Source organism: Streptomyces sp. NPDC002004 (assembly GCF_053593975.1).
In genome coordinates this window covers 1-55,070 of record NZ_JBSFDP010000035.1, presented here as the reverse complement: position 1 = coordinate 55,070, position 55,070 = coordinate 1, and the positions used below count along the sequence as shown (strand labels likewise).

Genomic DNA, 55,070 nt, shown 5'->3' with positions numbered 1-55,070 from the left:
GACTGCGTCACGGGTGAGTTCCATGAATGCGTCCTCCAGCGAGGTCTGCTGCGGGGACAGTTCGAGCAGGGTGAGCCTGTGCGCGGCGGCGACGGTGCCGATCTGGTCACTGGTCAGGCCGGTGATCTCCAAGGTGTACGGCCCGCAGATGCTGACGGTGACGTCGGGGCCGGCCAGCAGACGCTTCAAGCGGCCGATGTGCGGGCAGCGCACGCGCACCACGTTGCGTGCTGCACCGCGGATGAAGTCCTCGACCGAGGTGTCGGCGATGAGGCGGCCGCGGCCGATGACGACGAGATGCTCGGCGGTGAGTGCCACCTCGCTCATGAGGTGGGACGACACGAAGACCGTGCGCCCCTCGTTCGCCAGGCCCTTGAGGAGATTGCGGATCCACCGGATGCCTTCCGGGTCGAGCCCGTTGACCGGCTCGTCGAGGATGACGGTGGCGGGGTCGCCGAGCAGCGCGCCGGCGATCCCGAGGCGCTGGCCCATGCCCAGTGAGAAGCCTCCGGCCCGTCTGTCGGCGACCTCGCGCAGACCCACGAGGTCGATGACCTCGTTCACGCGCCGGCGGGAGATGCCCGTGGTGGCCGCCAGGGCCGACAGGTGGTGGTACGCGGTGCGGCCGGTGTGGAAGGCGCGGGCCTCCAGCATCGTCCCGACCTCGTGCAGGGGTGCGGCGTGCGATGCATAGGAGCGGCCGTTCACGGTGACATGCCCCGCCGTTGGTGTATCCAGCCCGAGGATCAGCCGCATGGTGGTGGACTTGCCGGCTCCATTGGGACCGAGGAACCCCGTGACGATGCCGGGGCGCACCGTGAAGGACAACTCCTCGACAGCGGTTCTGTCTCCGTACCTCTTGGTCAGGCGGTGGGCTTCGATCATGGCGAAACCTCCGTTCATGACCTTCAGCTTCGCCCGGGACCGGTCCCCGGCGCGTCGTCCCCGTGCAGCGATTTCCGGCTACCACGGCTGCGGTACGCGTCGGGCCGGCCTACGGCCCATACAGGACGTGGAAGGGTGTGTGCGCAGGTCAGGGCATGGATGCTGGTGCGGGGCCCGGTTCCGTGGCCGGGCTGACCAGACCGCACTGGTAGGCGATGACCACGAGCTGGGCGCGGTCCCGGGCCGCCAGCTTGGTCATGGCGCGGTTGACATGGGTTTTGGCAGTCAGCGGACTCACGAACAGATGTTCGGCGATGTCGTCGTTCGACAGGCCGAGCGCGACGAGACCCATGACATCGCGCTCCCGTGGCGTCAGGCGCTCCAGCTGCTCGTGCGTCGCGGCCGGGAACGGTTCCGGCCGCGCCAGGAATCGCGTGATCAGCACCCGGGTGGCCGACGGGGACAACAGTGCCTCGCCGGCTGCGACGGTGCGTACGGCAGTCAGAAGCTCCTCGGGCCGCGCGCCCTTGCCGAGGAAGCCACTCGCGCCCGCGCGCAGCGCCTCTGCCACGTACTCGTCGTCCTCGAAGGTGGTCAGGATGAGGACCTTCACCCCCGCGAGGTCTTCGGACCCGCTGATGAGCCGTGTCGCGGTGAGGCCGTCCATGTCGGGCATACGAATGTCCATCAGGAGTACGTCCGGACGCTGCGTCGTCGCCAGCTCGACCGCCTCGCGACCATTGGAGGCCTCGCCCACGGTCTCCATGTCGTCCGCGGAGTCGAACAGCATCCTGAAGGTCCCCCGCAGCAGGGCCTGGTCATCGGCGAGCAGTACGCGGATCGTCATGCCGATCTCTCCTCGACGGATTCGTCCGTTGCACGGCCGCCCACCGGCGCGCCGGGTCGAAGCGGCAGGTCGGCGGTCACGGTGAAACCACCCTCGGGGCGTGTTTCAGCGGACAGCGAGCCCCCGACTGTGGCGGCACGCTCACGCATCCCGATGAGCCCGTGGCCGGTCCCGGGGTGCGCCTGGTGCCCTCCGGCACGACCGTCGTCCTCCACGGTGATCGTCAGCCATTCAGGGCGGTAGCGCAGGAACAACCGGGCGCTCTCGACCCCGGCGTGCTTGCGCACATTGGTGAGGGCCTCCTGGACGATGCGGTACGCGGCCAGGTCGACCGCCGGCGACAGCGGTTCTGCGGCGCCCCGCAGGGAGTGGCTGACGGTCAGGCCCGCGCGTTCGAACGACGCGAGAAGGGCCGGTACGTGGGCCAGGCCCGGCATCGGATCCCGTGGCGCCGGCGGTTCGTCCGATTGCCGTAACAGACCCACCGTCACCCGTAGTTCGTCCAGTGCGGAACGGCTTGTGTCCCGGATCTCCTCCAAGGCGGCGAGCATCTGCTCCGGCCGCCGCTCCGCCACGTGGACGGCGACACCCGCCTGAGCGTTGATCAGGGCGATGTGGTGCGCCACCACGTCGTGCAGTTCCCGCGCGATCCGGACCCGCTCGGCCGCCACCCGCTGCTGCGCCTCCTGCTCACGGGTCCGTTCCGCGTGCTCCGCCCGTTCCTCCACGGCCGCCACGTAGGCACGGCGTGAGCGCACTCCGTCCCCGACGGCGGCCGACAGGGCCGTCCACGCCAGCATCGCCGCGTTGTCCGGATCCAGCCACGATTGCGAGGCGAACACCGAGGCCGCTCCCACCAGCACCACAACCGACGCGAATGCTGTGGTCCAGGTCGTGCGCCGGTCCGTCCGCACGGCCACGGAATACACGGACACCAGTACCGGGCTCGTGACCAACGGGCTTTCCCGAAAACCGAGCACCTGGAAGACCACACCGCAGACAACCGCCACGGCCAATACCCCGAACGGGCGGCTGCCGCGTCGCACCAGGGCGGAGCAGCCGACCGCGGCCAGCACCAAGGCAGGCCAGCGCAGCTGGACCTGGCGTTGGTGCGGGTCGACCGAGGCAGCCACGACCGACAGCACGAACAGCACGGCCGGGAGCAGTGCGTCCACCGCTCGGAACCGGGCTCGGCCCCTCCGTCTCCAACCGTTGATCACCGCCATGCCACCACCGTAGGTGCGACAGACGGACCGGGCATCGTGTCACCCCGCGGGGAGCAGCCGGGCTCGACGCGTCCGGACCGAGCCGCGGCCACGTCGAGCGAAGTCTCCGATCGTGAACATGACACCTCCGAACCGACCGTCCGACACGGTGTGAGGGTCGAGAAGCTCATTACGGCTCGTGAAGCCATTCAGACCGTCCCCACGAGCGGTCGGTCCGGGACGATCAAACCTCAGAAAGAACTCATATTTTTGACATTCCGGCCACCTCATCCGGAAGATGATCGCCGCTGCTCACAGGGCGGACGTTCCCTGACCAGGCGTCCCGATGAGCGCGGACCTTCAGCTCCACATCCATTCAGGGGGACAACCTCGTGTCTCACGAAGCAACATGTTCGGAAACCCGCAGGCCTGCTCGCGGCCGGATCGCCGTCACCGGCGTGGTGCTGAGGGCCGGCATGTACGGCGCGGCAGCTGCTCCCCCGCCGGCACGACGGTCCCGGACGACCGCCGCGGTGTCAGGGGTAGACGTGGTCAAGACAACCAAGCCCGTCGCGGTCTGAGCCGAGGGAACGACGCAATGCAGGACGACGACGAGTCGTGGGCCACGCTCAGCGCCGGGCAGAAGTCGCTTGTGGCGGCAGCAGGGGCCGGCGTCGCGGTCATCGTGGCCGGATCAGTGGGCACGTTCCTGCTGATCGTCGTGCTCGCCACGGCAGCCGCCTTTCCGGGCGTGATCGAGCTGGACGGCATGGAGGCGGTCTTCTGGGCCGTACTCTTCGCACTGCCGTGCGCGCTCGTCGCCTCCGCAGTGCTGATCCCGTTCCGGGTGATCCTGCGGAACGCCATCGGCAGAGAGGGCCCCCGGGCCAGGGTGACCGAATACGGACTGGGCTGGCTCAGAACGTTCCTCACTGCCACCCTGGTCCTCTCATGGACCCCCGGGATTCACACCCACTCCATGTGGCCAGCCACCTGCGTGGCGACTCTCGACGCGCTGCTGGAGGCGGGCCTCAGTAGAAAGCAGGCGGCGCACCGCTGACAGCGCATCAGGTGGGCGAAGCGGAGTCATGCCGCCTCGGCATCGTCCTGCCACGTCCACCCTCAGCCGGGGACTGGCAGTTACTGCGGCTTGAAGGAACGATCCGGTAGCGGCCCTGCAGGTTTCCGCACGCGCCGGCAGGGGTGGATGCAACGCGCGACTGGTAGTCGGTGTGGGTGCAGTACTGGACACGGTGCCCGGTTCCGTTCCGGACCGAGCGGGCGTTCTCGTGGCGAGGTTGTGCATGGGGCCAGCTCCTTGGGCTGCGCGGCCGAGGCTGCTGCCGCTCCCGCGGACTGCTACTCGTCCGAGTGAGGCCACGTCTGCCGAACGGCCCACCTGAGTGACTTTCAGCCGTCACGAACCGCCCCTGTCACTTACCTTCGCCCGAGGAACACCCCCATCTTGATCATTCCGGGTCGCTGCCGGGGCCGGTGAGGGGCTAGCCGGACAGAGCGTTCGAAGACCAGCGGCACCGCCCTGGGTGAAGTGGGTGCCGGGTCCCCAGGAGGTCGGCCATGGTGACGCGACAACTGCAGGTTTGCCGAGCGCGAGGCTGGACCGGCCGCACGGTCGGCGCGTGTGTGCTCGTTGCGGGGTGTGCCGTCGCAGGATCCGTGTCCCCGGCTGCGGCGCGACCGCAAGGGGAAGATCACCTGTGCGCGACGAAGCCCTTCCCCCCGGGGGAAATCACCCCACCCCCGATTCTCTCCGGCAGCGATGTGTGGAGCTTCGTCTCGGAGCCGGGGCTTCACCCCATGCGGGTCACCGTGACTGCGAACAAGCCAGGAACGGCGCGCGGAGACATCTTCGTCGGCCCGTTCAGCGCCGACAGGATGATCGGCCAGACCGGGTCGTTGATCAACGACAACGCCGGCGATCCGGTCTGGTTCCGCCCACTCCCCTCCACGAACCTCCAGAACGCCGACTTCAAGGTCCAGACCTACTACGGCGCCCGCAGGGACCGGGGACAACCGGTGCTGACCTTCTGGCAAGGAAGCCTCGCCCTGCCACCGACGTATACGAACCTGCCGGCGGGCGCCCCGGAACCGGGCGGGTGCTACTACATCTACGACACCGACTACCGACTCCTCAAGACGGTCTTCGCGCATCACGGCTACTACCCGGACGAGCACGAATTCACCCTGACCCGCAGGGGCACCGCGCTGTTCATCGCCTCCAGGCCCGTACCCATGGATCTCACCCCCTACGGCGGCCCCAAGAACGGCGCCATCGAGAACAGTGAAATCCAGGAGGTCGACCTCGCCACCGGCAGACTTGTCTTCTCGTGGAACGCACTGGACCACCTGAACCCCGCGGACTCCGAGGAGCCGGTCTCCAGTGCGTCGTCGTCGGACGGAGTGTGGGATGCCTTTCACATCAATTCGGTCGACGAGGACTCCGACGGTCACCTGTTGATCTCGGCCCGGAACATGTGGGCGATCTACGGCGTCACCAAGAAGTCCGGCCGTATCCGCTACCAGATCGGAGGCAGGAAGAGCGACTTCACCTTCGGCCCGAACGCGGACTTCTACTGGCAGCACGACGCCCGGTTCCGGCCCGGAAACCGGATCAGCATGTTCGACGACGGCTGTTGCGACCTGCCCGACGGCGCCCCCGAACAGGTGTCGCACGGCCTGATCCTGAACCTCGACTTCCGCACCCGGAAGGCGACCGTGGACAGGACCTACTACCACCAGCCTCCGCTCGAATCCCCGACCCAGGGCAACACACAGGCCCTTGGCAACGGCAACGAATTCATCGGATGGGGCCAGAGCCCCTACTACTCGGAGTACGCGGGGCCGGGCAACACCCAGGCAGACGGCTCGCAGAACCTGCTCTACGACGCGAAGCAGCCGGGCTCCGACATCTCGTACCGAGCGTTCCGGAACGAATGGACCGGCACTCCCTACTACCCCCCGAGTGCCGCGGCACGGGCCCACGGCGGGGGCAGCGTCGTCTACGCCTCCTGGAACGGCTCGACGCAGACCGGAGCATGGCGGGTACTCGCCGGGTCCGACCCCCACCACCTGTCGGTCGTCGACAGAAGCACCCCACGCTCCGGATTCGAGACAGCCGTCACCACGAACGCCCCCGGGCCGTACTTCCAGGTCAAGGCGCTCAATGCACAGGGCAAGGTCATCGGTACCTCCCACGTCGTGAAGCTCTCCGGACAACGGCTGACGAGGGAGACCATGACGGAGCCGCGGCATGGCTGAAGAGACCGAACCGCACCCCGATCCAACCCGCCGACCGCACCTGGGCATGCATGCCGACGAACGCTCCGAAGACGCCGGGCTTCTCGCCGCACCTGCTGTGCCGTTCGTCCGAGTCATTCCGTAACGGCTGCCGATTCAGTTCGCCATGGTGGCTCCGGTCCACAAATATTCCTGAAATGGAGAGGGCATGCCGATCCGGATCGAAGGCAGGGTGTTGCGGCGGGGGGACTACCGCTACGAAAGCCGACGCCGGGAGGCTTGCTGGCACGCCGGGGTGCCGGACCGCTACCCCGAGGTGATCGTGCTGGCGAACAACGAGGACGACGTCGTCGGTGCGGTGCAGCTCGCCAGGGCGGAAGGTCTGCAGATCGCTGTGCGTTCCGGGGGCCACAGTTGGTCCGGGTCCCATCTGCGCGACGGCACGGTGCTCATCGACCTGTCGAACCTGCGGCACGTGGCGGTCGACGCGGAGGCGATGGCCGGCACCGCCCAGCCCGGTATCAAGGGATCAGAACTCAATGCGCTTCTGGCGGAGCAGAACCTCTTCTTCCCCACGGGGCACTGCACGGGTGTCTCCATCGGTGGGTATCTGCTGCAGGGCGGGTTCGCCTGGGCCGGGCGGGACTACGGGCCGGCGTGTATGTCGGTCACGGGCGTCGACGTGGTCACGGCGAACGGCGAGCGGATCCACGCCGACGAAACGCAGAACGCCGACCTGTTCTGGGCGGCCCGTGGCGCAGGGCCCGGCTTCTTCGCCGTTGTGACCCGGTTCCACGTCAAGCTGTATCCGCGCATGCGCGTCACGATGAACAGCGGCTACTTCTGGCCGGCGTCGGCCGCACCGGACGTCTACCGGTTCGTCCACGAGATCGGCCGCAAGACGCCGACGGAGATCAATCTCATGTGCTGCCGCGACCCGATGACGAACGACGAGCCGCTCATCTCACTCAACGCGACGGCCTTCACCGATACCGAGGACGAGGCCAGGGAGCAACTGTCGCTCTACGAGTCGTGTCCCGCACGCCCTCAGGCACTCGCGACTCGGCTCAACGAGCTGACGGACACCTCGACCCTGAGCCGCCTCGGTACCGATGTCCACTACGACGAGACCAAGCGCTATCTGGCCGACAACATGTGGACCCACGCCTCCTTCGATGACCTGTGGCCCAATTTCGCGGACATGCTGAAGACCTGGCCCCCGGCGCCGTCGCACCTGGTGGTGTTCAACTGGGGAGGATACGAGGGACAGCCCGAACGCCCGTCGATGGCGTACTCGGTCGAGGACGAGCTGTACTACGGGCTGTATGCGGCCTGGACCGACCCGGCCGACGACCCGATGTACACCAAGTGGGTCACCGACCACCTGCGTGCGTGGGAGCCGTTTGCCAGCGGCATCCAGTTGGCCGACGAGAACCTCCTCAACCGTCCGTATCGTTTCGTGTCCACCGAGAACCTCCGGCGCCTCGACGCCCTGCGGGCCCGCTGGGATCCCGACGGGATGTTCGTGTCCTGGCTCGGCCGGCCTGAACCGCCGTCCACCACAACCGACGCCGGGGATGGCCCGGTGGTCGGCCCGAACGTCTGACACCCGGAAGTCCGGCGCGGCCGAGCACGCCGACCGCTCAATGCCGCAGAGATCACGTGATCGCACCGGGCCCCCAACTCTGCGACCCTCGCAACCTGCCGCGGCCCGGCGTTCCTCCCCCAAGGGCGCGTGAGCTCGCGCGCCCGTCGTCGGCCGGAGGGTCGGACCGGCCGGATCCTGGCCGGGGCTTCCGGACCCGTCGTCCCAGGGCGAGTCACGCACCCGAACAGCCCGAGGAGCGGACTTCGCCGACCACTCGCTCGCTCACCCCTTTCGGGCGCAGACAGCGGATACGCGCACCCTTTACGCGGGTGCGGGCGCGTACCAAGCCTTTCCCGTGACAGCCACGGGTTCTCCGCGCGAGATGTCGCTGCACAATGGTTCCGGGAAGAAAGGCGTCCTACCGATGATGCGAGGTCACGGCGGAGAGTCGGCCGGTTCGGCTCTATGGGTCCGGCACTGCCCGCAGCAGCCACGTGCTGCGGTCATCACCCTGCACGGAGGACGGGCGGACAGCTACCGGGCATCACAGCCCTGGCATCTGGCGGCGCTGAGAATGCACCCCGTGCTCCGCGCGGCAGCGTCGGCGGTCTCCCTGCAGGAAGCCGTCCTGGGGCAGGTGCGCTACCGGCACATAGGGTGGAACCAGGGTGATCCGCTCCGGGACGCCTACCGCGCTCTCGACGAACTCGAGCAGCTCACGGGACCCGTGCCCGTCATCCTCATCGGCCACTCCATGGGAGGAAGGGCAGCTCTGCGGGCGGCGTCCCATCCGTATGTACGCGGCGTTGTCGCCCTGGCACCCTGGCTACCGCCGGAGGAACCCACCCGGCATCTTCAGGGCAAGCGGGCTGTGGTGCTGCACGGCAACCGCGACAGGGTCACCAGCCCCAGCGCCTCCACGCACTACATCCACCGGGCCCGAACCTCGCAGGCCCGCGCCGGCATCATCCTGATCCGACACGGGGACCACGCAATGCTCCACCGCTCCGGCCTCTGGCACCGCACCGTCGCCGGACTGGTCACGGACCTCCTTCTCCCGGACGAGCAGTCCTCGGGCCTCGCTGCCGCGAGCTACGCAGCCACCGATCCCCTTCTCCTGTAGACGGCCGGGGCGACCGGTCACCCGCCATGCTGCGCTGTCAGCGGTCTCGCCTGCCGTTGCGGCGTTCCGTGACATTCAGGATCAGGCCCCGCGGCTGCAGGATGGTCCGCGAGTCGAACGCGGGTGCGGAGCCGGCGGCTTCCCTCAGCCGGTAGCGGCTGACGACGGTTGCGACGGCGATGACCATGGCGGTCGTCCCGAACTGCGCGCCCAGGCACATGCGCGGGCCTCCACCGAAGGGCACATAGGAGTATCCCGGCGGCAGCGCCTCTGCGCTCCGTTCGATCCAGCGTTCCGGGCGGAACGTCTGTGGCCGGTCGTACAGGCGTGGGTCCCGGTGCAGCACGAACGGGCTGACGGCCACACGCCGGCCAGGAAGCAGGGGGCACCCGCCGAGCATGGTCGGCGCCTCGACCGTTCTCTCCAGGTACCACAGGGGCGAGTACAGGCGCAGAGTCTCCTTGACGACCGCTCCGGTGATCGGCAGGTCCGGGAGGTCGGCCGGTGTGGGCCGCCGCCCGCGCAGCACCTGGTCGACTTCGTCTTCCACCTGTCGGCGTATGCCGGGATGCCGGTCCATCAGCAGGAAGAGCCACGCCAGTGCGGCAGCGGTGGTCTCATGGGCTGCGAAGAGATTGGCGACGACGACGCTGACGGCGTCCTCCCGGGTGAGCGCGCCCTCGTCGCAGGCGGCGATCAGCACGTCCGCGACGGCCTCCGAGCCCCCGTGCGGCTGCATGGCGCGCTGTCCGAGCAGGCGCGACACCTCGCTTTCCAGCTCCTTCCCCGCCCGGTGCAGGCGCCGACGGCGGAAGCCGGATGCCCGGCCTTGCCAGGCCCCGGGACCGGGCAGGCGCGCGTCCTGAAGCCGGGCGACGAGCGCCGGAACCGCGCCGGAAGCGGGCCCCAGACAGAATTCGGCGATCATGCAGGCGCTGAGCTCCTCCAGCGTCCCGATCGGCTCGATCCGTCCCCGGACACACCAGCCTTCGGCGTGTCGGGCGACGATCACCGCGATGCGGGACCCGAGCGCATGCAGACCGCCACGGTTCAGGCTGCGCCCGGCCACACGGCGGGCGCTCATCCAGCGCGCCAGGTCCTCGGACGCGCGGCTCCCGTCGACCTGGTCGCCCAGCAGGTCCCGGGAGATGGCGTAGGTGCTGTTGGTGTGCTTGAGCACCTGCGCCGCCAGGTCGGGCGAGTTGACCATGTACAGGCTGTCGTCGAACCGGACCAGGTCCCCGTACTCCCGTTGGCGGAGCAGAAAGCCCAGCCCGTCCCGCTCGAACGCCGGCCTGTTGCCGATCCCCCGGCCTGTGGGGCCGGGAGGCACGGAAGCCGCCGCCATGGGTCACATCCGTGCGTTGTAGTAGTAGTACGCCATCGGTCCGCTGCCGCCGAACAGGCTCCTCGCCGGGCTCTTCTGCACGACTCTCGCTCCCGACGGGTCACTGCCCAGCGGCCCGGGCCCGGACGACGCGAAGGCCGAGCCGGCACCGACCAGGGCGGCAGCAGTCGAGACGATGACGACGACGATCTTGCGGACTCGGGTCAGGACGGTCATGGCTGTCCTCCTTTCACCATCGCGGGCGGCCGTTCCGCCCCGCACTGGGTCCCATTGGCCCAGGCCCGCTCCCCCGGGTCACGTCACGCATTCTCGTGACATGACCCGGGGGAACGGCCGGCGTAACGGCTCGCGCGTCGTCGCCCGCAGAGGCTGACGCATCCGCCTCACGCCGTACGCATACCGTGATGTCTGCAGGAGGAGAGCGCGGAAGACCGGACGCGGCCAGAACGGGCGAGCTCCGGGACGGAGGTCCGCATCCGGGCCGGCTTCGACCCGCACAGCCTGATGGCTCACCTCGTCGGCGCCCACGCTGCGCGACTCGGTACGCGCCCGCCACGGGAGGGCGGCCGAGGGCACGGGCTCAGGACACGGGCCGTTCGGCCCCTCCTCGAGAGCGCCGTTCCTCGGCCATCCTGGAGAGGAGGGCTGCAGGCCCGTCGTGCGGCCGAAGGAAGGTGATCGGCATGATGTGGTACGGCTGGGGCTGGGGTAACTGGCCGGTCGCGATGGTGATCACGCTGCTGTTCTGGGTACTGCTGATCGCTGGGGTCATCGCTCTCGTACACCGCCTCACCAGTCCCCGTCGCAGCAGCCCACCCGGCCCTGCTGGGCCCGGCTGGGGAGGCCGACGAGCCGAGGACGTGCTCGCAGAACGCTTCGCCCGTGTGGAGGTCGGCGAGGACGAATACGAACGCCGGCTCGCGCTGCTACGGGAGCATCAGTGAGCACGAAGCGCCACCCGCACATCCCCGATGAATTGATCATGCTGGAGCATTCGTCCGAAGTCGAGCGCGCAAAGCTTGCGGGTCTCAGAGGCGAGGAGCTCGAGCTTCAGCGGCGGGTGTGGCGAGCGGCGGACGAAGCCTTCCGGGTGGCGCTCGCGGAGTATGCGGCTCTGCGGGACGTGGGGATGTCCTGTGAGGAGGCGGAGCGCATGGTGAGGCATGCCGCACGGTGCGCGGACGAGGATCCCGCTGTCGAGTAGGCGGGCCCGCCGGCGGCGGCAGACGGGGAACGGGGCGCTGTGCACGTACCGAGGAGCGGTGGCTGGTACGGGCGCCGCGCATCGGGACGTGGATCGACCGACCGCCGGGCCGGTGCTCGGTCTTCTTACGGGGTGCCGTTTTCCAGTTCCTCTGCGAGGGATTGCTGCACGTAGGCCATGGCTTCCTGGTAGGAAGGTTCGGCGAAGCGCCTGCTCATCTCCTCGGGAGACACCTCCTCGAGACGCTGGAAGATCCACCACAGGTGGCCCTGGGGGTCGCGGATCCGTGCGGCCATTTCACCGAATGCCAGCTCGGTCGGCCGTGTCACCAGCCGTGCCCCGCAGGCGATGGCCTTCGCCACCGTCTCCTGGGCATCGTCGACGTAGATCCTCAGATGGGACGGCAGGCTCGGCCAACCAGGCTGACGGTCGAACATCATCACCACCGCGCCCGCCACTTCCACCTCGGCGTGAGCGACCGTCCCGTCCTCGTTGAGGATGCGGGGGCCGCGTTCCCTGGCCCCGAACGCCCGGCTCAGGAATTCGATCTCCGCGTCGGAGTCCTGCGATATCACCCACGGGTCGATGCGCGAGTAGCCGCCGGGCACCATCTCCAGCTCATCCTTGATCGCCATATACGGAGCCTGCCACATCGAGCACCACCTCCAGCGGGGAACGTTCATATCGCGAGGCAGCAGCCGGCCACACGGACTGCCCAGTGCCCCGCTGAAGCGCTCGGTCACAGCGCCCGGCACGCATGTGCCGACGAGGCGGACTGACGGGACGTCAGCCACGGGGCAGGAGGGAGCGGGAGAGGCCGGCGGTGGCCAGGAGGAGGGCGGCGACGGCGAGGAGTCCGAGACGCATGCCCGGGAGGGAGAAGCCGCTGCCGGTGGTGGAGAGCAGGCTGCCGAAGAGGGCCACGGCGAGCGCACCGCCGGTCTGACGGAAGGAGTTGAGCAGCCCCGACGCAGTCCCCGCGCGCTCCCCCGGGACGGCGTCCATCAGCAGCGCGGTCAGCGCGGGCACCGCGAGCGCACCGCCGATGCTCAGCGGCAGCAGCAGGACCAGCACCAGCCACACCGGGGTGTGCGCGGCCAGCGGCAGCATGGCCAGCATCGCCCCGGCGAAGACCAACTGCCCGGCGACGATCACGGGCCGCCGCCCGATCCGTTCCGCCAGCCGCGGCGAGACAAGGTTGGTCGCCGTCACCACCGCCGACATCGGGACGAACATCAGCCCCGCCGCGATCCCCGACATCCCACGCAACTGCTGGTAGTACAGGCCGAGGAGGAAGATCCCGCCGTAGAAGGCGGCGTTGACGGCGAAACCGACCGCCAGCGGGACAGCCACCCGACGGTCCGTCAGCATGCCCAGCGGGACCATCGGCTGGCGATGCCGGGCCTCCACGACGCGGAAGGCGTACCCGGAAGCGATCGCGAGGGCGGCAGCGCCCAGCACGGGGCCGCTGGTCCAGCCCAGGTGGCCGCCCTCGATCACGGCGAAGGCCAGCCCGGCCAGGGCCAGTACGGCGGTGAGCTGTCCACCGCCGTCCAGCGCAGCGGGCCGGCGCGGGGAGCGCGGCACCCGGACCAGCAGGCTCAGGATCACCGCGCCCACAGGGAGGTTGAGCAGAAAGACCGCTCGCCAGCCGGCCGACTCCGTGAGCAGCCCGCCGAGCACGGGACCGGCGGCCATCGCCACCGAGCCGCCGACCGTCCACAGCGCGATGGCTCGGGCTCGTGCCCGGGCGTCGTCGTACGCCTGGCGGATCAACGCCAGCGAGGCCGGCATAACGACCGCGGCGGCGCCACCCTGCGCCACGCGTGCGGCCACCAGCACGCCGATGCCGGGCGCAAGCGCGCAGCCGAGGGATGCGAGGGTGAACAGGGCGACACCCCAGGCGTAGGCGCGGCGGGCACCGGCGCGATCGGCGAGGGCGCCGGCGGAGAGCATCAGGGCCGCGAACATCAGCGTGTACGCGTCCACCACCCACTGCAGACCGGCCATCCCGCCGCTGAGAGAGTCCCGGATCGCAGGCAGCGCGATGTTCACGGCCGAGACATCGATGGTGATCACTGTGAACCCGAGCAGCGCAGCGACCAGCTCGACGCCGCTCCGCCGTGGCGTGGCAGGGGCATCGGCGGGCGGCGCGGCCGATCGGGTTCGGTCCGACTGTCGTCGCCGGTGTGTGGACACCGACGGTCCGAGGCTCTCCCCCCGGGCGGGCACGACGGACAGCGGCGCGGAGGAGGGAGGGGTGGCCGGCATGGTGAACTCCTTGGATGTGAGCGTGGTTGACCGTTCATCAGAGGAAGTCGGGCGGGCGGTCACAGCCCGCCGGGGCCGCGGTCCGGTGTCTCGCACCCCCTGGGCCCCGGCGGCCGGGCCGCCCGCTCCGGGAACAACTCTGCGCTCCCGCACGGCTGTCCGGCAGACCGCGCTGTTCCCGGGGTGCCGCGTTCCAGGCCCTGACACAGCCCCCCACGCTCCCCGCCCACCTGCAACAATGACCGGATGGCAACAACGGACGTACGGGGCACCGAGCTCGGCAGGTATCTGAAGGCCCGCAGGGCGCAGGTGCGCCCGGAGGACGTCGGCCTCCCGGCCGGCGCGGGCCTGCGCCGCACTCCCGGACTGCGCCGGGAGGAGCTGGCCGCGCTGGCCGGAGTGAGCGTCGACTACTACATCCGCCTGGAGCGCGGCCGGGAGACCAACCCCTCCCCCGCCGTCGTGGATGCCCTCGGCCGTGCCCTGCGACTGCGCGGCGACGGTTACGAACGTCTCCACGAACTCGCGGAGCTTGCCTCCGGCCGGGTCTCCGAGCTGCCTGCCTCCTCGGAGCACACCGTCCGCGACTCGGTCCTGCGGATGCTGGACTCGGTGCGCCCGCTGCCGGCCTATGTGGTGAGCCGCTACAACCGCGTACTGGCCGCGAACCCGCCCGGCCGACGGCTGCTGCCCGGGCTCTGGGACTGGCAGGAGGACCAGCGCAACCTGACCCGCTACCTCTTCCTCCACCCGGTCGGCCGGACGCTCTACGAGCCGTGGGAGGAGACGGTCGCCCTCTCGGTGGCGCATCTGAGAGCGGTCGCCGGGGCCGACCCGGACGATCCCGAACTGACCGCGCTCGTCGGCGAACTGGTCCTCAAGTCACAGGATTTCGCGCGCCTCTGGGAGCGGTACGACGTCTGCGAGCGCGGTGGCGGGCAGAAGTCCTTCCGGCATCCGAAGGTCGGACCGATGACCCTGACCTACGAGGTCATGCAACTGGCCCGGACGGGCGGCCAGCGGATGGTGGTCTACCAGGCAACCCCCGGCACCCCGGACGAACAGGCCATGCTCCGCCTGGAGTCCGCGGACGCCCCAGCGGCGTCCGCGCCCGCGGGCCACCCGGATCCGGCCGGCGAGCCGCTCCCGGCTCCTGTCCCCGCCTCCGCTCCCGCCGGCTGAGCCCCCGCCCGGCATCCGGCAACGACCGGACCGGCTTGAGCAGAGCATTCGGCCGCCGCCTCACCATGGACCGGGGGCGGGGAGACCCGGCCGACCTCGACGGCGCCCCATCATCCGAGCGTCTCTGGCCAAGGCATGGGGCAACGTCGAGGCGCGCGTTCCGGATGGACAGAGCGAGCAGGGGTGTGGGGCGAGAGGCGCAGACTTGAGTCTCCAGCAGGGGGAGACAGGAAGCTGAGTTCATGGACGGCGGCACCCTCTACTCGATCGGCGAACTGGCCCAGCGCACCGGGCTGACGGTCAAGACGATCCGTTTCTACTCCGATCGTGGCATCGTGGAGCCTGCTGACCGCACCCACGCCGGCTATCGGCGCTACGCCCCGGATGCCCTCGCTCGCCTCGCCCTCGTGCGGACACTGCGAGAACTGGGGCTCGGCCTCGACGTGATCCGGCGGGTCGTGGAACAGGAACTCACCCTCGGCGAGGTCGCCGCGGAGCACGCCGCCGCACTGGACGCGCAGATCAGCATCCTGCGCCTGCGGCGCGCGGTGCTCACGGCCGCCGCCGAACGCAAGCCAACTCCCAAGGAGATGGAACTCATGCACCAGTTGGCCACACTGTCCCGCGCAGAACGCCGACGCCTGATCGACGACTTCCTCGGCACCGTCTTCGACGGCCTGCACAGCGGCTGCCATGCCGCGGCTCGGCGCTCCATGGCACCCGAGCTCCCCGACAACCCGACGGACGAGCAGGTCGGGGCATGGGTGGAGCTGGCCGAACTGTCCCTGGATCCGGATTTCCGCGCCATTGTGCGGCGCCTGGCCGAAGACCACGTGGGTGACCTGCCCGACGGCTCCCCCACGCCACCGCGCCCGGACATCGTCGCTGTCGTCCGTGATCTCGTCGGGCCGACCGTGGCGTGCGGCATCAGTCCGGATTCGCCGCAGGCCGGTCCTGTTGTCGCCGCGCTCACCGCTCAGTGCGCGCTCGCCCACGGCCGGCCCGATGACGCCGATCTGCACCAGTGGATCCTGCACCGTCTGGAAGCCGCGAGCGATCCGCGCTGGGACCAGTACGTCCAGCTGCTCGCGCTGATCAACGACTGGCCGGCACCGGAACGCCTCGCCCCGGTGATCGACTGGTCCGTCACAGCGCTGCGGATACGGGCAGCTCGATGACACTGCAGCCTCACTGCTCCGCCGCGCGGCCGGACGTGACACTCATCGCCACTGCGGGCGACCGATGGACACGATCGCTCCACGCCTGGAGGCAGACGCCACACCGTCATCCGCCCCTCGTACTGCGTCCCTGGAGCCCGGCGGACGCGGCCGACCTGGTCGAGCTGTATCGGGATGACGTCCTGCGCCGCTGGACAAGCTCACCGTGAACGACGAGGCGAGCGCGGCAGAGTGGATTCAGGACCAGCAACGGGGATGGGAGGCGGGACACCGCTTCGGATTTGCCGTTCTGGAGTCACAGACTTCGGGCAATGAAGGACAGTTGACGGGTCACGTGGTCCTCAAGAACGTCACCCCGGAAGCTTCTTCCGCCGAGGTCGGCTACTGGACCGCAGCGCACGCGCGCGGCCGGGGCGTGGCGCCCCGAGCACTGCAGGCGCTGACGGACTGGGCTTTCACCTCTTTCGGCGGTGACGGTCTGACGCACCTCGAGCTCCTGCATCAAGTGGACAACACGGCGTCATGCCGTGTCGCACAGAAAAGCGGGTACGAACTGACCACGCTCCTGCCCGCGACTCCGCCCGCATACCCGCTTGCCGGTCACCTGCACATACGGGCGCACGACGTATGACCCGTCGACGGCCGGCACATGGCGCTGACAATCACCCTCGGCTCGCTCACCCGTCCCGGAACCGCAGCGTGACGCATCCGGGCCCTTTCCGGGGAACGTGGGGCGGGCGGCTTCCGGGGCGGCTGCCGCCAAGTCGGCTCCGTCTCGGCGCAGACCAGGAGCGAGGCCGCCCGCTCGACACCCCGGGCTGACGGCGGCCGATTCCTGCCCTCGCCGAAAAGGCCATGGCTACGACATCTGCTCCGCGGGTGCGGGTGCGGGTACGGGTTCGACCGCGACAGCAGGGGCGACCACCGAGGCGGCCGGGGGCCTGCGGCCTGCCAGACGGCAGCCGAGGCAGTCGGGGTGGCCTCGCCGTGCTGCCGTGTCGCGGACCCGCCAGGGCTGCTGTGCGGCCGGCCGTGGTCCGCCTGCCTTGCCCCACCCCGCCAGATGAAGAAGCCAGCTGGTGAGTGCGGCGACGCCTACAACGGCACCGCCCAGCACGAGTCCCATGGTCGATCCTGCGGCGAACGCCACCGCCATGACCGTGCTGCCGAGGGTGGCCATGGCGGTGCCTGTCCAGCCGGCGACCGTGTGGCCCAGGTCGTGGTCTCCGTGCATGCTCATGGCCGTCTCCTCGGGAAATGGGATGCTGGTGCAGTTGACCCCCGGGCTTACCGCCACGGGAATATCTTACCTCGCGAGCTAAATTACTTAGATGCTAAGGGGATGTATGGTGCAGGGCAAGGCGCGTCCGGCGGCAACAGCCGACCAGGCGCTGTACGCGATGGACCGGATGATCGCGACCGCGCAGTTCGGGCAGCAGGACATCGCGCGGCAGCTCGGCCTCAACGTCACGGATGTCACCTGCCTCGGCTTCCTCATCGAGGCCGCCCAGGTCGGCGAGTCCCTCGTGGCGGGCGACCTCGCCGACCGGGCTCGTCTGACCACCGGAGCGGTGACCGGCGTCCTCAACCGCCTGGAGAAGGCCGACTACATTCATCGCCGGCCGGACCCGCGGGATCGCCGACGCGTCCACGTGGTCATGCAGGAGTCCGCACAGGAACGCATCCTCGAGGTCTACGGCCCCTTCTACGAGCGCCTGCGCACGCTCTTCGCCGACTACAGCCCGGATGAAATCGCCGTACTGGCGGACTGGTTCACCCGCGCCAAAGCCCTGCTCCAGGACTCACTGGACGACATCCGCCAGGGCGTCTCCACATGGCCCGCACCCGAAAGCTGACCCTCCGCCCCCTCCTGCCTGCATGAGCCGGTCCATCGGCTTCAACTGCCTCCCTTGCGGCAGCAGCGATCGTGAGGGCAGTACGGCGACGACGTGTCACAGGCCACATCGGACCGAGCCACATCGCGATCCACGAAAGGACCGCGAATCAGCGCGTGTTCGCCTGGAACCAGGTGAAGGCCCTACGTGTCCAGAGGATCGCGCTGCCCGAGTGGCGCATGGTGAAGGACTCCACCGCCGTCTGCCTGAAGTTCGTCGACGGCTGCCTCACCGAGACCGGCCCGGCCCTCCCATTCAGCGGCTGTCGCTTCTAGGGCCGTGTGTGTTGAGGAAGACGACTGGTCCCTTACCGAAGCGGCGATCGGATCCCATCTGCAGAAGTGCAGCAAAGGCTTTGGCCGTGTAGGTGGGATCGAGGCGGAGGTCCTCCTGCGTACCGGCGAGGACCCGTGCGGCTTCGGCTTCCTCGGTGGTGTGTCCGTATCCGCGGCCCATCCATCCCCGCAGGACCAGAACATCGGCCGGATCGAGCTCGCCGGGCGGCAGCGGCGCTCCTCGCCGACGCAGCAGGCGTTCGCTCTTCTTCCCCAGAGCGACAATGGCCTGGGCGTCCAGACGTAGCGTGTCGTTGACGACGATTCCCACGAGCTTTGTCTGCAGCCCCGCTATTTTCAGACCGAGCGCCAAGCCGGCTGCGGTTCCTCCGGAACCGACGGCGGTGACAAGGTGGGTGGGTTCGGGCAGGTCGTTCTGCCTGACCTGTTCGGCCAGTTCGCAGGCTGCTTCAACATAGCCGAGGGTGCCGATGGGATCGGATCCTCCCGGAGGAAGGACGTAGGGACGACGTCCGCTGTGTGTATGCCTCCAGACGAGCCAGGGAGCCATGACGACGGTCCGGCGCTTGGTGTGGGTGAAGTGCAAGGTGGCGCCGGACTGATGTAACCGCTGGAGCTGCCTCTTCACGTCGTCGTTGATGGGCTGGTCGATCAGCGCTATCGCGGTGGAGATGCCGAACTCACGGGCGTAAAGAGCCGCGGCCAGCCCCCAGTTGGTTCCCAGCCCTCCGGCTGTCAGGATGGTGCCGGCCCTCCGGCGTTGCGCCTCGGGCAGGATCCACTCCAGTTTCCGCACCTTGTTGCCGCCCCAGCCACCGGCGCCGAACACGCTGTCGTCCTTGCACCACACCTGTGCGGGTAGGCCCAGCGTCTCAAGGCGCCGCAGCGGCGTCGGGCCGTCGCCCAGCCGAAGGTGGCGTAGCGAGTCGACCAGCTCAGGCCATTTCCGATGCAGCAGTGGCATACCCACTCCAAGAACGCAGATAAGGGTTTGGGTGGTGCGCTGTGCCGACTCAACACTCCGAGGATCTCGGTGTCACGTGTCCGTGGCAGTGGCTGACTGTCCGTGAAAGCTCACCATGCATGCACACGGGACTGTCAAGATGGCGCCGCCTCAGCGAAGTTGGGCCTCCCATTCTTCCGACTTGGGATGTATCGCACGCACATCATCGACAAGAAGCCTTCCAGGGGCCGTCCCGGCGTGAAAAGCGGTTGGCCGCCGGTCGCGGCGCGGGAAGAATCCGCGAGGTACGGGGGCAGGGAGGGGCATGGACGTGTTCACATGCGTCGGGTGCGGTGCGTTGCTGACGACGTCGGTCTCCCAGGTCGCACTTCCCGTCCACGCCCATCACCATGCGTGGCACGAACTGCTGCCCCCGCTGATGGAGCAGGGGACGTATGCAGTCGACCCGGCGCCCTCAGGACCGCCGTGGCGGCCGTGGGACGAAGTCGGGGCGACCGAGGCCGAGGCCCGCGGCGTGTACGCGCCGGTGCACTCTTTGCCCTTCGGGGCACCGGGGCGGATCGTCGTCGCACCCGGCGACTCCCGCGGCATGGTCTTGATCCCCGACCGGTGCGACGGCTACTGCCTTGGCCTCGACGGCAGGGACGGCCCCAACCTGGCGTGCGAGCGGTGCGGGCTCGCGGTGGCGACCCGGATGGACGACTGCTCACTCTGGCAGGCGGTGTGGCTGGAGCCCGGCGCCGTGCGGCGCGTTGGGGCCGGTGTATCGGCTCGCTCGCCCGGCTGGGAATGCGTGACACGGGAGGCCTGCGGCACGCCGCCCGTCGAGCCGGTCGGGGCGTGGAACCCCCGCTGGCAGGCCGCGGCCGCCGCAGCACTGGCGCACCTGGTCGTGGCTTCCGAAGGCGGCCCGGTGAACCTACCCGACGGACTCGTCACGGAGTTGTTCGGCCGTGCGGTCGCCGCGCTGCTCCCTGCGGGACCTCCGGCCAAGTCGGTGGGCCTGGCCGGCCCTGGGCTCGCCGCGCCCCGGCCCTGCCCCGACATCGCTCTGGTCCCCCGGCACCCGCGGACCGGCGAGCCGTGGCGGCCGTCCGGAGCCGGTGCGACGGTGCCACTGGCCACGGAGATCTGGGCGTATCTGGCCTTCTCGCGGGAGACCTCGCCGCTTCCCGTGTCCGGCACCCTGCCGGACGGGGTCCTGCGCGACGACTACCCCCTGCCACCGCACCCGATCTTCACATTCCGGCCGGACGGGAGGGTGTTCCTGGACACGCTCGCAAGGCTGCCGGCCGTCCGCCTGCCGTGGCTGCGAGCGCTCTACGACCGGGTGCGCGATGGGCAGTTCACCCTCCTGCGCTGAGAGTCCGTGTCGGCCATCCCGTCCGCGCTCTGATCCATCAACAGTCACCGCGCGCCGAGCCCCAGGGGTGGCTGCCCCTTCGTCCAGATCGGCCGGACCGTCATTCGGCTGAAGCGCCAGCCGTTGGGGGTGCGGCGGAGGTCGGCCTCGAAGCGGCCACCCACCGTGAACAGTGGGTCGGCGTCACCGCCACGCTTCTCGAGCGTGGCGTCATGATGGACGTGGGTCATCAGGGCATTCCACGAGGCAGTGGCCTGCTCCGCCGCGGCGTCCGTATCGGTGATGATCCCGGAAGCGATGTGCTGAGTGCGGACGTAGCGCCCGAGCGCCTCCTCGGTGGCACTGACGGCCTGCGTCCCCTGGGACACCCCCAAGGGAGTCTCCATGCGCGCATCGCCCGTGAGGAAGTCGCCGGCCCAGCCCGCCGCGAACTTCCGTTTGTCCAGGGCCTGGAAGAACCGGTCGACGAGCATGGTGATGTCCGTGTGATCCGTCTGCGTGGTCATGGTCAGAGCCTCTTACCTCAAGTGAACTTGAGGTCAAGCCCGCGCGGTCGACGCGCGAAGTGAGAACCCGCGCCGCTCCTTCAGGAACGGCGCCTGCCACACGGCCGGGTGCCGTCCGCCGGAGTCGTGCACGGTGCATCCTTGCCTCGGATGGCTGAATCCGGCGAGACCAGGCAGGCCTGGACCGTGTTGTCGACCAGCGCGGACTCCTCGGGAAGCGCAGCAGCTACTTCGTCTGGTCGAGAGGTGTGTCCTCCGCGGCGTTGGCCTCCAGGGCTGTGGCAGAGCCGCGCAGGATCCGCGTCACACCGACTGCGAGGGTGGCGCCGGCCACGGGGCCGATCAGGTATACCCACCAGGTGGACACGTCCCTCAAGGCCACATCCGGACCCAGGCTGCGGGCCGGGTTCATGGACGCTCCGTCGAAGGGGCAGCCCATGGTGCCCCAGGCCATGATGTAGGCGCCTACCGGCAGGGGAACGAACGGCCCGTTCAGCTTGGGCCCGTCAGCCAGCCACAGGACCATCAGCACCAGGCCGAAGGTGATGATCGCTTAGGGTGCCGCATCAGTGCATCAGGGGAACCGCGCCTGCGCGAAGTTCTTCAGTCTGTCCTCGCCGTCGGTCCAGCCTGCGCCGAGCGTCTGGCGGACCAGGCGCCAGCCGTCCGGGCTTCGGCGGAACACCCAGTCGTAGGTGCCACCCATGGAGAAGGGAGAGTAGATCGTCTCGGGTGTTGTGACGGCGACGAACCACATGTAGCCGATGCCGGTTGCCTGGTCGCCATCCACATCGAAGTGCATGTTGAGGATGTGATGCTGCATGTGCGCATAGGGCGATTCCGCCTCTTCCACCTTTGCCCGGATTGCCTCTCTGCCGTGGATCTTCCCCCACGGTCCGAACTCCAGCACCGCGTCCTCGGCCCAGCATGCGGTCCAGGTCTGCCAGTCCTTGCGGTCCAGCGCCCTCCACCCGCGGATCACGAGGGTGCGCAGGGCTTCCTTGTCCTCCAGGACCCGCAGTCTGCGGGCCACGCTGTCGTAGTCGGTGGTGGTGTGTCGCATGTCAGGTCCTTTCCGGAGGGGTCACTGGGCGCTTGCGGCGGGGCGGACGACGATTTCGTTGACGTCGACTTCCGAAGGCTGGGAGACGGCGTAGGCAATGGCCTCCGCGACTGCCGAGGCCGGCAGCGCCACGGCGCGGTAGGTCTGCAGGGCTTCCCTGGCGTCGGGGTCCGAGATGCTGTCGGCGAGTTCGGACTCGGTCACGCCCGGGGAGACGAGGGTGACCCGGATGTTCCCGGTGGACTCCTGGCGAAGTCCTTCGGAGACCGCACGGACGGCGAACTTGGTGGCGCAGTAGACGGCGGCGGTGGGAGAGACCTCGTACGCACCGACGGAGGCGATGTTCACGAAGTGCCCGCCGCCCTGAGCGCGCATCGCGGGCAGGGCGGCGGCGATACCGTGCAGGACTCCCCGCACGTTGACGTCGATCATCCGGTCCCACTCGTCGACCTTGAGTGCTTCCAGCGGCGAGAGCGGCATCACTCCGGCGTTGTTGACCATCACGTCCACTCGGCCGTAGCGCTCGCGGGCGGCGGACACGAAGGCTTGGACATCGGCTGCATCGGTGACGTCCAGCCGCCGGAACGCCGCAGTGCCGCCCGCGGTCGTGATCTCCTCGGCAAGCGCCTCGAGACGGTCGGTGCGCCGCGCTCCAAGGAGCAGGCGGTGGCCGTCGGCGGCAAGCCGGCGGGCGGTCGCCTCTCCGATCCCGCTGCTCGCTCCGGTGACTGCCACGACCTTTGCTGCGTCTGTCATGACTGTGTTCCCTCTCGATGGAGCACGAGGTGCTCGTGGTGGAGCACACCGTCGCGGATGTCGCCCGTCGCGGTGAACCCGGAGTCGTCGACGTAGTCGATATGACTGCCGGTCACCGTGTAGCGGCCCGTGTAGGCGCTGCGCCGGTTACCGCGGGCCTCGTCGTAGCGGCCGTCCGCCCGCAACTCCTGGCGGATGTGGCCGTCCGCGGTCACCCACATGCCGACCACGCCGACTTGGCCCCGCTCCCTGTTCCCCGTCACGACGGACTCCCCTCGTCCATGGGTGTGGATCTGCCTGCCCGACCGAGTCTGGGCAGATCGAAGGCCCACGGCCAGGACGTGTGCTGCCTGGGTGCGGCACACCCAGGCAGCACGCCTCCCCTGCGGCCTAGCCTGAGGACATGACCGACAACCACCTGGGAGAGTTCCTGCGCGCACGCAGGGCGGCCCTGCTGCCGCAGGACGTCGGCATGGCGAGCTACGGCGTGCGGAAGGTCGCCGGACTGCGCCGCGAGGAAGTCGCCGTCCTGGCCGGAGTGAACGCGGACTACTACACCCGCCTGGAACAGGGGCGCGAACGCCGCCCCTCGGCCCAAGTACTGGACGCGCTCGGCCGCGCCCTGCGACTGGGCCCCGACGCCCACGCGCACCTGCACCGGTTGGCCGGGACCGCGCCGAGTACCCCGATCACCCATGCCACGGACCGGGTCGGTCCCGCCCTTCGCCAGCTGATGGACGGCTGCCCCGGCGCACCGGCGTTCGTCATCAACCGGACCTTGGACGTCCTGGCGGCCAACGCCCTGGCCGAGGCCCTGTACTCACCCTTCGAGCAGGCCGACAATCTCGCCCGCATGACCTTCCTCGACCCGGCAGGGCGACAGTTCTACGCCCGGTGGGGCCACACGGCTCAGGCCACCGTGGGCCATCTGCGCCAGGCGGTCGGCCTCGACTCGGACAACCCCCGCATGCGGGAACTCGTCCGCGCCCTCACCGAGCACAGCGCGGACTTCACCCGCCTGTGGAACTCCCACGCCGTGCGTGGCAAGACCCAGGACGCCAAGCACCTCCTCCATCCGGACGTCGGCCCACTGACCCTCACCTACCAGGCCTTCGACGTGCGCGACGCCCCGGGCCAGCAACTCGTCTTCTACCAGGCCGAATCCGGCAGTCCCAGCGCCCAGGCCCTCAACCTGCTCGGCTCGCTCCACGCCACCTCGAAGCGGAGCGCCCGGTAGCGAAGCAACGACCTGGATCTGCCGGGGGGTCATCGCCTCAGCCGGGGTTCGTGCGGCGGCAGCGGCACGGGAAGGAGCCATCTGCTGATCGGGGCGGTACGGCGATCGCCCAGGCCGGGCAGTCGGCTCACCACACCCCGAGCGCCACCCCGGGGGCGTACGGCCCTGCGTGGACGTCGGATTGGCGAGCTGTCTCCATGGGGAAGGTCAAACGTCGGCTCGTGCACGTCCCGGGTGCGGTGTGGTGCTGGAGGGTCAGCCGAGTTCACGTTTTCATAAACCTGAGACACGCGGGTCGGCTGAGGTTTGATCAAACTTGGCCGAATACCGGACGCTCCATCATCACAATCGGACAGGAATCGTTGAGGAGTTGTGAGGCATCTGTCAGCGTCCTGTCAACTTCTTCATCCGAGTGCCACGCTCGTCATCCCCCCACAGGAACGAGCGATGGAGATCGCATGACCCTCCATGGAAGCAACCGGCGTACCGCCGCCCTGGTGGCCCTGGCCGCCGCAGCCGTGATCGCGGCACAGACAGGTGCGGCTCACGCCAACCCCGAAGGAGCCAAGGCCGCCCCCCAGGGCCACGGGACCTTCAACCAGGTCGCAGCCGTCAAGGCCGCACAGACCGAGGCGGCGTCGGCCGCCCGGACCCTCGGCCTGGGCACCCAGGAAAAGCTGATCGTGCGCGACGTCATCAAGGACGCCGACGGCACGGTGCACACCCGGTACGACCGCACCTACGCCGGACTGCCCGTCCTCGGCGGCGACCTCATCACGCACACCGCCAAGGACGGCAAGCTCAAGGGCGTCACGAAGGCCAACAACGCCCGCATATCGGTGGCGAGCACCACCGCCACCCTCAAGGCGGCAGCCGGCGCCCGCAAGGTGATCTGGGCCGGAGGCAAGGGCAAGCCCGTGCTCGCCTTCGAGACCGTCAAGACCGGCGTCCAGAAGGACGGCACCCCCAGCCGTCTGCACGTTGTCACCGACGCCAACACCGGCAAGAAGCTGTACCAGTACCAGGCCGTCGAGACCGGCACCGGCACCAGCCAGTACAGCGGCGAAGTCCCGCTCTCCACCACCAAGACCGGCTCGGGCTTCGAGCTCACCGACGGCGACCGCGGCGGCCACAAGACCTACAACCTGAAGCAGGGCGAGAGCGGCACCGGCGACCTCGTCACCGACGACGACGACAAGTGGGGCAACGGCAAGAGCGACGATCCGCAGACCGCTGCCGTCGACGCCGCCTACGGTGCCGCGATGACCTGGGACTTCTACAAGAAGGAGCTCGGCCGCGACGGCATCGCCGGCGACGGCAAGGGCGCGTACTCCCGGGTGCACTACGGCAACGCGTACGTCAACGCGTTCTGGGACGACGACTGCTTCTGCATGACGTACGGCGACGGTGAGGGGAACAAGAAGCCCCTGACCTCGCTCGATGTGGCCGGCCACGAGATGAGCCACGGCCTGACCTCGCGCACCGCCAAGCTGGAGTACAGCGGTGAGTCGGGCGGTCTCAACGAAGCGACCAGCGACATCCTCGGCACCTCGGTCGAGTTCTTCGCCAACAACAAGGAAGACGTCGGCGACTACCTCATCGGCGAGAAGATCGACATCAGCGGCGACGGCAAGCCGCTGCGGTACATGGACAAGCCCAGCAAGGACGGCAACTCGCTGGACGCCTGGAAGCAGGGCGCCGGGGACCTCGACGTCCACTACTCGTCCGGCATCGCCAACCACTTCTTCTACCTGCTGTCCGAGGGCAGCGGCAAGAAGACGATCAACGGTGTCGACTACGACTCTCCGACGTCGGACGGTTCGACGGTCACCGGGATCGGCCGGGAGAAGGCGTACAAGATCTGGTACAAGGCACTCACCGCCTACATGACCTCGACGACCGACTACAAGGCCGCCCGTCAGGCGACCCTGAAGGCGGCCGGCGACCTGTACGGCGCGGACGGCGCCGAGGCGAAGGCCGTGGCTGCCGCCTGGAGCGCGGTCAACGTGGCCTAGCCAGGTCGTAGGCTCCGCCGTTGACTCAGGGGTTCCGCATCACTTCCCGGTGATGCGGAACCCCTGAGTTCTTTGCTGCGAGTCAGCGCACCATGCGTTCACGACCCGATGCGCCATCGGTTGCCGGTGGCGGCGTGTCACCCACTCGATTGCTGCCCGTGGCGACGTGGCTGCTCGAGCCCGGAGAGGGACTCGTCAAGTGCATGGTTCGACCGCGGAGTTGGGTTCCCAGAGCGATGGAGAGGGTCAGAAAGCCACCGAGGAAGCCACGTGCCCGCTCACTCGTCTCGGCCCGCAACGCACGACTCTCGACGACTCGGCACGCCCACGCCCGTGGGACGAGCGGCCAGGAGGCCGTGCCCCGCCCGGATCAGTGTTCCCGATCGTGCTGCAGCAGGCGGACGTCGGCGCTCCGGTCGCGCAGCCTCCACGCGAACACGGCATACGCGAGGACGGTGAGGGTCACCCCGCAGAGGGTGAGGCCGATCCTCAAGGCCGCGAGTTCCCAGCCGTCGACCGAACGCCGCCGCGGGTGAACCGGCGGCCGGCCCTGCCTCACCGCGACCGGCAGCAGCGGTTCGAGCACCGCTCACTGGGCGTCAGTCGGATACAGCGGGCGCCGACCGGCATCGTCTGCATTCGAGGTATCCGGTACTGATGGTCACCTCGGTCGACGACATCACCTACCGGACACGAGCTTGGCCAGGTGGTGAAGCGAGTTGGTGAGATGCTCAGGGCCGAACGGCGGGAACCGGATGTACTCCCGGATGGACTGGGGCACCGCCGACCAGTCGTAGGTGAGCGTGACCTCAGTCGCGGACGGGCCGAGCGGCACAAGGTCGTAACGCCAGATCCAGCCGCCGAACTCCAGTTGACCGTCGCCCTTCTCCTGCCCCGTCAGCCAGCCGATGGCACGCGGTGGGTCGAGCACCTGGACCTTGTTGACCACCTGGTAGTCACCGTTCGGGTGGTTGCCGTGATACATGTCCATCCGGAAAATCTGCCCGACCTCGGTCAGCGGCGCCCGGTCGACGGATTCCTGAACCCAGCCGGTGCCATCGATCGCAGAGTGGGTCGTCGGGTCCGCCAGCACCGCGAACACCATCGCGGCGGGCACGGCGACAGCCAGGGTGACGCTCACGATCTCCTGGTCCACGGTGTGCACGCTCCTCGTCATCTCATCCCGGGCCCCAGCAGGCGCGGGCGGGGGACGTTCCTCACATGCAGACGACACGGCGAGGCGGAACTCATCGGTCGCGTGGGCGCAACCCCGTGGGCCTGCACGCTCGCCGTGGCGCCCTGGGGCAGCAGTGGGTGTTCGCCAGATGGCTGTCCGATCGGGCGCCGCGTTCCCGGGTGCCCGACCGGACACTGCCTCGGTTACAGGTAAGGGCGGGTGATCAGTTCGATCGCGTGACCGGCGGGGTCCTTGAAGTACACCCCTCGACCGCCGTGCTCGTTGTTGATCTCGCCTGAGCGCCGCATCTGCGGATCGGCCCAGTGCTCGATGCCGCGATCGCACAGTCGCCGGTACGCCCGATCGAAAAGCTCGTCGTCGATCAGGAACGCGTAATGCTGCATCTGGATCTCCACCGGCGGCTCGGCGAACTGAAGCAGCACGCCGTCGGAGAGCTGGATGTTGGTGAACGGGCCCCAGGACGGTGCTTCCGGAAGTTCCAACAGCTCGCGGAAGAAACGAGCTGAGTCGTTGCGGTCCTTGGCGGCGATGATGGTGTGGTTGAACGTGACTGGCATTCGGTTGACCTCGCTGTTGTTCGACACGAAAAAGCGGACTCGTGGTGCACGAGCACTGGGAGGTCCGCGTGCCGAACTGGGGTGCCTTCTCCGCACCCACTGGGCGATCAGCCCACCACCGGATAGCCAATCCGTGCGTGGCGTAGCGCCGGTCCGGTGTTCATGCGGGAGACCCTACGTGATCTTGCCCGATGCGACAACAGGGTAGTAATGGTGGCGAGTTGGCTGGTCCGGGCACGGGCCCCGCTCGGCCGGCCCGCCGGCTGAGCGGGCGGGTGGGCATCGACTCGGGGCGCGTCGCCTCTCACGCAGGCCTTGCCCGTCCACGGCAGGCACAACGGCAAAGAGGGCGTACCCACCTCCCGCCACTCTCAACGTATAGCGCACCGGGGGGCTTGCGGCAAGGCCCCGGTCGTGCCGCAGAATCGCTGGCCTGATCCAGAACCTGCGGAAATAGGAGATTCACGACGTGCGTGTGTTGTTGCCGGTCCATGGGGCGCGCGGTGACGTCGAGCCCGTGGTGGGATTCGCGTTGCGGTTGCCGGCGCTCGGCGCCGAAGTGCAGGCGCGCGCTGCGTCGGACTTCGCGGACGCGACCTCGGACCGGAGCTGATGACATGAACCCCCTGACCACCAGCGCGTTCGCCCTGCCCGACCACCTCTCCCCCAAGGCCGACCCGATGCTGATCGCCGGCGACGAGAAGCACTTCGCCGGCATCGCGGAGAGCCTCGAGCAGGCGATCACCGAACTGTCCGACCGCCTCGACACCGAGCGCAGGGCGCCCGGCGGCATCGGCCGGCAGGCGATGGACCGGGACACGGAGATCCACCGGCTGACCGGTCGCCTGCGCGCCCTGCGTCGCTTCGGTCTGGACCTGTGCCTCGGACACATCGTCAGCGCCGACGACCCCGAGCCCGTGTACGTCGGACGACTCGGCCTCACCGACAGCGCGGGCCGTCGACTGCTGCTCGACTGGCGCTCCCCCGCAGCCGAGCCGTTCTTCGCGGCGACCCACGCCAACCCGATGGGGCTGGCAAGTCGCCGCAGGTATCGCTGGACGCGCGGCCGGATCAGCGACTACTGGGACGAAGTGTTCACCGCTGACGGGCTTGAACGGCACGCCGCGCTCGACGACCAGTCTGCCTTCATCGCCAGCCTGGGCAGCAGCAGGTCACCTCGGATGCGAGATGTGCTCGGCACCATCCAGGCCGACCAGGACGCCATCATCCGGGCGGGATCCCGCGGCGCTCTTGTCGTCGACGGCGGTCCGGGGACGGGGAAGACCGTCGTCGCTCTGCACCGCTCCGCCTACCTCCTCTACTCCGACCCGCGCCTCGGGCACCGTCGGGGCGGCGTGCTGTTCGTCGGCCCGCACCAGCCCTACCTGGCCTACGTCGCCGACGTCCTTCCCAGCCTCGGAGAGGAGGGCGTGCAGACCTGCACCGTGCGGGACCTCGTCGCCGAGGGAGCCGGAGCTGCGATCGAGGCCGATCCGAGCGTGGCCCTCCTGAAGTCGTCCTCGAACATGGTGCGGGCGATCGAGACGGCGGTGAGGTTCTACGAAGAGCCGCCGGCCGAGGGGATGACGGTCGCGACCGACTGGGCCGACATCTGGCTGAGCGCCGACGACTGGGCCGAGGCCTTCGAAGCACCCGACCCGGGTACTCCGCACAACGAGGCACGCGAGCAGATCTGGGAGGAGCTGCTCACGATCCTGATGGAGAAGCACGGCGGTGACGTCTCGCCCGATCTCTTCCGGAGGTCGCTGCTGCACGACGAAGAGCTGATCACAACCCTCAACCGCGCATGGCCGCTGCTCGACGCCGCCGACCTCGTCGGGGACCTGTGGTCCGTACCTGCCTACCTCAGGATGTGCGCCCCCTGGCTCAGCCCCGATGAAGTACGGAAGCTCCGACGCAAGGACCCCCAGGCCTGGACGGTGTCCGACCTGCCGCTCCTGGACGCGGCACGGCAGCGGCTCGGCGACCCGGAGGCGGCACGGCGCAAGCGTCGGCACAGGGCCGCTGCCGCCGCCGAACGCGAGCGCATGGCCGGTGTCATCGACAACCTGCTCGCCGCCGATGACGACGGTGAAGGTGCAGTGACCATGCTGCTCGGAAAGGACCTGCAGGACAGCCTGGTCGACGAGACCGCCCTGCCCAGCGCCGACCCGGACCGGCTCGCCGGGCCGTTCGCGCACATCGTCGTGGACGAGGCCCAGGAACTGACCGACACAGAGTGGCACATGCTGCTGCTCCGCTGCCCGTCCCGGAGCTTCACCATCGTCGGGGACCGTGCTCAGGCCAGGCACGGGTTCACGGAGTCGTGGCAGGAACGGCTCGAGCGGATCGGGCTCGATCGGATCAACGTGGCCTCCTTGAGCATCAACTACCGGACGCCGGAGGAAGTCATGGCGGAAGCCGAGCCGGTCATCCGAGCCGTGCTCCCGGACGCCAATGTGCCGACGTCCGTCCGCAGCAGCGATGTCCCCGTCGTACACGGATCCGTTTCCGATCTGGACTCGATCCTCGACGCCTGGCTCGCTGCGCATGCCGACGGGACCGCTTGCGTCATCGGTGATCCTGCGTTCCGGGCGACGTCCCGCGTCCGCTCGCTGACCCCCGAGCTGTCGAAGGGGCTCGAGTTCGACCTGGTCGTCCTCATCGACCCGGAGGCGTTCGGCGAGGGTGTCGAAGGAGCGGTCGACCGCTATGTCGCGATGACCCGGGCAACCCGGCAACTCGTCATCCTCACGAGCTCCTGAGGTCGACCAGTCTCCCGCTTCGTCTGCCCGCCGGAAGAGCAGGACGCAGCCCGGCCAAGAGGGGAGGGGCCCCGGGTGCGTAGAAGTGGAAGCAATGAGGGACGCCGTGCTCGAGGAGCCGCTGTCACCCGGAGCCTCCAGCTTGCCCTGCTCGGTCTGGTTGTCCTGCTGGTCGGAGCCCGTGTGTGGGAACGGGAGCACAGCGGTGGTTCGCACTCGATCGCGTTCGGTCTGATGGCTGCATCAGCGCTTTCCATCGGAGCGCTGGAACGCCATCGGGCGAGCATCGCCAAAGCACCTCGATGACCAGCGCTGTGATCGCGTAGGTTCGCCGGGTTGTCAGGCTGCCGCGGCCAGGGGGCGTCCGCCCCAGGGGATGCCCTTCTCGCTGCGGATGTGGGCGCGCTCCTCGCGCAGGGCGGCGAGCACGTCGGGGTGACGGGCTCCGCTCATGATCCGCGACTGACCAGTCGTCCGAGCCGGCAGCCGACGGTGGTACCTCGACAACGAAGAACAGGAAGTTGGGTCTGGTCGCAAGGTTCCGTAGGGAGTGTCCGGCGGATCAGGTGACTACCAGGGCGCGCCGATGGAACGCGTAACCGACGTGCCCGAGTCGACAAAGCACCGCGGGCCTCAGTCGGTGGAAAGTGCCCCTGCCTGGCACTGAGGGGTGCACCATCTCCGTGAGAGCCGCGAAGGGCCGGAACGGCTCTCCACAGCCGTTCCGGCCCTCCAGCAGTCGGGCCACGCACTCGGTCACGCCGGTTCAGGACACCGTCCCGCCGTTGCCGCGTGCAGGCCGGGGCCGCGGATTCAGCGGGTCTGGTAGTCGACCAGCTTCACGATGTACCGCTGGGGCGCACCGCAGGCGACCTTCGACACCTTGTTGACGCCCACCCACGGGCCATACGCCAGATGGGTGCTGCCCGTGACGCCGTCCTCGCACGTGACCTTGACCCGCACCTGGCCGGTGCCCCTTCGGCAGATCGCCGTCCCCGTGTTGTCGTCCGGCTTGCCCACCTGACATCCGCTCGGCGTGGCGCTGGCAGCGGTCGCACCCGCGATCGGCGCGGCGACGGCGATGCCGGCCAGCACCAGCGGCGTCATGGCGAGCGAGGCCAGCTTCTTCCTGTTCATCACTTGATCCCCCTTCTTCCTGCCTGCCAGGCAGGCAGCAAGGGCCCATCGGAACCGGGCCCAGGCAATGGTCACCAGGAGGCTATCCAAGACCCACTTGGCGCGTCCACGACTTTCGGGCGGGTGCGCGGCACGGGCCCGGACAGCGAGGACTGCGCGACACCAGTCGCACAACCCTCCTGGCACGCGCAGAGATTGACGGGCCGTCCTGCGCTGAGCGGGGACGGAGACGGTGCTTCTGTCGGCGTGGCTGAGTGACCCGTTCTGTTCCGCGGTGCTTCGGACGACGTATGCCCGGAGGCAGGCGGTACGGTGCGATTGGCAGGGGGGCTTGCTTCCTCTGATCAGTCAGCGGGTCATCGCGCTGGTTGCCGGCCAGACACCTCAGGCGCTCAAGCCGTCAAGTCGGGGGTTTCAGGCGCCGTATAGCCTGGCGATCCGCTCGATCTGGTGAGGAGCTGAAGGTGGACGTCGAAAGACGGCAGACTGCGATCCAGCTTCCTGAAGGGTCCTGGTGGGACTGGGACGTGGTCGCCTGGGACGCCGGGCAGCTCCGGCTTGCTGCTGGTCATGATCTGACCTACCACCATGGCCTGGAGTTGGTCTTTCACGGCACGGTCCTCGTGCGCTGTCCGTCGAGCTTCCACGATCCGGTCTTCCGTGCCCCGACCGCTGACGAACTGCTGACAATCACTCGTCAACTCTGCGGAGAGCCACCCGTCGTGATCGCCTTCGAGGCCGACGCCGACGGGGAGGAGCCGGTCTCGTGCCTCATTGCCGCCGAGCGACTCGAGATCGTCCAGGAGACCGTCCTGCGGTATTGGCGCGAGGACACGGCGCCTGGTCAACGCTTCGCTCCCTGGGTGCGGACTCCACGTCAGTAGGGGCCGCCCACCCAGGCCACTGCCAGCGCGGCCTGTAGCCGGCTGCGCCTGCTGGGGGCAGGGGCTGACGTCCGGGTCATTCCTAGGATCTCTTGGAACGCCGGTCGTGGTAGAGAGAGGCGGCGATCGGGTCGGTTGCGGACTTCTGCCGCATGCCGACTCGTCATGCCGGCTCGTAGTACCGCGCTGTCACCCGAGGTCGTGGGCGACCGGATGACGCGGCTCGTAGAGCAGGAGTTCCGCACCGCTCGGGAGGCGGATCCCGGCGAGAAGGCCCCATCGCAGATCAGTTGGCTGCCGAGTGATTTCCACGCCCTTGGCAGAGAGCTCACCGAGCTGTGACTCCACATCGTCACACATCAGATAGAGCTCGTGCTTGGGTTCACCATCGGCCGGATGGACGGCGACCTCGGCGGGAGGCAGTTTGAAGATCAGCCAGCCGCCGCCTGCATCCACACCTGGGAAACCGAGCGTGTCGCGGATGAAGGCCCTATCGGCCTCCGCGTCCTGGCTGTAGATGATGACGTGCGCGCCACTGATCATGTCGCTCTCGCTTCGCGGGTCACGGGCTCAGTCTGCTCACAGCATTATCGGAGCCGACGTCCCCCCTCCTGCGATGGACACGCTCCACTGGATCAGCGGAGGCAGGGCCCATGAAGCCCATGACAACCACCGTTCACCACAGGAGCAGGACTGCTCCGGCGGTCAACTCGTGATGGACAGCCGGGTTCCCATGTTCTCGGCGAGTCGGATCGGCTCGCGGCGCCTTCCATGACGTTGGCGGCAACGCCGTCCAACTGCCGAACGCAGAGGAACATCAAGGCGCGCCCGACCCGGACTCCCAACCACCAGCTCGCGGGTACGACCGGACACTGTCCTGGACAGGTGTCCATATATAGTAGACACTTGTTCAGGAGAGGGAGATGATGACTGTGGGAACCATGGCGAATGTCCTGGTCGGCCTGGTGGCCGCCTTGCACGCGTACGTCCTCGTTCTGGAGATGTTCCTGTGGGAGAGGAAGCCGGGCCGCAGGCTCTCCGGTTTCGATGCCGCCATGGCCCGCGCCACCGCACCGCTGGCCGCGAATCAGGGCCTCTACAACGGCTTCCTGGCCGCCGGCCTGGTATGGGGCCTGATCGCCGGCGACCCGACCGGGTTCCAGGTCCGGGTCTTCTTCCTCGCCTGCGTGCTCGTCGCCGGGCTGTACGGCGGGATCACCACGAACCGGCGCATCCTGATCGCCCAGGCCCTGCCCGGGGCGCTCGCCCTCGCCGCCGTCCTGGGGTCCCGGTGACCGCCCCGCAAGATCCCCGGGCCGCCCGAACCCGGGCCAAACTGCGCCGGGCCCTGCTGGACGAATGCACCGAGCACCCGCTGGCCGAGGTCGGCGTCGCCGCGTTGGTGCGCCGGGCCGGGGTCGGCCGCGCCACCTTCTACCTCCACTACAGCGACCTGGAGGCGCTGGCCGTCGACGCCTGCGCCGACGTGGTCCGCGACGCCGTGGACGCCCTGCACGCATGGCGCGGCATCCCCGACCCCGCCGCCCCGCCGCCCGCGCTGGTCGACTTCTTCACCGGCCTCACCCCGCACACCGGTCTCTACCGGGCTCTGCTGCGACCCGGAGGCGGTGGCCCGCTCGGCCACGTACTCCATCAGGACCTGCGCGCCCGCAGCCGCGCCGAGCGCACCCTGGCCGGCGCACCGGAGCCCGACCTGATCGCTTCAGCAGTGGCCGCCACGTTCGCCGGAGTGCTCGCGGACTGGTTGCACGGCCTCATCGATGCCACCCCTGCCCAGATCACCCACCAGGTCTGGCGCCTACTCGTCACCCTCCACCGCACCCCCGACCTCGACCGGGTGCCGCATCCGGGACACTGATCCGCTCCCCGACCGAACAGGCCCACCTTCCTTGCCCGCCTGTGCCGTCCGCCGGGTAGCCGCGACCTCCGCCGAGCGCACGCGGCCTCAACGAGCTGCCCCCGTCAGGGAGTGTCGATTCCCTCGCGGCACAGCACCGCCCCATCCAGGACGGTTCGGACCCCGTGATCACCGCAGCCGCAGCCGCAGCGAGATCGTCTCACCGCAGCCCGGCGACCTGTGCGATGAGGAAACGGCTGGGGCTCCTCGGCATCAGCCAGTAGCATGCGCGGACGACGTCAGGGGGTGCGCCGGTGCGACCGCTGCTGCTGGTGGATGTCGACGGACCACTGAATCCGTATGCGGCGAAGCCCTGCAGGCGCCCAGAGGGCTACGGGACATACCGGTTGCTGACACCGCGCTGGGAGGCGGCTGAACGGCGTCGCCTCAACGCATGGGGCCTGCCCAACAAACCGGTGAAACCGCTGCGGGTCTGGCTCAACCCGGACCACGGGCCCGCCCTGGCCTCGCTTCCGTATGACCTGGTCTGGGCAACGACATGGGAAGAGGAGGCCAACGACTTCCTCGCGCCCCTCTTGGGACTACCCACCCTGCCGTTCATTCCCTGGCCCGAACCGAGGCCCGAGCCGGCGAGTGGCGTGTTCTGGAAGACACCCGAGATCGTCACCTGGGCACAAGGCCGCCCGTTCGCATGGATCGACGACCAGATCACCGACGCGGATCGCGCTTGGACCGAGGCTCACCACGCAGGCCCGGCCCTCCTCCACCGAGTCGACCCTCGGTCCGGCTTGACTGCCGAAGACTTCACCTTGCTGTCGAACTGGGCAGACGACTTCGGCTGACACCGAAGATCACGGGCAGGGCGAGCGCCCACGTTCCTCGTGTGCGGGAGTCCTTCGGTACAGACGTGACCGAGGCGACCGTGCCGGGCGTCACCAGGCCGCCGCTCTGCCTGCCGATGCCCGGCGTTGAGGAAGGGTGCGTGTCCCCTTACCGCCCTGGCTGTGCGCTCAGCAATCGCCTCAGGGTCGACGTCTTCGGTGCGGTGTCAGGCGACTCGCAGGATGCTCTTGCCGAGGGTGGCGCCCTCGACGAGTCGCTGCACGGCAGCGGCCAGGTCTGCCAGGTCGTATTCAGCGGTGATGTCCACGCGCACCTGGCCGTCTGCGACGAGATCGAGTGCACGGCGGGCGCTGTTGGCGAGGCGCTCGGGGTGGGTCCGGCTGAGCAGGTTGCTGTTGTACGTGATGAGCGAAGCACCCTGCATGAGCAGCTTGTTGGTATCGGCCACGACAGGTTCAAAGGTGCTGAGGTTGCCGTAGACAGCAAGCCGGCCGTGTGCCGCGAGCTGCTCCAGGCTGGTGCGGCGGGTCGAGCCTCCGACCGGGTCGAGGATCACGTCGAACTGTTCGTCGCCGAGCCGGGCCGGGAATTCTTCACGCAGCAGGACCTGGTCGTAGCCGAACCTGGCGGCGTAGTCGGCCCGGGCGGCGCTGCCCACGACGCCGACGATCCGGGCTGCTCCGGCCAGCCGGGCGAACTGCGCGGCGAGCGTGCCGACCGAGCCGGCCGCGCCATGGATCAGTACGCTCTCGCCGGGTTGTACCCGCGCGGCGGTGTTGACCAGGTCATAGGCGGTCGGTGCGCCCCAACCGAGTCCTGCGGTCGTTCGCAGTGGCAGGTCGCCGATGTTCAGGCTGAGCGCGGAGGGCGCCAGGAGCACTTCGGCCCAGGCACCCGCCGTGGACAGTGCGGCGACGGGCTCACCGATGCGGCGTGCGTCGACGCCCTCCCCGACCGTGACGATGTGCCCGGACGCCTCGAAGCCGGGCGTGAAGGGACGCGGCACGGGGAAGTGGCCGTCCCGGACCAGGGCGTCCCCCCATTGGATCCCGGCGTAGGCGACGCGGATGGCCACTTCGCCGGGGCCAGGGGTGGGTTCTTCGAGCTCGGCGAGTCGGTAGTGGTCATCGGTGTCGAGAAGCACAGCCTTCACGGTTACAGCCCCCTGCGTTGACTCAGTATCCTTACAGTTGAGGACGGTAGGTATATCAGGTTCCTGAGTCAACCCATGAACCTGATAGCGAAGGGAATGCATGTGGATACCCCGGTCGAGGAGTTCCTCTGTACCCGCATTAGGCGGTCGGAGCAGGCACTGATGGCGCACCACGAGGCAGTGCTGCGCGGCTACGGGCTGACCATGACGCAGTACACCGTGCTGCTGACCCTCGCACGCGAGGGCGGCCTGTCCGGCGCCCAACTGGCCCGCTCCTGCGGCGTGACGCAGCAGAGCATGAGCAGCGTGCTGACCAACATGGAGACCAAGCAACTCATCCGCCGCGAGACCTCCCCGGTGCACGCCAAGGTGCAGATCGCCAGCCTCACCGACGAGGGCCAGGCACTCCTCGACCGCGCCTACGAGGAAGTGATCGTCCTGGAGCGCGCACTCACCGACGCCTTCACCCCCGCCGAACACTCCACGCTGTGCGAACTGCTGGAACGAGCCACCGCCGTCCTGACCCAGCAGACGCGCCGCGCGACAGCCCCCGACTGACCGCCGCGCCTGCGAACACGGCCGTGATCCACAACCCGGTGCACGGCCCCTGGGGAGCGACGTCGGAGCCCAGCTCCGCCGCCTACGCCGCGGTGGGCCGGCCTACTACGCGGGCGGGTGCGTCGGGCGCAGCGGTCCGAAGTCGGTTCGATGAGGGGTGAGTTGGCCCAGGAGACGTAGGCCCGGGTGAATCGGAGCGCGGCCGAGTTCTTCGCCGCGCGGCGGCAGGTACCGGCGAGCGCCCCCGAGGGTGGCAGTACGGCGTTGGTCCTTCCGCTGGGTGTTTGCTGCCGATCGGGGCATCCGCGGCGTACAACGCCGTGTGTCAGGGTAGCGGGCATGGATTGACAGTCCGAGAGCCCGGAACTCTGGGCGTTCCTGGAGTCCCTGCAGCGCGGAGAGATCCTGTCCGGCACCGTCGCGGCGACCGAACGATTCGGGGTGTTCGTGGCTCTGGACGACGGCCCCGACCATCCGACGCCGCCCGGGGCCGGGTTCATCACGATCCCCGAACTGTCCTGGCGGCGCATCGACGCTCCCACCGATGTCGTCGAGGTCGGGCAGCGCGTCTCGTGCGAGTTCCTGCACTTCGACACCCACAACGCGGAGGCCAGGCTGTCCCTGTGCGCACCGCAGCCCGACCCCTTCCGAGCCTTTGCGGACAGCACGGTGGCAGGTCAGGCGCCGCGCGGGACGGTCGTCAGGGCGTTTCCCTTCGGTGTCTTTGTCGACATCGCGGACGGAGTCGTCGGGCTGATTCCTTTCAAGGAGGCCACGAGGCCCACGGCAGGCCTGCGGCCGGCCCGTCGGAGGCTTTCCGGGTCGGCGACCAGGTATCCGTTGTCGTCGCGGACACCGAGCGGCCACATCGACGGGTGTTCCTCTCCAGGCCGGAGGATGCCCGGCACGCAGGTGCCGCTCTTGCGGGAGACGGCCCAGCTGCCGCCGGGGCCACACCTGCGGACCACTGGACTTGACGTCCCAGCGGATCCAGCCGCGGGGTCGCGGATCATCCGTCAGATCGGAGGCCTCATGTCACGCGACCGCCCACGACACGAGATCCGCCGTCACAACAGGCTCTGCCGTGAGCCCACTTGTAAGAACTTACGTAGTTACGTAATCTCTACTCGTGGATCTTGAGCAGCGAATCGTCGATCTCGAGCGTCGCCTGGCCGCGGTGGAGCAGGCGGTCGAGCAAACGGACGGCAGATCGGGCTCCGCGCCCTCGCCGGAGCGGGAGCCCGGCGACGACTTGTGGGCCCTGCACGGCCTCAAGGACCAGCTCGCCGAGCTGGGCGCCGACAACGGCGGAGTGCTGTTCACCGGCGCTGTCAGGACGCCGACCGGGCAGCGTTACGAATGGCAGTACGGCCTGGTCACGGACACTGTGCTGGACGGTGACTGGGCTGACGCGGCCGAGTCGTTCGCAGCTCTCGGCCAGCCCGTACGACTGCGGCTGCTGCGCGAGATCCTCGGTGGCCGCCGCACCGCCGCCGAACTCACCAAGCTCGACGGCACGGGCACCACCGGCCAGATCTACCACCACCTGCGGCAGCTGGCCGCCGCCGGCTGGCTGCACACGGCCGGCCGCGGCCGCTACGAGGTGCCTGCCGACCGTGTCGTACCACTCCTGGTGATGCTGACCGCCGCCGGGCGCTGACGCCGCCCGGCCTACTGAAGGGGGAACGAAATGAAGCCCAAGTCCCTGGTTCTGCACAAGATCGCCCATCTTGCCGCCCGAGTCTGCCTGCTGGTCTACCTGGTGATGGTCGTGGCGAGCTTCTTCGCCGACTTCCCCTATGCGTGGACATGGATCCCGCTCGGCCTGTGGGTGGTGATCGGCTTCGGCGTGAACCGTCGGTCTGGCCGCGCGGAGGAACACCCGGTGACCGGCACCGGTGCCGAAGCGGTGGAGGTCGCCGTGCCGGTCACCGGCCGCTGGAAGGCGCTGAACAGCCCCGCCGACAAGGTCCCCAGCCATGGCACGAGGGCCTACGGGCAGGCGTACGCCATCGACATCGTGGCGGAACCGGACACGGGCGCCCGGCCCGGTTTCGGCTGGTGGCCCCTCGCCCGGTCCGGCGAGGCCTTCCCGGCCTTCGGCACGGACATACTCGCCGTCGCCGACGCCACCGTCGTCGGCACCGATGACCGTCAGCGCGACCACCTCAGCCGCACGTCCTGGCTCGCGATCCTCTACTTCTTCCTCGTCGAGGCCGTCGCTCGCTCACTGGGCGGCGCCCGCCGCGTGATCGGCAACCATGTGATCCTGGACCTCGGCGACGGAACGTATGCGCTCTACGCCCACCTGAGGCGTGGTTCGCTCACCGTCCGGCCAGGTGACCGGGTGCGCGCCGGGCAGTCCGTCGGCCAGTGCGGCAACTCCGGCAACAGCACCGAGCCCCACCTCCACTTCCAGCTCATGGACGGCGCCGACCCGAACACCGCGAACGGGATTCCCTTCACGTGGCGGGGGATCGGCGTCCCCCGCAACGGCGAAGCGTTCGAGGCGACCCCGACGCAGGTGACGGCGCCCGGCGCCTGAATCCGCGGCCGGGCCCGGTGGTGCCTCCCGATGCTGCGGAGACGACCACGGGTGGAACGACTCCCTGCGGCGTTGTCCGACTGGACGGGCCTCCAGCTCAAGGGGTCGGAATGCCACCACGGGGCCGGGCCGGGCGACCCAGGCGGACGGGGACACCCGGCGAATACAGAACACTGACCGGGTCCCCGTCCGGAGCGGGCAGTCCTGCCGCCGCCACGAGGTTTTCCCGGCACTCGATGACCTCAGCTCGGTACAGCGGCCAGCGGGGGTGCTGGTTCGGCAGGTAGGAGACCTCGCCGAAGAAGGCGTTGTGCATCCCCCATCGGGCCGTCAGGAAATGCTCCAGTTCGGTGGGTTCTTCGATGCGTTCGCTGGTCCGTATCGTGATCCGACTTTCCGCGCCTCGTGGTCCGGGCCAGCGCCGGGAGCTGGAGTAGCTGATGGTGTCGCCCCGGGCCTGGACGGCCATCCGGGACCACAGGTAGGGCAACCGGAATCCGGCTCGCCCCATCAGCACCGGCACCAGACGTGCGGCGTCCATGGAGCGGAAGACCACGCCACGCCGGCCGTGCCCGTCCACCGAGTACAGACGCACATTGGTCTCCGGGAAGTTGCCCAGGTAGGGGATCCCTGGCAGTCCCATCCAGCCGACACGGTGCATGCGGAAGGCGACCAGGCCGACATACGTGACCCCGTCGAGGGTGTCGGGGACGGTTCCGGCCGGCAACAGCCCGGCCACGTGGCCCGGGTCCACGGCCCAGTGGAGGAACGCGAGGTCGAGCCACCACTGGGTGAGCAGCGGGCTCCGTATCGCCGCGGGAGCGTCAGGCGTGACGGGCGCCGGGACCGGCGGAGTCGATGTCATGGCGCCAGCATCGTAGACGGCGTTCACGGATCACGAGGCACCGCCCGGGTGCGGAGGCGGCGACGGTCGTGTCCGTTCCATACGGCGCGAGGCAGCGGTCGGGCGAACTCATTCGCGGGGTTCGTCCGGGTTCATGTCGTACTCGTCGACGTCCAGCACGGCCCCCGTGGCGGTGAGGAAGTTCAGCACGTCGCGGTCCAGGTGCCAGCCGAAGAGGTGGGGGCCGGCCGGAGTCTCCGGTTGAACGGGCCGGTCGTCCTGCTCCATGTCGTTGAAGTACCGCACGATCTCCAGCACCGCGCCGCCGTCTTCTCCTTCCTCGGCGGACAGTCGACCAGCGAGTTCGGCGATTCGGTCCGTGTGCGGCCGGAGCCGGTCCAGGACGCGGGCGATCTGCTCGTCGACACGCAAGCCGGGCTCCCGGCAGACGATCTTCCACGAGTGGCTGACGGGGATCACTGCCGGTTGTGTCGCGCGGCTGCCGCGGACTGCTACCTCGTCCGGCTCGATGCCCAGTAGCTCCGCCATCTCCGTCGCGGAGGTGTGTCGGCTGAACAGTGCGAAGTAGACGTACTGATGAAGCGGCATTCGGGGGACGATATCCGGAGGGCGTGTGCCGGTCCAGCGGGTGGGGCGTTCCGACCCGGCCTCGCTGCTGATCCGGTCCACGCTCTATCCGACCTCGGCGGTGACCGCCATGGGCCTCTCGGCGTCGCTCTGCGCGAGCAGGGAGCCGCCCGGGGCCCACACGGCAGAGCGGCCACAGCCGGTCCACGCGCCCGCCGGGCCGACATGGTTGGCCACGACGACGTACAGATCGAAGTCCTTGGCGATGCCCGGATACACCGCCGCCAACTCGTCCGCGCCGCCGCCCGTGCCGTACAGCGAGCTGGCCAGATGCACATCACACCCATCAGCCGCGCCGCGGGAGACCAGCTCGGAGAAATGGTTGTCGAAACACGTGGCCAGGGCGAAACGAAGCCCTCCCCATTCAAATCGCCCGTCGCGCCGGCCCGCCACGAACACACCCTGCTCATGCTCGAACAGATGCTGCTTGCGATAGGTGGTGATCAGCTCGCCGTCGGTCCCGAAGACCAGCGTCTCGATGGCAGGCCACTCCTCGTCGGTGGCCGCAACACAGTTGACGACGGTGGCGACACCACCGGCCCGGACCGCATCCAGGCGCGGGTCGTCCGCCTGCACCCAGAGATCACGGCGGGCGAGCACGGCTTCGAGCTCGTACCCGGTCAGCGCGAGCTCAGGGAACACCACCAGCTCGGCACCCTGCCCACGGGCCTCGTCGGCGAGGGCGGCCATCTGCTGCACATTCGCCGGAATGTCAGCAGGAACGCAGGTGAACTGAGCGGTAGCGATCTTCATGGGACCCAGCATGTCAGCCCACCGGACCGACACTCGTCGGGGGCACCGCGGATACCTTCCGGTCCACGATTCAGCTCCTGGCTCGGGCTTCGTCTTTTCTGCTGCCTCGTCCCTTCACGTGCAGGCCGCAGGCAGCCGACTCGGCGTCACATCCCTGTCCACGCGCCTCGTACAGTCGTAGGGGTGAAACGAGAAGACACCCCTGGCACCCCGGACGCCCCCGACTCCGACCTGCCGATGCTCACCACCGCTCAGGCCACGTATCTGCGGGCCCTCGCCGCCCCCTACTCCCAGGACGACCACCACCACTCCCTGCACAGCCTGGCGCACACATGCCGCCAGGCGCCGGAGGCTCACTGGCCCCGGCTGGTCGCTGCCCACTTCGCCGGCCTGCAACAGGCAAGCCGCGGCGGCGAGAACGCCGAGGAGCTGCTGCGCGGGGCACATGCCCGGCTGCTGCCCGTCGAGTCGCTCACCCCGGATCTTGCCGAGGGCCTGCACTACGCTCGGGTGGTCGCCGACGGTCTCGTCTTCGCCTACGCCCTCGACGGTCCCACCAGCGTGCGGATCCTCACCGACGAAGACGTGGAACGCGCCGGGCTCCAGGACCTCGGACAGGCTGCGTACGCGAACCTGATGCGCGTACCCGTGCAGCATGAGGAAGTGTCCGTCGACGGGCGGGCGACGCTGCACACCGTCTACGGCGACTCCCCGTTCGTCGCCAGCAAGGCGCTGTTCCTGTCCGAAGTGGCCCGGCAGGTCACCGGCGAGCCGCTCCCGCGCGCCGGCGCCCTCGTCGCAGTGCCGAACCGGCACCAGCTGGCATTCCACCCGATCACCGACGGCTCGGTGGCCGATGCCCTCAACGGCCTCGCCGCATACGCCCTGGGTGCTCACGAGGACGCACCAGGTGCCCTGTCCCCGCGGGTCTACTGGTGGCACCGAGGCAGCCTGACCTCGCTGACGGTCATCGACCACGACACCCGCACCTTCTCCCTGCGCCCGCCGCCGGACCTGCTCGATCTGATGAAGGGCCTGGTCCGTCTCGACCGCGCCGGCCGGATCGCCACCCCCACCGTGGCGAAGGCGCCCGACGTCGCTGAACTCGTGCAGACCACAGCCGAGTCGATGGCACGCCTCACGCAGAGCCCGGCGGGGCTGGGCGAGGCCTTTGCCTCCGCGCTCGCACTTGCCCACGCCCACTGCGCCGCCGATCCCGATGCGGCGCACATCGCCACCTGGGACGCATGGGCCACCGCCTTGCAGCTCGGCTGCGCGCTGTTCACCGGCGCGCAGCCGCAGGAGTGCCACCTGGGCGAGGACCTTGTCGGTCAGCTGCCGGCCACGGCAGCCGAACCGCCCCCGGACGGCCGCGCCTGGCTCGACGCCCTCTATCTCGCCGTCGTGTGCCGTCAGAAGGACCGGATCAGCAGGCTGTGCCAAGTGCCCCTGGAGACGCTGCGACGGGACGACTCGGTCGACGAGTACGTGCTGCACTGGATCGACACCCTGCAGACGTACTTCTCCGACCGTTCCATGGACGAGGTCGTGGAGAAGCTGGTCGCCGCCATGGAGACTTCCATGCCCGACGCCGTGACCCACGCGCCGGACGACTTCGTGAACCGGATCGACTACCAGCCCGTCGCTCTCTTCCACCGCCTCATCGCACGCGACCACGACGCCTTCGACGAGGCGCTCGCCGAAGCCCTCGCGCACCACGGCGGTTACTGGGGCGAGTCGGCGGCGCCGCGTGCCCGGGCAGCACTCGGACCGCTCGCGATGGCCTGCCTGGCCTACGACTACGAGTTCCCCGTCGCCCTCAAGCAGCCTCATCTGCCCACGTATCTCCTCAATCGCGAACGGATCGAGGACATCCCCTGACGCACCGTCCGTAACCACTCGGCTCGGCCTTCCCGCCCTTGTTGAGGCAGGCAAGGCGGGACGGTCGCGCCGAACGGTCCCGGTCAGCGGCGCCAGTCAGTACTCCCCCGGCCTCTGGTGAACCGCCCTCTGGCCGCCCCCACCGGCACGGCTCCCGCGACGCCGCCTCGGCCTCAACTGCACGTTGAGCGGCGTCTGATGACCACTGCATCGGTCGTTCCACCGGTGTGGGGAGCGGAAGTGGGCTGACCACGAGCGGTGGAGGCGATCGAGCCGCCGCTGACGGCCGATCCGGTCCGATGCCCGGTGGTTCCCGGCGGTTGCACGCGGAGACCAATGCCCGCCGCGGACAACCCAGTTGGGCTCTCACTCAGCGCTGTCGGCGTCCTGTCGGCGCTTGTCAGCGTCCTGTCGGTGCCTCGTCGGCGTCGACGGCCAGTCTGGGGACGTACAGAAGATCCGCAGACTGTTGAGGAGCCTGCAGTGTCCGCACTCACGGAATCGAAAAGCGCGAAGGGCATGCGTGTCCTGATCTCCGGCGCCAGCATCGGCGGCCCCACCCTTGCCTACTGGCTGAACCGGTACGGGTTCGATGTCACGGTGGTGGAGCGGGCCGCTGGTCTTCGGCCCGGCGGACAGGCCATCGACGTGCGAGGCCCGGGGCTGGAGGTGGCCGAGCGCATGGGCGTGCTGGAGGCGATACGCCGCCGGAGCACCGACCTGCGCGGGATGTCGACCGTCGATCACGACGGCAAGGAACTGTCCAGGACCACTGAATACACCGCCAGCGGCGGACTGATCGACAGCCCCGACGTCGAAATCCTGCGCGACGACCTCGCCCAGATCCTGTTCGCCGCGGGCAACAACGAGATCGAGTATCTCTTCGACGACTCCATCTCCGCGCTCGAGCAGGACGACCACGAGGTGCGGGTCGTGTTCGGCAGTGGAACGGCACGCACCTTCGACCTGGTCATCGGCGCCGACGGGGTGCACTCCAACACACGGCGGCTCGTGTTCGGGCCGGAGGAGAACTACCTCCGCCATCTGGGCAGTTACCTGGGTGTGTGGTCCGCACCGAACCTCCTTGGCCTGGACCGCTGGGAAGTGGCGTACCACATGCGGGACACGGACCTGTGGGGTGCGATGGTGATGAGCGTCCGGGACAACACGGAGGCACGCGTCTTCATCGGCATCGAGTCGGACCAGCCGCCCGCGCAGTTCCTGCCCCGCGACATCACCGAGCAGAAGCGCCTGGTGGCCCGCGCCTACGCGGATGCAAGTTGGGAGATGCCGCGACTGCTCAAGGAGATGTGGGACGCCCCCGACTTCCACCTCGACTCCGTGGCGCAGATCCACATGGACTCCTGGTCCCGCGGCCGGGTCGCTCTGCTCGGCGACGCGGGTTATTGCGCCTCCCCCGCTTCCGGCCAGGGCACCACCATGGCCATGGCCGCCGCATATGTCCTGGCGGGCGAGCTCCGGGCGGCTGCAGGCGACCACCACACCGCCTTCGCCACGTACGAACAGGAGCTGCGCGCGTTCGTTGCCGCGAACCAGGAAGTCGCCCTGGTCACCCGGGCCCGCATGCAGGAACAGCGCACCGCGAACGCGGGCACGGGCACGCACACGGCCGAAGCACCGCCCCGGCACGAGGACGAGGAATACGCGAAGGTCTTCAAGAAGCTCAACGCCTTCCGTCTCAAGGGCTACTGATCCTCTGATGCCACCGCACCCGTCGACGGATGCCAGATCCGCCGGCCGGTGCACCGACCATCAGGTCCCGGTCCGGCAGGACCGGTTCCGTCAGGTCCCGGTCCGGCAGGCCACCCGGTTCGAAGAGCCGGGCGGTCTGCCACGCCCGTACACGCGGCAACGCAAAGATGTGGTCCGCCACGGTCCCACGGACTGCCCGGAGCGTCAGAACACGCTCAGCGGGCTCCGGCCGGATTGTCGTCCTCGCCAAGGTAGGTGCCGTATCCCTCGACGACCAACGGGCCGTCGAAGATCAGCACCTCGTTGACCAAACCACCTTTCTGATTACGGTAGTTGATGACCAGAGAGTCCACCCCGACGTAGCGGCCGACCACTTCGAACCGCAACTCCGGGATGCGACGCAGACCTTCCGCCCAGTAGGCACGCAGCGCGTCCTTGCCGCGGATCACCCCATCACCGCCGAGCAATTGCGCGGCCACGGGTGATCGAAACGTCACGCCGTCTGCGAAGTGCGTCAACAGAGAGTCCAGGTCGTGCGCGTTCCACGCCGTCACCCAGGCATCGACGAATGCCCCTGCGGTTCTGTGATCCATGGACGCATTATGTCGTTCCACACCATGTCCCGGAGCGGCCTCCGCCACCTGCTCCGCCGCGACGGACGGCACGCCGAACACGTCCTTGTCCTCGTCGCCTTCGCTTCTTTCCAGATCTGCCTTCGGCCGCGTACGCGTTGATGTGCGTACGCAGCAGTTTCATGGCTCGTGGGCCCCGGCCCTCACCGACCCCGATGTCACTGACGACGCATCGCGAGGTCCGCGATGCGCTGGATCAGATCGGGGTAGGTCCAGCCGGCCCCATGCGCCGCCAGCGGCAGCAGACTCGTTGCCGTCAGGCCGGGGAGTGCGTTCACTTCGAGGCACTTCGGCTCGCCGGTGATGTCGCAGCGGAAGTCGGTGCGCGAGTACTCATCACCGCTGAATCCCAGCGCCTCGTGTGCGCGAAGGGCGAACTCCTGCAGTTGGAGCGCGAAGACATCCGAGATCTGCGCCGGGCACACTTCGCCGACCGCCCCGGGCTGGTACTTGGCCGCATAGTCGAACAGCGGCGTCGCCAGCTCGATCTCGACCACGGGAAGCGCCTCATCACCGATCACCGCCACGGTGAACTCCCGCCCCGGCAGAAACGGCTCCACCATCAGATCGACGCCGCTGGAGTGCACCTCGGCAGCGGCCCGTGCCAACTGCGCGAGCGAGTCGACCCGGTGGACCGACACACTTGAACCGTCCGCAACCGGCTTGGCCACCACCGGGCCGTCCGCCACCAACCGCCGCACGCCGCAGGGCGCTTCGCCCCGTCCGGGCCGCCACAGCAGGCGCTCGGCCACAGGCACACCTGCCGCACCCACCACCGTCTGCGCCCTCCCCTTGTGCCAGGCCGCCGCGCAGGCCGTGCTGCCCGCACCGGTGAAGCGCACCCCGGCCATCTCCAGCAGCGCCTGCACGTGCCCGTCCTCGCCCCAGCCGCCATGAAGCGCCAGGAACACCAAGTCCGCGCCGTGCAGCTGTTCCAGGACCGGGCCGCCGGTCAGGGCGGCGTGCATCCGCCGCCGCAACTGAGGCCGGTCCACGAGGGAGGGCGGCTCCTTGTCCACGGAGCCAGCGTCGACCACGTCACCCGGATGCAGCGGCCCAGCCAGAACCGGCACCACAGCGGTCGGGTCGACCAGCGCCACCTCGTGTCCCCGCTCCAGCAAGGCCTGGGCCACCGACCGGCCCGACGCGAGGGAGACGTCCCGTTCCGGGCTCTCCCCACCGCACAAGATCACAACACGCATACCGATTCCGTCGCCTCTCTCGGACTTGCCTCGGGCCTGCACCCGCATCGTCCGGTCGGCTCAGCCCCTTTACGTAGCCCTCAGTTGACGCTGCGCGCTACCGGTTCTGACGCCGGATTCATGATCATGAAGCTTTCAGGGTTCGGAACGGGCAGGAAGCCGACTCTCGCGTAGACCTCGTGTGCGTCGAGGGTCGAGAGCAGGACCCGCTTGAGCTCGTAGGGGGCAAGGTGGTCGCGCACAGCACCGACCATCCAGGCGCCAAGGCCCTTGCCACGGTGCGCGGGGGCGACATAGACATCGCACAGCCAGGCGAAGGTCGCCCAGTCGGTCACCACACGCGCAAATGCAACCTGAGAGCCGTCGGTGTCGTAGACGCCGACGTTGAGAGAGCCCCGCACCGATCGCTCGACCGCTTCCCGGCTGCGGCCCAGCGCCCAGTACGCATCCGTCGAGAGCCAGTGGTGCACCCGGTCGACGTCGAGGCGGCCCGGGTCCATGGAGAGCTCGTAACCGTCTTCTCCGCTTGCGATCATGCTTCGGCATGCATAGCGATACTGCTTGGGTTTTCCAAGTAGTGAGTTGGAAAACCCAAGCACCCGGCCAGGAAGAGCATCTGGTGATGCAGCGACAGGCAGTGGGGGCACGACTACAGCGCTGGGCAACTCCGGTGCGACGTGGCACTATCGCGCAGGTGACCGGCGGACCCGTGGAAGCGCAGCACCTGCGTGACCTCGCGCGGCTGCGCCGCGTCCGTGACCGGATCGACCGGGAGTACGCGCAGCCGCTGGACGTCGAGGCGCTCGCCCGCGGCGTGAACATGTCGGCCGGGCACCTCAGCCGCCGGTTCCGGCTCGCCTACGGCGAGTCTCCGTACAGCTATCTGATGACGCGGCGCATCGAGCGCGCGATGGCACTGCTGCGTCGTGGTGACCTCAGCGTCACCGAGGTCTGCTTCGCCGTCGGCTGCTCGTCGCTGGGCACCTTCAGCACCCGCTTTACCGAGCTGGTCGGCATGCCGCCCAGCGTCTACCGGCAGGAGGCGGAGCGCGCGACGGCGGAGATGCCGCCGTGCGTGGCGAAGCAGGTGACCCGACCCATCAGGAATCGAGAAGCGCCGGCCACCGGGCCGAAGCTAGCGTGATTGCCATGGACATCAGCATTCACACGGCCTCACTTCCTCATGACGACCCGGACGCCGCCCTGGCCTTCTACCGCGACATCCTCGGGTTCGAGGTCCGCAGCGACGTCGGAACCGGCAAGATGCGCTGGATCACGGTAGGGCCCGCCGACCAGCCCGACACGTCCATCCTCCTGGCACCGTCGGCCGCCGACCCCGGGATCACCGACGAAGAGCGCCGCACCATCACCGAGATGATGGCCAAGGGCACATATGGCTGGATCCTGCTCGCCACCTCGGACCTCGACGGGACCTTCGAAAAGCTGGAGGCTGCCGACTCCGAGGTCGTCCAGGAACCGACCGAGCAGCCGTACGGGGTGCGTGATTGTGCCTTCCGCGATCCCGCGGGCAATCTGATCCGCATCCGGGAGCTTCGCTGAGCCATCCACGATCGCAGCGATGACCGACAGCTGAGACGAGATCCACCTCAGGTGCAGCGTCACGAGGCCCCCTCGGCGCTCGGACGCCTCGTCCCCTCCGCCTACCGGCCTGTGTTCTCCGACAGGGTGTTCCGGCGCCTGATCCTCGGCTTCGCGGTCTCGTACCTCGGGGACGGGATGAGCTTCGTCGCGGTGACTTGGCTCGCCATCCAGCTTGCACCGCAGACGGCCACGGGCCTGTGGGTCGGCGGCGCGGTGGCTGCGTACGCGTTGCCGGGCGTGGTGGGCGCGCTGGTGTTCGGTCGGCGTCTGCGCCGGGTGCCGGCCAGGCGGCTGCTACTCGCCGACAACGCCGTGCGGGGCGTGTTTCTCGGCGCCGTACCGCTCGCCTGGCTCACAGGGCTGCTCACGCCGCCGTTGTACGTCGTGCTGCTCGCGGCCTCCTCCCTGCTCCACGCGTGGGGCAGCGCGGGCAAGTACACCCTGCTGGCCGAGCTGCTCCCCGACGAGCAGCGGCTCGCCGCGAACACCGTCGTCAGCTCACTCAACTTCGCTGCCACGATCGCCGGGCCCGCGATCGCCGGCGTGCTGGTGACGTACGTCAGCCCAGCGCTCGTACTCGGCCTGGACGCTCTCACCTACGTGTTCCTCGCCGCGCTCGTCGTACGCACCCGCCAGCCGGAGTCGGGGCACGTCTCCCCCGTCGATCAGGCGGCCGCCCGCAGCGGGCTCGCGTTGCTGCGATCCCGTCCCGAGCTGCTCGCGCTGCTGACCCTCACATGGTTCTTCGACCTGCTGTACGGCCCGGTCGAGGTCGCCCTGCCGCTCCACGTGACCGACGACCTGCACGCGCCGGGCACGCTGCTCGGCCTCTACTGGATGCTGTTCGGCATCGGCGCGGTGCTCGGCGGACTCGCGGTCGGCTCGTTGCGGCGCCTGCCGCTCTGGCCGGTGACGACAGTCATCGTGGTCGTCTGGGGGCTTTTGCTGCTGCCGTTCGGGCTCGACGCGCCGACGCCCGTCACCGTCGCGTGCTTCGCGCTCGGCGGCGCGATATACGGGCCGTTCGAAGCACTCTCGGTGACGCTTGTGCAGGCGAAGACGCCACGGCAGCACCTGTCCTCGATGCTCGCAGCCCGCAGCGCGGCGCTGCTCACCGCTGCGCCGCTCGGTACGGCGCTCGGCGGGCCGCTCACCATGGCGCTGGGTCCGCGAGCGACGCTCGGTTGCTCGGGCCTCGCCACCGTGGCCCTCGGCGCCATTGCGTGCACCCTGCTGCTGGTCCGGCGCAGCAACCGCACGGTGTCGGCGAACGATGGATGAGCCTCGCGTCGGCACTGCGGCCAGCCGTGTCAGGCGCGGCTGCCTGGGGCTCGCCCCGGCGCTCATCCGTTGCGCAGAGGCAGCGCAAGGCCGGTGCAGCACAGCGTGAGGCTGCCGGCGAAGGCGAGGCCGCCCGGGCGAGTTCCGCCGGTGCGCCGGCGCCGTCCCGTCGCGCGAGAGCGATGGCGCTGGCGATGCCCGCAGACCACTGCGGGGATGAGCACTGCCATCGCAAGCGCGAGCAGGAGCACGGGGGTGAGGCCGGCCATCGTCCCGGCGCCGTCGGTGAGATGCGACAAGGCGACGGAGTGCCGCGTATTCATGGTGCGACACAGAAGTCGAGCTGCTCGCGCCTGGCACACCGCGCGGCCCGGTACAGGGGGCGCCCGTGGGTGAGCCGGTGGACCAACACCGAGGCGCTGATCCGCCGGCCCGAGCCGGGTGCATGCGCCGACGGGGGCGTCGTCGACTGCGTGCGGCCGGTCCGAGTCGCCACCACCGTCCGCGGCGGCGACTCGTGGATGCTGCGAAACGTGGCAGGCACGGCGCCGAGTTCCGAGCCCGTGCCTCTACGGATGTCAGCGCCGGACGGTCCATGTCACTGAGGACGACAGGGTCTGCGCGATGGCGGGGTCCCGTACCGCATCGGTGCGGTCGGTTACGACGACGGTCAGATCGTGCCGCCGATACCGACGCGCGTCCAGGTGCAGGGCGGCAACGGGCGCCGAGGTCCGGCCGGCCAGATACCTGAGGCGCTTGCCGTCGAGGTACCACTGGATGTCGAACGGCGGTGCGCCGACCGGCCCGGGCACGTCGATCCGTGCGGTGTCACGATGCCGCAGTGGGCGGCCGGTCGGCGTGAGGGGGGTGGCGATGGAGGCATGCCGGTAGAAGCCCGCGATCATTGCTTCGCGGCCGGGAAGGCTGAAGGCCTTTCCGAGCACACGCATGATCGAGGCGTCGGTGGGCCGGTTGAGACCGGTCACGTAGTAGCCGCCGCCTTCGTACGCACCAACGGTTCCCCCGTCCGGCGAGGCCTCGCCGAGCCAGCGGTACCACTTCGTACGGCTGTCACGCATGCCGTCGGCGGTCAGGGTGGAGATGTTGGATTCGGCGGGTTCCTCGCCCTCGTACTTCTTGTGGTCGGGGTCGTCCGGGTAGTAGTACTCGTCGGCGAGCTTGCCGAGTGAGTGCCCGGTCTCGTGGATGGCGACCTGGCCGGACTTCTCGTTGCCGGCGGATGCGGTGGATATGCCCTCGTAACCGAGCTTCTGGCTGGGGGTGTTGTAACCGGCACCCCCGTATTTGGTGCTGTTGGCGAGGACGATCACCAGGTCGGCCTCGGGGGCCTCGGCGACATAGGAGTCGACCTTGTCCTGGTCGATGCAGAGCAGCCGCTCGACGTCCTCGCACCAGAAGGAGGAACCGAGTGCGGTGTCCTTGACGACGTCCCGGTCGGGATCGCCGGAGACACCCGACGTGCGGGAGACCGCGTCGACGGTCCAGACATTGAAGAGGTTCTGGTACGTCGTGTAAGGCTCGACAGCCGTGACCTCGGCCCACTTCCGCTCGGCGTCGGCGTGGAACCGGTCGAGTTCCGCAGCGGTGTAGCCGTCCCCGACGATCACGACGTCGAGGCGGTCGGCCGACGGGCCGTTGTCGACCATGAGGTTGAGGTCGCCGTCGTCAGCGGGTCGGTGCGTGCGGGACGGTGTGGTGGACCGGGCACCGGGGCCGGCTCCCACTGTGGGCACCCAGGTGTAGCCCGATCCTGCTGCGGTGGCTCCGCGCACCCCGTGCCGTGCGTCGTCGGCTCCCGGTATCTCGACCTTCACCTGCCTGTCCGTCCGGGGCATCGCCCCGGACGGATGTGCGGCGGATGCAGGAGCCGGCGCGAGGGCCAGGGCGAGGGCGGCAGCGACGGCCGCGGCGGCAGTCGCTCCCCTTAAGCGGAACGCGTAGCGGGACGGCCGGGGCGCTGAACGTATCGGTGGGCGCAAGGGATCCTCCCCGGGGGCTGGTTGCATAAGTTCGTGCATCACTGTGCTTAACAACGCGCTTAAGCTAGGGCTCCGGCCGGTTCCGCACAATGCTTGGCACCGCAGCAGTTCCGCGCCGGACGCCACAGGAGGGGGTGTGTCATGGACGAACCAGTCGCCATCGGACAACGGGTGCAACAACTCCGTACGGCAAAGGGATTGACGCAGCGTCAGCTCGCGGAACCCAAGTACTCCGCCGCATACGTGTCGACCCTGGAGGCGGGCCGCGTCCGGCCCTCCGATACGGCGTTGCGCTTTCTCGCCGGACAGCTCGGCACCACATACGAGGAACTCGCCACGGGCCGCCCCGCTCACGTGGCCACCGAACTGCGGCTCGCCCTCACCGACGCCAGACGGCTCCTCGCGACCGGTACACCTGGGGAGGCCGCACCACGCTATCGAGAGCTGCTCGCACAGGCCGAGCGGCTCGCACTCCCGACCGAGCAGGCGGACGCGCTCGTCGGCCTGGGTGAATGTGCACTGGAGACTGGTGAACTGGACACGGCTCGCACGTCGTTCGAGTCGGCCGAGCGCCTGCTCGCGGACGATCCGCTCCCTCGTCGTGCACGTGCCATCCGCGGCCGCGCCGTCGCCCATCTCCTCGCCGGCGAACTGCGGTACGCCTGCTACGTACTGGAGAGCGCGCTGGACGAACTGGCCGCGCAACAGCTGCACGATCCCGATGCACTGGTCCTGCTGTACACCGCCATCATCGCTCCCTACATGGACATGGGGGCGCACGCCCGCGCCGCGCACGCGGCCGAGGTCGCCCTCGCTCTCGTCCCTCAGGTATCCGACCCGGCCCTGATCGCGGGAATGCACCGCAGCGTCGCCCGGACCCTGCTGGCAGAAGGGCGTATCGCCGAGGCCGACGCCTCACTCGCCAAGGCACAGGCTCTCTACCAGCAGTTGCAGACCGGCAACGAACTGGCCCACTGCCACTGGATGCGCGGATACGTCCTCGCCCAGAACGGCGACCTGGACGCGGCCGAGCGAGAGTTGCGCATCGCCCGCGACATGCTCGCCGCCCGGAACGCCGCACTCTTCACCGCCCAGGTCGAGGTCGAGTTGGCCGACGTTCTGCGCCGTCGCGGCGAACTCCGCGAGGCGGCCGCCCTGTTGTCCCGGCTGCTCGGCCTCGGCGACCAGCGCGGTGCGGTGCACGCCGCGGGCGCACACAGGCTTCTCGGGCTCATCGCCGAGGACGAGGGCGAGGACGAATGCGCCGAGCAGCACTACGTGACCGCGCTCGCCCTGCTGGAGCGCAGCGGAGCGGCTGGCGACCTGGCAGACCTGTGCCGCCTGCTCGGTGACCTGCTGCGACGCACGGGGCGCATGGAGGCGGCGCTCGACGCCTACCGCACCGGGCTCGGCCACCGCTCCTCGCCCGGCACCACCACGCTGGGCCCGGCGCCCGCAGCCCCGCCGCTCGGCCACCGCGGCTGACCTTCGGTGATGGGTCGTGCTGCGGGTGATGAGCCGCAGGTCAGTGCAGGTCTGCCTGGAACGCGTGACGGTGGTCGGCGGGGCAGGTGAAGATGCGCAGCTTGCCCGGCTCGGCCTCGCCCCCTCTGGCGTGGGCCACGGGCGGGGCCGGATGGAGACGGCGCTTCCTGGCGGCCCACGTCGGACCGCGCACTCGCGCGGTCCGACGCTCTTCACGGAAGGAACTTCACCTCCGGGAAGGCCGCGCTCGGGCCGTCGAGCAGATGCCCCCTGCGGCGCCGCAGATGCAGGTCGAAGAACGCCAGCGGGTAGGCCTGCTGTATCCGTACCGCCCGGGCGGGATCGAGGGTGCCGACCATGTCCTGGATCTGCTGGTCGGTCATGCCGAGGATCTTGCCCGCCTGCGGGATCAGTGTCGCGTTGTCGCCGTATGAGAAGTGGACGGCCCCGTCCGCCTGGATGTCCAGCCGCCAGCCGCGAAGATGCGTCCAGAACTCGGCGACGTCCGGCATGGCGGCCCTGATGAACACGGCGGTCATCATCATGAACGGCCGGTCCAGGTCGGCGGTGATGGTTGGCTGCATCGGGCCGTCGAGGCCGAGCCCGGCGCGGACGCGCTGGTCGGCGAGCATGGTGAGCGCGGTGGCGGTGCCGCCCTTCGACCAGCCGAACGCGCCGATGCACTTCGGGTCGAGGGCGCCGAGCAGGCCCTGGGGCAGCGGCTTGCCGTCGACGTCGGGGTTGTGCCCGGCGGCGAGCCCCTCCACGCAGTCGAGCAGGAACCGGAGGTCCGCGGCGAAGTCCCTCGGGTACATCGGGACGTCGGCCGGGGTGACGACCCGGCCGTCGGGGAACTCGGTGAACGTGTCGTAGGTGTGGTCGACCGTGACCACGGCGTAGCCGTGGCTGGCGAGTTCCTGGACCATGACGGTGTGGTCACCGCGATGAGTGCCCGAGCCGTGCGAGTACACGATGACGGGCAGGCGGTGGCCAGCACGGTGCACGGGCGCGCCCACGTGCCCGGCGGTGAGCGGGCCGAGGGCGGGATCGAGAGGGAAGCCGACGTCCGCCAGGAACGCCCGCATCGCGCCCTCGGCCATCCAAGGGGCGCGCGGCAGACCCTCGGCCCTGCAAGCGGGGTACCAGACGCTGGCCATCAACTCGCGGTGATGCCCGGAGCCGGCCACGGGATCCGGACGAGAGGTGTCGACGAGGTGGAGCGGCACCACGCCCACGGGGTACGGCCCGGTGGGCACGGGCAGCGTGAGTTGAGACGAGCCGGGGGCGAGCGGAGCCGCCCACGCCTGGCGCGCCGGGGGGGTCGGG

At 69.1% G+C, this 55,070-nt stretch carries 57 protein-coding genes and 1 pseudogene (1 of these 58 running past the window's edge); 30 read left to right on the top strand and 28 right to left on the bottom strand.

Annotated elements, in window-relative coordinates; all coding sequences use genetic code 11:
* The 3 genes from ACWCP6_RS31645 to ACWCP6_RS31635 all read right to left on the bottom strand — a co-directional run.
* Positions 1 to 885, bottom strand: the 5' portion of a protein-coding gene (locus tag ACWCP6_RS31645) for an ABC transporter ATP-binding protein (protein WP_450936029.1). It extends 54 nt beyond the left edge of the window; the window shows 885 of its 939 coding nt (coding positions 1-885); its start codon is at positions 883 to 885; its stop codon lies beyond the left edge, outside the window.
* A 148-nt stretch (positions 886 to 1,033) separates the two neighbouring features.
* Positions 1,034 to 1,732, bottom strand: a complete 699-nt coding sequence (locus ACWCP6_RS31640) for a response regulator (protein WP_450936028.1) — start codon at positions 1,730 to 1,732, stop codon at positions 1,034 to 1,036.
* Positions 1,729 to 2,907: a sensor histidine kinase gene (locus tag ACWCP6_RS31635; protein WP_450936027.1), complete on the bottom strand. Its 1,179-nt coding sequence runs from the start codon at positions 2,905 to 2,907 to the stop codon at positions 1,729 to 1,731. Before ACWCP6_RS31635 ends, ACWCP6_RS31640 begins: the two co-directional genes overlap by 4 nt.
* 628 nt (positions 2,908 to 3,535) lie before the next feature.
* Here ACWCP6_RS31635 and ACWCP6_RS31630 point away from each other — a divergent pair.
* From ACWCP6_RS31630 to ACWCP6_RS31615, 4 genes are all read left to right on the top strand, one after another.
* Positions 3,536 to 3,997, top strand: a complete 462-nt coding sequence (locus ACWCP6_RS31630) for a hypothetical protein (RefSeq protein ID WP_450936026.1) — start codon at positions 3,536 to 3,538, stop codon at positions 3,995 to 3,997.
* 770 nt (positions 3,998 to 4,767) lie between these two features.
* Positions 4,768 to 6,216 (top strand): arylsulfotransferase family protein, encoded by a 1,449-nt coding sequence (locus tag ACWCP6_RS31625; RefSeq protein ID WP_450936025.1) that lies wholly within the window; start codon positions 4,768 to 4,770, stop codon positions 6,214 to 6,216.
* 187 nt (positions 6,217 to 6,403) lie between these two features.
* Entirely contained in the window at positions 6,404 to 7,801 is a 1,398-nt protein-coding gene (locus ACWCP6_RS31620; protein WP_450936024.1) for an FAD-binding oxidoreductase, read from the top strand.
* A 406-nt stretch (positions 7,802 to 8,207) separates the two neighbouring features.
* A complete protein-coding gene (locus ACWCP6_RS31615) occupies positions 8,208 to 8,906 on the top strand; it encodes an alpha/beta fold hydrolase (RefSeq protein WP_450936023.1) in 699 nt (232 codons plus the stop codon).
* A gap of 37 nt (positions 8,907 to 8,943) precedes the next feature.
* Here the strand turns inward: ACWCP6_RS31615 and ACWCP6_RS31610 are convergent, their stop codons facing one another.
* Together ACWCP6_RS31610 and ACWCP6_RS31605 are read right to left on the bottom strand one after the other, a co-directional pair.
* Positions 8,944 to 10,254 carry a cytochrome P450 gene (locus tag ACWCP6_RS31610; RefSeq protein ID WP_450936022.1) on the bottom strand — a complete coding sequence of 437 codons (1,311 nt, stop codon included), beginning with the start codon at positions 10,252 to 10,254 and terminating at the stop codon, positions 8,944 to 8,946.
* A 3-nt stretch (positions 10,255 to 10,257) separates the two neighbouring features.
* The gene (locus ACWCP6_RS31605; RefSeq protein WP_450936021.1) at positions 10,258 to 10,470 is read right to left on the bottom strand and encodes a hypothetical protein; all 213 of its coding nucleotides are present in this window, start codon (positions 10,468 to 10,470) and stop codon (positions 10,258 to 10,260) included.
* Positions 10,471 to 10,937: 467 nt separating this feature from the next.
* On the opposite strand from ACWCP6_RS31605, the gene ACWCP6_RS31600 reads away from it, so the two are divergent.
* Positions 10,938 to 11,198: an SHOCT domain-containing protein gene (locus ACWCP6_RS31600; RefSeq protein ID WP_450936020.1), complete on the top strand. Its 261-nt coding sequence runs from the start codon at positions 10,938 to 10,940 to the stop codon at positions 11,196 to 11,198.
* On the top strand, positions 11,195 to 11,458 hold the full coding sequence (locus ACWCP6_RS31595) for a hypothetical protein (RefSeq protein WP_450936019.1): 264 nt from the start codon (positions 11,195 to 11,197) through the stop codon (positions 11,456 to 11,458). The genes ACWCP6_RS31600 and ACWCP6_RS31595 overlap by 4 nt, the downstream gene beginning before the upstream one ends.
* A 125-nt stretch (positions 11,459 to 11,583) precedes the next feature.
* On the opposite strand, the gene ACWCP6_RS31590 is transcribed toward ACWCP6_RS31595, so the two are convergent.
* Positions 11,584 to 12,093: a VOC family protein gene (locus ACWCP6_RS31590; protein ID WP_450936018.1), complete on the bottom strand. Its 510-nt coding sequence runs from the start codon at positions 12,091 to 12,093 to the stop codon at positions 11,584 to 11,586.
* 151 nt (positions 12,094 to 12,244) lie between these two features.
* Complete coding sequence (locus ACWCP6_RS31585; protein WP_450936017.1) at positions 12,245 to 13,729, bottom strand: MFS transporter; 1,485 nt, start codon at positions 13,727 to 13,729, stop codon at positions 12,245 to 12,247.
* 246 nt (positions 13,730 to 13,975) lie between these two features.
* On the opposite strand from ACWCP6_RS31585, the gene ACWCP6_RS31580 reads away from it, so the two are divergent.
* The 3 genes and pseudogenes from ACWCP6_RS31580 to ACWCP6_RS31570 all read left to right on the top strand — a co-directional run bounded on the left by ACWCP6_RS31580 (position 13,976) and on the right by ACWCP6_RS31570 (position 16,720).
* The gene (locus ACWCP6_RS31580; RefSeq protein WP_450936016.1) at positions 13,976 to 14,911 is read left to right on the top strand and encodes a helix-turn-helix domain-containing protein; all 936 of its coding nucleotides are present in this window, start codon (positions 13,976 to 13,978) and stop codon (positions 14,909 to 14,911) included.
* A 242-nt stretch (positions 14,912 to 15,153) separates the two neighbouring features.
* On the top strand, positions 15,154 to 16,089 hold the full coding sequence (locus tag ACWCP6_RS31575; RefSeq protein WP_450936015.1) for a MerR family transcriptional regulator: 936 nt from the start codon (positions 15,154 to 15,156) through the stop codon (positions 16,087 to 16,089).
* Positions 16,090 to 16,153: 64 nt separating this feature from the next.
* Positions 16,154 to 16,720: pseudogene (locus tag ACWCP6_RS31570) on the top strand (GNAT family N-acetyltransferase).
* Positions 16,721 to 16,948: 228 nt separating this feature from the next.
* On the opposite strand, the gene ACWCP6_RS31565 reads toward ACWCP6_RS31570, so the two are convergent.
* Positions 16,949 to 17,329 (bottom strand): HGxxPAAW family protein, encoded by a 381-nt coding sequence (locus ACWCP6_RS31565; protein WP_450936014.1) that lies wholly within the window; start codon positions 17,327 to 17,329, stop codon positions 16,949 to 16,951.
* Positions 17,330 to 17,435: 106 nt separating this feature from the next.
* Between ACWCP6_RS31565 and ACWCP6_RS31560 the strand changes: the two genes are divergently transcribed.
* On the top strand, positions 17,436 to 17,945 hold the full coding sequence (locus tag ACWCP6_RS31560) for a MarR family transcriptional regulator (protein WP_450936013.1): 510 nt from the start codon (positions 17,436 to 17,438) through the stop codon (positions 17,943 to 17,945).
* Positions 17,946 to 18,100: 155 nt separating this feature from the next.
* Positions 18,101 to 18,259: a hypothetical protein gene (locus ACWCP6_RS31555; RefSeq protein ID WP_450936012.1), complete on the top strand. Its 159-nt coding sequence runs from the start codon at positions 18,101 to 18,103 to the stop codon at positions 18,257 to 18,259.
* Here the strand turns inward: ACWCP6_RS31555 and ACWCP6_RS31550 are convergent.
* A complete protein-coding gene (locus tag ACWCP6_RS31550) occupies positions 18,240 to 19,244 on the bottom strand; it encodes a 1-aminocyclopropane-1-carboxylate deaminase/D-cysteine desulfhydrase (RefSeq protein ID WP_450936011.1) in 1,005 nt (334 codons plus the stop codon). The genes ACWCP6_RS31555 and ACWCP6_RS31550 overlap by 20 nt on opposite strands.
* A gap of 304 nt (positions 19,245 to 19,548) precedes the next feature.
* Here ACWCP6_RS31550 and ACWCP6_RS31545 point away from each other — a divergent pair, with 304 nt between their 5' ends.
* Entirely contained in the window at positions 19,549 to 20,607 is a 1,059-nt protein-coding gene (locus ACWCP6_RS31545) for a hypothetical protein (RefSeq protein WP_450936010.1), read from the top strand.
* 44 nt (positions 20,608 to 20,651) lie between these two features.
* On the opposite strand, the gene ACWCP6_RS31540 is transcribed toward ACWCP6_RS31545, so the two are convergent.
* The 5 genes from ACWCP6_RS31540 to ACWCP6_RS31520 form a co-directional block, all read right to left on the bottom strand.
* Positions 20,652 to 21,113, bottom strand: coding sequence for a nuclear transport factor 2 family protein (locus tag ACWCP6_RS31540; RefSeq protein ID WP_450936009.1), 462 nt, complete (start codon positions 21,111 to 21,113; stop codon positions 20,652 to 20,654).
* 226 nt (positions 21,114 to 21,339) lie between these two features.
* Positions 21,340 to 21,660, bottom strand: coding sequence for an aquaporin (locus ACWCP6_RS31535; RefSeq protein WP_450936046.1), 321 nt, complete (start codon positions 21,658 to 21,660; stop codon positions 21,340 to 21,342).
* Positions 21,661 to 21,687: 27 nt separating this feature from the next.
* Positions 21,688 to 22,176, bottom strand: a complete 489-nt coding sequence (locus ACWCP6_RS31530; RefSeq protein ID WP_450936008.1) for a nuclear transport factor 2 family protein — start codon at positions 22,174 to 22,176, stop codon at positions 21,688 to 21,690.
* Positions 22,177 to 22,197: 21 nt separating this feature from the next.
* Positions 22,198 to 22,932, bottom strand: coding sequence for an SDR family oxidoreductase (locus tag ACWCP6_RS31525; protein WP_450936007.1), 735 nt, complete (start codon positions 22,930 to 22,932; stop codon positions 22,198 to 22,200).
* Entirely contained in the window at positions 22,929 to 23,153 is a 225-nt protein-coding gene (locus ACWCP6_RS31520) for an Atu4866 domain-containing protein (protein ID WP_450936045.1), read from the bottom strand. Before ACWCP6_RS31520 ends, ACWCP6_RS31525 begins: the two co-directional genes overlap by 4 nt.
* A 182-nt stretch (positions 23,154 to 23,335) precedes the next feature.
* On the opposite strand from ACWCP6_RS31520, the gene ACWCP6_RS31515 reads away from it, so the two are divergent.
* Together ACWCP6_RS31515 and ACWCP6_RS31510 are read left to right on the top strand one after the other, a co-directional pair.
* Positions 23,336 to 24,169, top strand: coding sequence for a helix-turn-helix transcriptional regulator (locus tag ACWCP6_RS31515; RefSeq protein WP_450936006.1), 834 nt, complete (start codon positions 23,336 to 23,338; stop codon positions 24,167 to 24,169).
* A 458-nt stretch (positions 24,170 to 24,627) separates the two neighbouring features.
* On the top strand, positions 24,628 to 26,184 hold the full coding sequence (locus ACWCP6_RS31510) for a M4 family metallopeptidase (protein WP_450936005.1): 1,557 nt from the start codon (positions 24,628 to 24,630) through the stop codon (positions 26,182 to 26,184).
* A gap of 370 nt (positions 26,185 to 26,554) precedes the next feature.
* Here the strand turns inward: ACWCP6_RS31510 and ACWCP6_RS31505 are convergent, their stop codons facing one another.
* From ACWCP6_RS31505 to ACWCP6_RS31495, 3 genes are all read right to left on the bottom strand, one after another.
* Positions 26,555 to 26,770, bottom strand: a complete 216-nt coding sequence (locus tag ACWCP6_RS31505) for a hypothetical protein (RefSeq protein ID WP_450936004.1) — start codon at positions 26,768 to 26,770, stop codon at positions 26,555 to 26,557.
* 93 nt (positions 26,771 to 26,863) lie between these two features.
* A complete protein-coding gene (locus tag ACWCP6_RS31500; RefSeq protein ID WP_450936003.1) occupies positions 26,864 to 27,340 on the bottom strand; it encodes a polyketide cyclase in 477 nt (158 codons plus the stop codon).
* Positions 27,341 to 27,564: 224 nt separating this feature from the next.
* Positions 27,565 to 27,939, bottom strand: a complete 375-nt coding sequence (locus ACWCP6_RS31495; RefSeq protein WP_450936044.1) for a VOC family protein — start codon at positions 27,937 to 27,939, stop codon at positions 27,565 to 27,567.
* Between the two features lie 469 nt (positions 27,940 to 28,408).
* Between ACWCP6_RS31495 and ACWCP6_RS31490 the strand changes: the two genes are divergently transcribed.
* Both ACWCP6_RS31490 and helR read left to right on the top strand, forming a co-directional pair.
* Positions 28,409 to 28,552: a hypothetical protein gene (locus ACWCP6_RS31490; protein WP_450936002.1), complete on the top strand. Its 144-nt coding sequence runs from the start codon at positions 28,409 to 28,411 to the stop codon at positions 28,550 to 28,552.
* A 4-nt stretch (positions 28,553 to 28,556) separates the two neighbouring features.
* Positions 28,557 to 30,704 (top strand): RNA polymerase recycling motor ATPase HelR, encoded by a 2,148-nt coding sequence (helR, locus tag ACWCP6_RS31485; RefSeq protein WP_450936001.1) that lies wholly within the window; start codon positions 28,557 to 28,559, stop codon positions 30,702 to 30,704.
* Between the two features lie 813 nt (positions 30,705 to 31,517).
* Here helR and ACWCP6_RS31480 read toward each other — a convergent pair.
* The gene (locus ACWCP6_RS31480; RefSeq protein ID WP_450936000.1) at positions 31,518 to 31,841 is read right to left on the bottom strand and encodes a hypothetical protein; all 324 of its coding nucleotides are present in this window, start codon (positions 31,839 to 31,841) and stop codon (positions 31,518 to 31,520) included.
* Between the two features lie 464 nt (positions 31,842 to 32,305).
* On the opposite strand from ACWCP6_RS31480, the gene ACWCP6_RS31475 reads away from it, so the two are divergent.
* Positions 32,306 to 32,725, top strand: coding sequence for a hypothetical protein (locus ACWCP6_RS31475; protein WP_450935999.1), 420 nt, complete (start codon positions 32,306 to 32,308; stop codon positions 32,723 to 32,725).
* Positions 32,726 to 32,914: 189 nt separating this feature from the next.
* On the opposite strand, the gene ACWCP6_RS31470 is transcribed toward ACWCP6_RS31475, so the two are convergent.
* Positions 32,915 to 33,268: a VOC family protein gene (locus tag ACWCP6_RS31470; protein ID WP_450935998.1), complete on the bottom strand. Its 354-nt coding sequence runs from the start codon at positions 33,266 to 33,268 to the stop codon at positions 32,915 to 32,917.
* Between the two features lie 389 nt (positions 33,269 to 33,657).
* Here ACWCP6_RS31470 and ACWCP6_RS31465 point away from each other — a divergent pair, with 389 nt between their 5' ends.
* The 3 genes from ACWCP6_RS31465 to ACWCP6_RS31455 all read left to right on the top strand — a co-directional run bounded on the left by ACWCP6_RS31465 (position 33,658) and on the right by ACWCP6_RS31455 (position 35,446).
* On the top strand, positions 33,658 to 34,020 hold the full coding sequence (locus tag ACWCP6_RS31465; protein WP_450936043.1) for a DUF1304 domain-containing protein: 363 nt from the start codon (positions 33,658 to 33,660) through the stop codon (positions 34,018 to 34,020).
* Entirely contained in the window at positions 34,017 to 34,604 is a 588-nt protein-coding gene (locus ACWCP6_RS31460; RefSeq protein ID WP_450935997.1) for a TetR/AcrR family transcriptional regulator, read from the top strand. Before ACWCP6_RS31465 ends, ACWCP6_RS31460 begins: the two co-directional genes overlap by 4 nt.
* A gap of 302 nt (positions 34,605 to 34,906) precedes the next feature.
* Positions 34,907 to 35,446 (top strand): hypothetical protein, encoded by a 540-nt coding sequence (locus ACWCP6_RS31455; protein WP_450936042.1) that lies wholly within the window; start codon positions 34,907 to 34,909, stop codon positions 35,444 to 35,446.
* Between the two features lie 206 nt (positions 35,447 to 35,652).
* Here ACWCP6_RS31455 and ACWCP6_RS31450 read toward each other — a convergent pair whose 3' ends face one another.
* Positions 35,653 to 36,600 carry a quinone oxidoreductase family protein gene (locus ACWCP6_RS31450; RefSeq protein ID WP_450935996.1) on the bottom strand — a complete coding sequence of 316 codons (948 nt, stop codon included), beginning with the start codon at positions 36,598 to 36,600 and terminating at the stop codon, positions 35,653 to 35,655.
* Between the two features lie 75 nt (positions 36,601 to 36,675).
* On the opposite strand from ACWCP6_RS31450, the gene ACWCP6_RS31445 reads away from it, so the two are divergent.
* The 4 genes from ACWCP6_RS31445 (at position 36,676) to ACWCP6_RS31430 (ending at position 39,703) form a co-directional block, all read left to right on the top strand.
* Positions 36,676 to 37,158 (top strand): MarR family winged helix-turn-helix transcriptional regulator, encoded by a 483-nt coding sequence (locus ACWCP6_RS31445; protein ID WP_450935995.1) that lies wholly within the window; start codon positions 36,676 to 36,678, stop codon positions 37,156 to 37,158.
* Between the two features lie 441 nt (positions 37,159 to 37,599).
* Positions 37,600 to 38,298: a S1 RNA-binding domain-containing protein gene (locus ACWCP6_RS31440; RefSeq protein WP_450935994.1), complete on the top strand. Its 699-nt coding sequence runs from the start codon at positions 37,600 to 37,602 to the stop codon at positions 38,296 to 38,298.
* Positions 38,299 to 38,305: 7 nt separating this feature from the next.
* Complete coding sequence (locus ACWCP6_RS31435; protein WP_450936041.1) at positions 38,306 to 38,818, top strand: ArsR/SmtB family transcription factor; 513 nt, start codon at positions 38,306 to 38,308, stop codon at positions 38,816 to 38,818.
* 30 nt (positions 38,819 to 38,848) lie between these two features.
* Entirely contained in the window at positions 38,849 to 39,703 is an 855-nt protein-coding gene (locus ACWCP6_RS31430; RefSeq protein WP_450935993.1) for a M23 family metallopeptidase, read from the top strand.
* A 97-nt stretch (positions 39,704 to 39,800) separates the two neighbouring features.
* Here ACWCP6_RS31430 and ACWCP6_RS31425 read toward each other — a convergent pair whose 3' ends face one another.
* From ACWCP6_RS31425 to ACWCP6_RS31415, 3 genes are all read right to left on the bottom strand, one after another.
* The gene (locus ACWCP6_RS31425; protein WP_450935992.1) at positions 39,801 to 40,568 is read right to left on the bottom strand and encodes a YqjF family protein; all 768 of its coding nucleotides are present in this window, start codon (positions 40,566 to 40,568) and stop codon (positions 39,801 to 39,803) included.
* A 108-nt stretch (positions 40,569 to 40,676) separates the two neighbouring features.
* Positions 40,677 to 41,156 carry a DUF4279 domain-containing protein gene (locus tag ACWCP6_RS31420; RefSeq protein ID WP_450935991.1) on the bottom strand — a complete coding sequence of 160 codons (480 nt, stop codon included), beginning with the start codon at positions 41,154 to 41,156 and terminating at the stop codon, positions 40,677 to 40,679.
* An 84-nt stretch (positions 41,157 to 41,240) separates the two neighbouring features.
* Complete coding sequence (locus tag ACWCP6_RS31415; protein ID WP_450935990.1) at positions 41,241 to 41,948, bottom strand: carbon-nitrogen hydrolase family protein; 708 nt, start codon at positions 41,946 to 41,948, stop codon at positions 41,241 to 41,243.
* A 183-nt stretch (positions 41,949 to 42,131) separates the two neighbouring features.
* On the opposite strand from ACWCP6_RS31415, the gene ACWCP6_RS31410 reads away from it, so the two are divergent.
* Positions 42,132 to 43,829, top strand: coding sequence for an immunity 49 family protein (locus ACWCP6_RS31410; RefSeq protein WP_450935989.1), 1,698 nt, complete (start codon positions 42,132 to 42,134; stop codon positions 43,827 to 43,829).
* Between the two features lie 483 nt (positions 43,830 to 44,312).
* A complete protein-coding gene (locus ACWCP6_RS31405) occupies positions 44,313 to 45,542 on the top strand; it encodes an FAD-dependent monooxygenase (protein ID WP_450935988.1) in 1,230 nt (409 codons plus the stop codon).
* Between the two features lie 215 nt (positions 45,543 to 45,757).
* On the opposite strand, the gene ACWCP6_RS31400 is transcribed toward ACWCP6_RS31405, so the two are convergent.
* The 3 genes from ACWCP6_RS31400 to ACWCP6_RS31390 all read right to left on the bottom strand — a co-directional run bounded on the left by ACWCP6_RS31400 (position 45,758) and on the right by ACWCP6_RS31390 (position 47,912).
* Entirely contained in the window at positions 45,758 to 46,135 is a 378-nt protein-coding gene (locus ACWCP6_RS31400; protein WP_450935987.1) for a nuclear transport factor 2 family protein, read from the bottom strand.
* Between the two features lie 197 nt (positions 46,136 to 46,332).
* Positions 46,333 to 47,376 carry a D-alanine--D-alanine ligase family protein gene (locus ACWCP6_RS31395; protein WP_450936040.1) on the bottom strand — a complete coding sequence of 348 codons (1,044 nt, stop codon included), beginning with the start codon at positions 47,374 to 47,376 and terminating at the stop codon, positions 46,333 to 46,335.
* A gap of 80 nt (positions 47,377 to 47,456) precedes the next feature.
* Entirely contained in the window at positions 47,457 to 47,912 is a 456-nt protein-coding gene (locus ACWCP6_RS31390; protein WP_450935986.1) for a GNAT family N-acetyltransferase, read from the bottom strand.
* A 158-nt stretch (positions 47,913 to 48,070) separates the two neighbouring features.
* Here ACWCP6_RS31390 and ACWCP6_RS31385 point away from each other — a divergent pair, with 158 nt between their 5' ends.
* Genes ACWCP6_RS31385 through ACWCP6_RS31375 form a run of 3 tightly spaced genes read left to right on the top strand, consistent with a single transcriptional unit; the run spans position 48,071 to position 50,259 of the window.
* Positions 48,071 to 48,520 (top strand): helix-turn-helix transcriptional regulator, encoded by a 450-nt coding sequence (locus tag ACWCP6_RS31385; RefSeq protein WP_450935985.1) that lies wholly within the window; start codon positions 48,071 to 48,073, stop codon positions 48,518 to 48,520.
* A 5-nt stretch (positions 48,521 to 48,525) separates the two neighbouring features.
* The gene (locus tag ACWCP6_RS31380) at positions 48,526 to 48,936 is read left to right on the top strand and encodes a VOC family protein (protein ID WP_450935984.1); all 411 of its coding nucleotides are present in this window, start codon (positions 48,526 to 48,528) and stop codon (positions 48,934 to 48,936) included.
* Positions 48,937 to 48,987: 51 nt separating this feature from the next.
* Positions 48,988 to 50,259 carry an MFS transporter gene (locus tag ACWCP6_RS31375; protein ID WP_450935983.1) on the top strand — a complete coding sequence of 424 codons (1,272 nt, stop codon included), beginning with the start codon at positions 48,988 to 48,990 and terminating at the stop codon, positions 50,257 to 50,259.
* Positions 50,260 to 50,837: 578 nt separating this feature from the next.
* Here the strand turns inward: ACWCP6_RS31375 and ACWCP6_RS31370 are convergent.
* Positions 50,838 to 52,094 carry a M64 family metallopeptidase gene (locus ACWCP6_RS31370; RefSeq protein WP_450935982.1) on the bottom strand — a complete coding sequence of 419 codons (1,257 nt, stop codon included), beginning with the start codon at positions 52,092 to 52,094 and terminating at the stop codon, positions 50,838 to 50,840.
* Between the two features lie 306 nt (positions 52,095 to 52,400).
* Here ACWCP6_RS31370 and ACWCP6_RS31365 point away from each other — a divergent pair, with 306 nt between their 5' ends.
* Positions 52,401 to 53,744, top strand: a complete 1,344-nt coding sequence (locus tag ACWCP6_RS31365) for a tetratricopeptide repeat protein (RefSeq protein ID WP_450935981.1) — start codon at positions 52,401 to 52,403, stop codon at positions 53,742 to 53,744.
* 212 nt (positions 53,745 to 53,956) lie between these two features.
* Here ACWCP6_RS31365 and ACWCP6_RS31360 read toward each other — a convergent pair.
* Positions 53,957 to 55,070, bottom strand: a 1,114-nt coding sequence (locus tag ACWCP6_RS31360) for an alpha/beta hydrolase family protein (RefSeq protein ID WP_450935980.1), incomplete at its 5' end; no start/stop codon positions are given.

Bases quoted from the DNA above. Each gene is read 5' to 3' on its own strand.
- ACWCP6_RS31640 (WP_450936028.1), bottom strand. From the start codon at position 1,732: ATGACGATCCGCGTACTGCTCGCCGATGACCAGGCCCTGCTGCGGGGG.
- ACWCP6_RS31630 (WP_450936026.1), top strand. From the start codon at position 3,536: ATGCAGGACGACGACGAGTCGTGGGCCACGCTCAGCGCCGGGCAGAAG.
- ACWCP6_RS31620 (WP_450936024.1), top strand. From the start codon at position 6,404: ATGCCGATCCGGATCGAAGGCAGGGTGTTGCGGCGGGGGGACTACCGC.
- ACWCP6_RS31615 (WP_450936023.1), top strand. From the start codon at position 8,208: ATGATGCGAGGTCACGGCGGAGAGTCGGCCGGTTCGGCTCTATGGGTC.
- ACWCP6_RS31610 (WP_450936022.1), bottom strand. From the start codon at position 10,254: ATGGCGGCGGCTTCCGTGCCTCCCGGCCCCACAGGCCGGGGGATCGGC.
- ACWCP6_RS31605 (WP_450936021.1), bottom strand. From the start codon at position 10,470: ATGACCGTCCTGACCCGAGTCCGCAAGATCGTCGTCGTCATCGTCTCG.
- ACWCP6_RS31600 (WP_450936020.1), top strand. From the start codon at position 10,938: ATGATGTGGTACGGCTGGGGCTGGGGTAACTGGCCGGTCGCGATGGTG.
- ACWCP6_RS31590 (WP_450936018.1), bottom strand. From the start codon at position 12,093: ATGGCGATCAAGGATGAGCTGGAGATGGTGCCCGGCGGCTACTCGCGC.
- ACWCP6_RS31585 (WP_450936017.1), bottom strand. From the start codon at position 13,729: ATGCCGGCCACCCCTCCCTCCTCCGCGCCGCTGTCCGTCGTGCCCGCC.
- ACWCP6_RS31580 (WP_450936016.1), top strand. From the start codon at position 13,976: ATGGCAACAACGGACGTACGGGGCACCGAGCTCGGCAGGTATCTGAAG.
- ACWCP6_RS31575 (WP_450936015.1), top strand. From the start codon at position 15,154: ATGGACGGCGGCACCCTCTACTCGATCGGCGAACTGGCCCAGCGCACC.
- ACWCP6_RS31565 (WP_450936014.1), bottom strand. From the start codon at position 17,329: ATGAGCATGCACGGAGACCACGACCTGGGCCACACGGTCGCCGGCTGG.
- ACWCP6_RS31560 (WP_450936013.1), top strand. From the start codon at position 17,436: ATGGTGCAGGGCAAGGCGCGTCCGGCGGCAACAGCCGACCAGGCGCTG.
- ACWCP6_RS31550 (WP_450936011.1), bottom strand. From the start codon at position 19,244: ATGCCACTGCTGCATCGGAAATGGCCTGAGCTGGTCGACTCGCTACGC.
- ACWCP6_RS31545 (WP_450936010.1), top strand. From the start codon at position 19,549: ATGGACGTGTTCACATGCGTCGGGTGCGGTGCGTTGCTGACGACGTCG.
- ACWCP6_RS31540 (WP_450936009.1), bottom strand. From the start codon at position 21,113: ATGACCACGCAGACGGATCACACGGACATCACCATGCTCGTCGACCGG.
- ACWCP6_RS31530 (WP_450936008.1), bottom strand. From the start codon at position 22,176: ATGCGACACACCACCACCGACTACGACAGCGTGGCCCGCAGACTGCGG.
- ACWCP6_RS31525 (WP_450936007.1), bottom strand. From the start codon at position 22,932: ATGACAGACGCAGCAAAGGTCGTGGCAGTCACCGGAGCGAGCAGCGGG.
- ACWCP6_RS31520 (WP_450936045.1), bottom strand. From the start codon at position 23,153: ATGTGGGTGACCGCGGACGGCCACATCCGCCAGGAGTTGCGGGCGGAC.
- ACWCP6_RS31515 (WP_450936006.1), top strand. From the start codon at position 23,336: ATGACCGACAACCACCTGGGAGAGTTCCTGCGCGCACGCAGGGCGGCC.
- ACWCP6_RS31510 (WP_450936005.1), top strand. From the start codon at position 24,628: ATGACCCTCCATGGAAGCAACCGGCGTACCGCCGCCCTGGTGGCCCTG.
- ACWCP6_RS31495 (WP_450936044.1), bottom strand. From the start codon at position 27,939: ATGCCAGTCACGTTCAACCACACCATCATCGCCGCCAAGGACCGCAAC.
- helR (WP_450936001.1), top strand. From the start codon at position 28,557: ATGAACCCCCTGACCACCAGCGCGTTCGCCCTGCCCGACCACCTCTCC.
- ACWCP6_RS31480 (WP_450936000.1), bottom strand. From the start codon at position 31,841: ATGAACAGGAAGAAGCTGGCCTCGCTCGCCATGACGCCGCTGGTGCTG.
- ACWCP6_RS31470 (WP_450935998.1), bottom strand. From the start codon at position 33,268: ATGATCAGTGGCGCGCACGTCATCATCTACAGCCAGGACGCGGAGGCC.
- ACWCP6_RS31445 (WP_450935995.1), top strand. From the start codon at position 36,676: ATGAACCTGATAGCGAAGGGAATGCATGTGGATACCCCGGTCGAGGAG.
- ACWCP6_RS31430 (WP_450935993.1), top strand. From the start codon at position 38,849: ATGAAGCCCAAGTCCCTGGTTCTGCACAAGATCGCCCATCTTGCCGCC.
- ACWCP6_RS31425 (WP_450935992.1), bottom strand. From the start codon at position 40,568: ATGACATCGACTCCGCCGGTCCCGGCGCCCGTCACGCCTGACGCTCCC.
- ACWCP6_RS31420 (WP_450935991.1), bottom strand. From the start codon at position 41,156: ATGCCGCTTCATCAGTACGTCTACTTCGCACTGTTCAGCCGACACACC.
- ACWCP6_RS31415 (WP_450935990.1), bottom strand. From the start codon at position 41,948: ATGAAGATCGCTACCGCTCAGTTCACCTGCGTTCCTGCTGACATTCCG.
- ACWCP6_RS31400 (WP_450935987.1), bottom strand. From the start codon at position 46,135: ATGGATCACAGAACCGCAGGGGCATTCGTCGATGCCTGGGTGACGGCG.
- ACWCP6_RS31395 (WP_450936040.1), bottom strand. From the start codon at position 47,376: ATGCGTGTTGTGATCTTGTGCGGTGGGGAGAGCCCGGAACGGGACGTC.
- ACWCP6_RS31390 (WP_450935986.1), bottom strand. From the start codon at position 47,912: ATGATCGCAAGCGGAGAAGACGGTTACGAGCTCTCCATGGACCCGGGC.
- ACWCP6_RS31380 (WP_450935984.1), top strand. From the start codon at position 48,526: ATGGACATCAGCATTCACACGGCCTCACTTCCTCATGACGACCCGGAC.
- ACWCP6_RS31365 (WP_450935981.1), top strand. From the start codon at position 52,401: ATGGACGAACCAGTCGCCATCGGACAACGGGTGCAACAACTCCGTACG.